Origin of the sequence: Streptomyces sp. NPDC091292, from assembly GCF_044757265.1 — a bacterium.
Taxonomy (GTDB): domain Bacteria; phylum Actinomycetota; class Actinomycetes; order Streptomycetales; family Streptomycetaceae; genus Streptomyces.
In genome coordinates, this window is record NZ_JBIVUQ010000015.1 from 1 (window position 1) to 56978 (window position 56978).

Here is a 56978-nt window from a genome sequence, read left to right on the forward strand (position 1 = left end):
GTTGGGGGTGTCGTGTGGTGCGCCTGCCCACGGCTAGGTGGGGGTGTGGGTTGGGGGTGTCGTGTGGTGCGCCTGCCCACGGCTAGGTGGGGGTGCGGGTTGGGGGTGTCGTGTGGTGCGCCTGCCCACGGCTAGGTGGGGGTGCGGGTTGGGGGTGTCGTGTGGTGCGCCTGTCCACGGCGAGGTGGGGGTGAGGGCGGGGGGCGTCGTGTGGTGCGCCTGCCCATAGCGGGTTGGCGGAGGGGGAAGGGCGGGGGAGTCCTGGTCACCGTGTGAGGTCGAGTTGCCGTCGTCCCCCGGGGGGAAAAGCATGGACGGGTGAGCCTCGCCTATCTTCGGTTTCCGCATGTTCATCGTGAGCGGCTTTGTTTTGTGGCCGAGGACGATCTCTGGGTGGCGCCGCTCGACGGGGACGGCCGTGCCTGGCGGGTCACCGTCGACCGGACCAAGGTCGGCCACCCCCGTTTCGCCCCGGACGGGCGGCACATCGCGTACACGACGTGGCGCAGCCTCGACCCGGAGATCCATCTCGCACCCGTGGATGGCGGCGCGGCACGGCGGCTGACGTACTGGGGCAGCGTCGACACCCGGGTGCGCGGCTGGTCGCCGCCCGACCGGGACGGGCACAGCGACATCCTCGCGGTGGCGTCGCACGGCGAGCCGTTCTCGTACCACACCTGGGCGTACAGCGTCCCGGTCGACGGTTCGCCGGGCGGCAGGCTGCCGTGGGGGCCGGTCACGGACATCGCGGTCGCCGGGCGGGACGGTGAGCGGCGCACCCTGCTGCTCACCGGAACGCCGCCGCACGAGCCCGCCTCCTGGAAGCGCTACCGGGGCGGAGCCACCGGACGGCTGTGGCTGCACGGCAAGCGGCTCCTCGCGGACCTCGGCGGCCACCTCGAATCGCCGATGTTCGTCGGGGACCGTATCGCCTTCCTCTCCGACCACGAGGGCGTCGGCAACCTCTACTCCTGCCGTCCCGACGGCACCGGTCTGCGCCGCCACACCGACCACGACGCGTTCTACGCCCGCAACGCCTCCTCCGACGGCTCCCGGGTCGTCTACCAGTGCGCGGGCGACCTGTGGATCGTGGACGACCTCGCCCCCGACTCCGTACCGCGCCGTCTCGACGTCCGCCTCGGCGGGCCGCGCGCCGGGCGGCGCCCGTACCAGGTGCCGGCGGCGCGGCACGTCGACGGGCTGTCCGTGGACGAGACCGGGCGGGCGTCGGCGGTCGTGGTGCGCGGCAGCCTGTACTGGCTGACCCACCGCGACGGCCCGGCCCGCACCATCGCGGACACCCCGGGCGTACGGGTCCGGCTGCCGGAGATGCTCGGCTCGGGCGGCCAGGTCGCGTATGTCACGGACGCCGAGGGCGAGGACGCCGTCGAGATCGCGTATCTGCCGCGCGCCTCCGGTGACCGGGAGCCGCGCCGGCTCGCCTCGGGCGATCTGGGCCGCGTCCTGGAGATGGTGTCCGACCCGGACGGCCAGCGGCTCGCCATCGCCGCGCACGACGGGCGGCTGCTGCTGCTCGACGCGAGCGAGGAGTCCACCGGAGAGGCGACCGAGCTGATCCGGTCCATCAACGGGCCCGTGCGCGACCTGGCGTTCTCGCCTGACGGGGCCTGGCTCACCTGGTCGCACCCCGGGATCGGCCGCTCGCTGCGCCAGATCAAGATGGCCCGGATCGAGGGGCCGGGCGCCCGTACGGTCGTGGACGTCACCAATGGGCGTTTCGAGGACGAGAACCCGGTGTTCACACGCGACGGCCGCTACCTCGCCTTCCTGTCCTGGCGCGGCTTCGACCCGGTCTACGACGTGCACACCGGCGATCTGTCGTTCCCGCTCGGCTGTCGGCCTTACCTCGTGCCGCTGTCGTCCGCGACCCCTTCGCCCTTCGCGCTCCAGCCCGACGGGCGGCCCGCCGCCGGGGGCATGGACCCGGTCGAGGGCGACACCGGGGACGGCACGGTGATGGTCGAGACCGAGGGCCTGGAGAGCCGGGTCACGCCCTTCCCGGTGTCCGCGTCCAAGTACTCGGCGCTCTGCCCGGTCGCGGGCGGCGGTCTGGTCTGGCTGCGCTGGCCGATCTCCGGCGCGCTCGGCGAGACCTTCGCCAACCCGTCCGACACCTCGGGCCGCCCCACCCTCGAACACTTCGACATCACCAAGGCGAAACGGACCGAACTCGTCACACACCTCGACTGGTTCGAGGTCAGCGGCGACGCGTCCCGCCTGGTCGTCGTCGACGACGGTGAGCTGCGCGCGGTGCCGTCCGCCGAACCCGGCGACAGCGACTCCACCGTCTGGATCGATCTGCGCCGCATCCTGCACGAGGTCGACCCGACCGCCGAGTGGCGCCAGGCGTACGAGGAGGCGGGCCGGCTGATCCGGGGCTACTTCTGGGAGCCCCACATGTGCGGCATCGACTGGCCCGCCGTACTCGCCCAGTACCGGCCCCTGGTCGAACGGGTCGCGTCCCCCGACGAGTTCGCCGACCTGCTGCGCGAAGTGCTCGGCGAACTCGGCACCTCGCACGCCTATGTCTCGGCCGCCCGCCGCAACGAGGGCCCGCCGCACTACCAGCGCGCCCAGGGCCTCCTCGGCGCCAACCTGGTCCGCAGGGACGACGGCTGGATGGTCAAACGCATCCTGCCCGGCGACTCCTCCGACTCGAAGGCGCGCTCCCCGCTGGCCGGCGCCGGCATCCGCGAGGGCGCCGTCCTCACCCATGTCGACGGCCGCCCGGTCGATCCGGTGGCGGGCCCGTTCCCGCTGCTCGGCGCGGCGGGCGGGACGACGGTGGAGCTGACGTTCCGGCCCGCCGAGGGCGAGGGCCGCTCCCGCCGCGTCGCCGTGGTCCCCCTCATCGACGAACGTCCGCTGCGCTACCAGGACTGGGTGGCCAAACGCCGTGAGGTGGTACGGGAGTTGAGCGGCGGCCGGTGCGGCTATCTGCACATCCCCGACATGGGCGGCTCCGGCTGGGCGCAGTTCAACCGCGATCTGCGGATGGAGGTGTCGCGCCCGGCCCTCATCGTGGACGTACGCGGCAACGCGGGCGGTCACATCAGTGAGCTGGTGGTCGAGAAGCTGACCCGCACCATTCTCGGCTGGGACCTCACGCGCGACGCGCAGCCCGTGTCGTACGCGTCGAACGCCCCGCGCGGCCCGGTCGTCGCCCTCGCCGACGAGGCGACCGCGTCCGACGGCGACATGATCACGGCGGCGTTCAAACTGCTGAAGCTCGGCCCGGTCGTGGGGCAGCGCACCTGGGGCGGTGTGGTCGGGATGACGGGCCGGCACCGGCTCGGCGACGGCACGGTGATCACGGTGCCGATGAACGCGGCCTGGCTGGACGAGTACGGCTGGTCCGTCGAGAACCACGGCGTCGAACCCGATCTGTCGGTGCTGCGCACCCCGCTCGACTGGGCGGAGGGCCGCCACGCCCAGCTCGACGACGCGGTCAGGCTCGCCCTGGACCTCCTGCTCCACCGCCCGGCGGCGACCCCGCCGGACTACACGGACGTACCGGACTTGGCCCGGCCGAAGCTGCCCCCGAGGTAGGCGCGGGCATGGTGGGGCCGCGCCCCCGGGACAGCCGTGCGGCAACCGTGTGGCAGCCGTGTGGTCCAGGACACGTACGAAACGGTTTCGTTTCGCTACGCGGTGGGGTACCTTCTAAGAGGTACGAAACCGTTTCGTACGGAGCTGGTTCCGGAAAGGGGATCCCATGGCCGAGGTCGCAACGGCGCGTCGCAGCCGGATCACCCCCGAGCGCGAGGCCGAGCTGTACGCGGCCGTGCTCGACATCCTCCGCGAGGTCGGTTACGACGCCCTGACCATGGACGCCGTCGCCACCCGCACCCGGTCCAGCAAAGCCACCCTCTACCGACAGTGGGGCGGTAAGCCGCAGTTGGTCGTCGTGGCGCTACGCCACCAGAAGCGACTGCATCTCGCCGAGGTCGACACGGGATCCCTGCGCGGGGACTTCCACACCATCCTCAACCGCGAGGACGACTGCCAGATGGAACAGAACTCGGCGTTGTTCCGGGGTCTGGCCATGGCGGTGCACACCGACCCCGAACTGCTGAGTGCGTTCCGCGAACTGCTCGTGGACCCCGAACTCGCCGAACTGGACCTGATCATCCGCCGCGCCGTCGAGCGCGGGGAGGTCAGAGCGGACAACCCCGCCCTGGGGTTCGTCCCGCACATGCTGATCGGCGCGTTCGTGGCCCGGGGCCTCATCGACGAGCGACCACCCACGCAGGCGTTCCTCGCGTCGTACGTCGACTCCGTGATCCTCCCCGCTCTCGGAGTCTGACCGCCGTAACCACCGCGCGCGTTCCACCCCGCGCGGGTCACATCCCTTCATACCTCCCCTTTGCTCCACTGTGCTCCACCTGACGCGACCGCTCACGTCGTCGGGCTGGTGAACCCTGCCCTCGCACCTCCACGACCTGACCGGGAGTACCCCTCCGTGGCCACATTCCTCTACAAACTCGGCCGGCTCGCCTTCAGGCGACGGCACTTCGTCGCCCTCATCTGGGTGGCCCTCCTCACGCTCGCGGGCGTCGGAGCGGCCAACGCTCCCGCCGCGGGCTCCACCTCCTTCTCGATCCCCGGCACCGAGGCCCAGCGCGCCTTCGACCTGCTGGAAGAGCGGTTCCCCGGATCGGCGGCCGACGGCGCCACCGCCCGGGTCGTGTTCCAGGCACCCGACGGCGAGAAGATGGCGGACCCGGCCAACAAGGCCGCCGTCGAGAAGGCCGTCAAGGATCTCGGCACCGGTTCCGAGGTGGTCAGCGCCACCGACCCGTTCAAGTCCAAGTCGATCAGCGAGGACGGCTCCATCGCCTACTCGCAGGTGTCGTACAAGGTCTCCGGGATGGAGCTGAAGGACGCCTCCAAGGACGCGCTCGAACACACCGCGCAGGACGCCCGGGACAGCGGGCTGACCGTCGAGATCGGCGGTGACGCGCTCCAGGCCGTGCCGGAGACCGGGTCCACGGAGATCATCGGTATCGCCGTCGCCGCGGTCGTCCTCGTGATCACCTTCGGCTCGCTCGTCTCCGCCGGACTGCCGCTGCTCACCGCGCTCATCGGCGTAGGCATCGGTGTCTCCTCGATCGGCGCCCTGGCGAACGTGCTCGACCTGGGCTCCACCACCTCGATCCTCGCGATGATGATCGGCCTCGCGGTCGGTATCGACTACGCCCTGTTCATCGTCTCCCGCTACCGCGCCGAACTCGCCGAGGGCAGAGAGCGCGAGGATGCGGCAGGACGGGCCGTCGGCACCGCCGGATCCGCCGTCGTCTTCGCCGGGCTCACCGTCGTGATCGCGCTCGTCGGACTCTCCGTCGTCAACATCCCGATGCTCACCAAGATGGGTATCGCCGCCGCGAGCACCGTCGTCATCGCCGTCCTCATCGCGCTCACCATGATTCCCGCGCTGCTCGGGTACGCCGGTAAGCGGGTGCGGCCGATGGGTGCGAAGGGCAAGCTGGCGGGCGGGAAGATCTTCGGGCGGGGGCGGAAGAACGCCGATGCCGCCGATGCCGCTGCCGTAACGGCCACTGGTACGCGTGCGGGTTCCGGTCCCGGTGCCGGTGAGGGCAAGCCCAACATGGGTACCCGCTGGGCCCGCTTCGTGGTCCGCCGCCCGCTCGCCGTCCTCCTCTTCGGAGTCGTCGCGCTCGGCGCCGCCGCCGTACCCGCCACCTCGCTCGAACTGGGTCTGCCCGACGACGGCTCACAGCCGGTGTCCACGACCCAGCGCCAGGCGTACGACCTGCTCTCGGAGGGCTTCGGGCCCGGCTTCAACGGGCCGCTCATGATCGCGTCGGACCTCAAGGGCGCCGCCGATCCGAAGGCCGCGGCGGACGAGGTCGTCGCCACGATCAAGGGTCTCGACGACGTCGTGTCGGTGTCCCCGCCGGTCTTCAACAAGGCCGAGGACGCCGCGATGATCACGGTGATCCCCGACTCCAAGCCGAGCAGTGTCACCACCGAGGACCTGGTGCACTCCATCCGGGACGCCGGCGGCACGCTCAAGGCCGAGCAGGGCGCCGACATCATGGTCACCGGCTCCACGGCCATGAACATCGACGTCTCGCAGAAGCTGAACGACGCGCTCGTGCCGTATCTGGCGCTGGTCGTCGGGCTCGCGTTCCTGCTGCTGATCGTCGTCTTCCGGTCGGTGCTCGTCCCGCTCAAGGCGGCCCTGGGCTTCCTGCTCTCGGTGCTCGCCGCGCTCGGCGCCGTCGTCGCCGTCTTCCAGTGGGGCTGGCTCGGCTCGCTGCTCGGCGTCGAGGAGACCGGTCCCGTGATGTCGATGATGCCGATCTTCATGGTGGGCGTCGTCTTCGGCCTCGCGATGGACTACGAGGTGTTCCTCGTGACCCGGATGCGGGAGGCGTATGTCCACGGGGAGCGGCCGGGGCAGGCGATCGTCACCGGGTTCCGGCACGGGGCCCGCGTGGTCAGCGCGGCGGCCGTGATCATGATCGCGGTGTTCGCCGGGTTCATCGGCTCCAGCGAGTCGATGGTGAAGATGATCGGCTTCGGTCTCGCCATCGCCGTCTTCTTCGACGCCTTCGTGGTCCGGATGGCCCTCGTGCCCGCGGTGCTCGCACTGCTCGGCGACAAGGCGTGGTGGCTGCCCAAGTGGCTCGACCGGGCGCTGCCCAACGTGGACGTCGAGGGCGAGGGCCTGAAGGACCTCGACCGCGACGGCGTACGGACCGGCCAGGACGATCCCGATGAGAAGCGGGAGCTGGTCAAGGTCTGAACCGAAGTCTGAGCCGAGGTCTCGACCGAGGTTCGGACACGTACCACCGGGGCCGCCGCCGGGCGGGGGCGCCCCCGGTCCGTACCGCCCGTGGGGACGGGGTCGGGTACGGGACGAAAAGGCCCGGGAACAGTGCGAGCGGCGCTGTTCCCGGGCCGTTCGGCTGTTCGGGTGGCGGCGTGTCAGTGGGTGACGGCCGCCGTCGCCGCGTAGGTGCGGCCGAGGAAGCGGATCAGGGTCTGGGAGTCGAACTCCAGCAGGGAGACACCCGACGAGGTGTGCAGCTCGACGATCGCCTGGACCCGGCCGCAGGGCCATATCCGTACGTCACCGCTGGTCGCGGGGGCGGTGAGGCCCTTCTCCAGGAGTTCGCGGTCGAAGGCCCAACCGCCCGGGACGGTCCCGAGGGAGGCCGGGAGGGTCATCCGGACTATGGGCGGATCGGCCTCCGGGTCGTAGATCAGGGCGACCGGGACGGTGCGATCCTGCGCTGCGGAGTCCGGGGAGTCCGTGACGACATGGGCTCGTGCGTGCTGCTCGACGGCGGACATCACCGGCTCCTCACACTTGTTCTGCGTGTGTCATCCAATGTCCCATATTTCCTCTTTATGTGGCTCCGGTGAGAGCGGTTATTTGTGTTCGCCTCGCTCTTGCAAGCCGTTCGCAAGAGGGCACTATCATCGAGCGGCTGAGCGCATCCACACGCCCCCGCCGTAGTCCCCGCCGTAGTCCCGTCGCCCCGGAACCGGAGCCCGCCATGCATGTCCCCGACGGATTCATCAATACCCCGGTCTCCGCGATCACCGGAGTCGTCGCGGCCGGCGCCGTCGCCGTGAGCCTGCGCGGGGCGCGGCGCGAACTGGCCGGACCGCCCGGCGTGGGTGGGGTCGGGGGGCTCGGCGGTGAGCGGACCGCGCCGCTCGCCGGACTCGTCGCCGCCTTCATCTTCGCCGTACAGATGCTGAACTTCCCGGTCGCCGCCGGGACCAGCGGCCATCTTCTGGGCGGGGCGCTGGCCGCGATATTGGTCGGCCCGTACACAGGGGTGCTCTGCGTCTCGGTGGTGCTGCTCATGCAGGGCGTCCTCTTCGCGGACGGCGGCCTCACCGCGCTCGGCGTGAACATCACGGACATGGCGCTGGTCACGACCGTCGTCGCGTACCTCGTCTTCCGCGGTCTGGTGAAGGTGCTGCCGCGCGGGCGCCGCTCGATCACCGCCGCCGCCTTCGTCTCGGCGCTCCTGTCCGTGCCGGCCGCCGCCGTCGCGTTCACCCTGATCTACGCGGTCGGGGGCACCGCCGACGTCTCCATCGGCAAGGTCGCCACCGCCATGGTCGGCGTCCACGTCCTCATCGGGATCGGCGAGGCCGTGATCACCGCGCTCACGGTCGGCGCCGTGATCGCCGTGCGGCCCGACCTGGTGTACGGGGCGCGGGGGCTGACCACGCCGCTGAAGCTGCGGATCGACGGCGAACTGGTGGACGCGCCCACCGCCGCCCCCACCCCCGTACCCGTCGCCGCCCGCTCGCACCGCAAGGTGTGGCTCGCCGGACTCGCCGCGTCCGTCGTCCTCGCGGGCGGCGTCAGTTTCTACGCGTCCGCCAGCCCCGACGGCCTGGAGAAGGTCGCCCACGACCAGGGCATCGACAAGAAGACCGAGGAACACCACACCGCCGACTCGCCGCTCGCCGACTACGGCGTCAAGGACATCACGAACACCCGCCTCTCCGGCGGCCTCGCGGGAGTCATCGGCGTCACGGTGACGGTGGCGGCGGGCACGGGGGTCTTCCTGCTGCTGCGCCGACGGGGCGCTGGCGCGGGGCTTGACCGGGTGGGGGTTGCGGGGGCCTCTCCCGTACCGGGGGTCTCGTCCGCCGACACCGACGGCCGTTGACATGGGTGCCGGACACGCTCACCGGCTGTATCGGCACGGGCATTCCGTCGTGCACCGGCTGGCGCCCGAGGTGAAGCTCGCCGCTGTGCTCGGGTTCGTCGTGGTGGTCGTGTCCACGCCCCGCGAGGCCATGTGGGCGTTCGGGGCGTACGCCGTGCTGCTCGCGGGGGTCGCGTACGCCGCGCGCGTACCCCCGGGGTTTCTGCTGAAGCGGATGCTGATCGAGGTGCCGTTCGTCGCGTTCGCCGTGCTCATGCCCTTCGTGGCGCAGGGCGAACGGGTCGACGTCCTCGGTGTCTCGCTGAGCGTGAACGGGCTCTGGGGCGCCTGGAACGTCCTCGCCAAGGGCACCCTCGGCGTCGCCGCCTCCGTGCTGCTCGCGTCGACCACCGATCTGCGCGCGCTCCTCCTCGGGCTCCAGCGCCTCAAACTGCCCCCGATGCTCGTCCAGATCGCCTCGTTCATGATCCGCTACGGCGATGTGATCACCGACGAGATGCGGCGGATGCGGATCGCCCGCGAGTCGCGCGGCTTCACCGCCCGGGGCGTACGGCACTGGGGTGTCCTCGCGAAGTCCGCGGGCGCCCTGTTCATCCGCTCCTACGAGCGCGGCGAGCGCGTCCACCTCGCCATGATCAGCCGTGGCTACGCGGGGTCCATGCCGGTGATCGACGAGGTCACCGCGGACCGTGGTCAGTGGGCGTACGCCCTTGCCCTGCCCGCCGCCGCGCTCGTCGTCTGCCTGCTCGGCTGGACCCTGTGAACCGCCCGCCGAGCCGTCTGCTGGGATGGACCCCGTGACCGTACCCACGCCGACCCCGCCGCCCCCGTCCCTCGACGTCGCCGGCCTCGCCTTCGCCTACCCCGACGGCCATCAGGCCCTCTTCGGCGTCGACCTCCGCGTCGAGCGCGGCGAACGCGTGGCGCTGCTCGGGCCCAACGGCGCCGGCAAGACCACCCTCGTCCTCCACCTCAACGGCATCCTCACCGGCGGCGCCGGCACCGTGCACGTCGCGGGACTGCCCGTCGGCAAGGAGCACATGGCGGAGATCCGGCGCCGCGTCGGCATCGTCTTCCAGGACCCCGACGACCAGCTGTTCATGCCGACGGTCCGGGAGGACGTCGCGTTCGGGCCCGCCGCCGCCGGGCTGAAGGGCGAGGAGCTGGCGGCACGGGTGCGGGAGGCGCTGGAGCGGGTCGGCATGGACGGCTTCGCGGACCGCCCGCCGCACCACCTCTCCTTCGGGCAGCGGCGCCGCGTCGCGGTCGCCACCGTCCTGGCGATGCGCCCGGAGATCCTGGTCCTGGACGAACCGTCGTCCAACCTGGACCCCGCGTCGCGCCGCGAACTCGCCGACATCCTGCGGACGCTGGACGTCACCGTCCTCATGGTCACGCACGACCTGCCGTACGCCCTCGAACTCTGCCCCCGCGCGCTCGTCCTCAGCGACGGAGTCATCGCGGCGGACGGCCCCACCGGCGACCTGCTCACCGACGACGACCTGATGCGGCGCCACCGCCTTGAACTGCCGTTCGGCTTCGACCCGCGCGCCGTGCGGTCCCTGGGCACGGGACCCGGCAAGTGAAGGTGCACGGCACGGTCGCCCCCGGCTTCGAACCCGTACGAGCCGCCTTCGCGCGCAACTTCGCCGAGCGCGGTGAACGCGGCGCCGCCGTCTCCGTGCACCACGCCGGACGGCACGTCGTGGACCTGTGGGCGGGCACCCGCGATGTCGACGGCGGCCCGGACGGCGCACCCTGGGAGCACGGCACCGCCCATATCGTGCGCTCCGCGACCAAGGGCGTCGCCGCCGCCGTACCGCTCCTGCTGCACCAGCGCGGACAGCTCGACCTGGACGCCCCGGTCGCCCGGTACTGGCCCGAGTTCAAGGCCGCCGGGAAAGACCAGGCGCTCGTACGCCACGTACTGTCCCACCGCGTCGGCGTGCCCGCGCTCGACCGGCCGCTGACGCCCGCAGAGGCCGCGGACCCGGACACCGGCGCCGCCGCGGTCGCCGCGCAGCGCCCCGCCTGGGCGCCCGGCACCGACCACGGCTACCACGCGCAGACCTACAGCTGGCTCGTCGGCGAGCTGGTGCGGCGTGTCACCGGGCGGGGCGTCGGGCGGTGGATCGCCGACGAGATCGCCGGGCCGCTCGGCCTCGACCTGTGGGTCGGCCTGCCCGACGCCGAGGTGGGGCGCGTCGGCCGGATCGGTCCCGTCGAGGCGCCCGCCGTCCCGGGCGTGCCGCGCGTCCGCGCCCGGCGCGCGGTCGCCGACGCGTACGCGGACCCGGGCTCCCTCACCCGCCGCGCCTTCGCCGCCATCAGCCCGTCGCCCGACGAGAACGACCCCGCGTACCGGCGCGCCGAGCTGGCCGCGTCCAACGGCATCGCGACCGCCGCCGCGCTCTCCCGCTTCTACGCGGCGCTGATCGGCGAAGTCGACGGCGCGGCACGCCTGTTCACGCCGGAGACCGTGGCGCTCGCGGCGACCGAGCAGTCCGCCGGACCCGACCGCGTCCTCGTCATCAACACCCGCTTCGGCGCCGGTTTCATGCTGCACGGCCCGGCGTCCCCGCTGCTCGGCCCGGCTTCCTTCGGCCACCCGGGCCGCGGCGGTCCCCTCGCCTTCGCCGACCCGTCGACGGGAACAGCGTTCGGCTATGTCACCAACGGCTTGCGCAAGTCGGTCACTTCGGATCCCCGGGCACAGGCCCTGGTCCAGGCGGTGCGTTCCGCCGTACGTTCCGTCGTATGAGTCATGCGGATCACTTGAGCGGTATGGGCGGCGGCGATGTCGGTGGTGCCGGCGCTGGTGGCGGTGGCCGGTTCGGCGGGTACGGGGTGCTGGTCACCGGGGCCGGGCGGGGGATCGGGGCGGCGGTCGCCCGCCGGTTCGCCGGTGAGGGCGCCCGGGTCCTCACCACCGATCTGGACCCGGACGCGGCGAAACGGGCCGCCGCGGAGCTGCGCGAACAGGGCGCCACGGCCGAGGGGCTGGCCTGCGATGTCGGGGACCGGGCGGCGGTCGAGGCGGCGGTCGCGCACGCCGTCGGCGCGTTCGGCTCGCTGGACGTGCTGGTCAACAACGCCTACGCCTGTCACCCCGACGCCCCGCTCTTCGAGGACGAGTCCGACGAGGTGTGGGCGCGCGACCTCGACACCACCCTCACCGGCGCCTACCGGTGCAGCCGCGCCGCGCTGCCGCATCTCGCCGCGTCGGGCCGGGGCGCGATCGTCAACGTCGGCTCCGTCAACGGCCTCCAGTCCTTCGGCAACCACGCCTACAGCGCCGCGAAGGCGGGCCTGATCTCGCTCACCCGCACCCTCGCCGGGCACGCGGGCCCGCGCGGGTCCGCGTCAACCTGGTCGCGCCCGGCACGGTCCGCACCGGGGCCTGGTCGGACCGGGGCGCCGACGTGGACGTACTCCGCGACGCGTATCCGCTGGGCCGCGTGGGCGAACCGGAGGACATCGCGGCGGCGGTCGCCTTCCTCGCCTCGCCGGACGCGTCGTGGATCACGGGCGTCACGCTCCCGGTCGACGGCGGCCTCACGTCGGTGAACACGGGCTTCCTGCGCCTGGCACCGTGACGGCGCGGGTGGTCGGTGTGTCGAGGTCGAGTGCGGGGGCGAGTTCGCGCCAGGCGTGGTCCGGGAGGGCGGCCGGGTCGGCGGTGAGGACCTGGAGGCAGACGTGGTCGGCCCCCGCGTCCACATGCTCCTGGACGCGCCGGCGGACGGCTCCGGCATCCCCGTACGCCACGATCGCGTCCACAAGCCGCCGGCTCGGGCCGCCCACGATGTCGGCGTCGCCGAAGCCGAGCCGGCGGACGTTCGCCTGCTGGTGCGGTGCCGCCGCGACATAACCGGCGACATGCGCCGTGGCCACTTCGCGGGCGCGCGCGAGATCGGTGTCGAGCACCACGGCCTGCTCCACGGCGAGGAAGGCGTCCGGGCCCATGATCCGGCGGGCCAGTTCGGTGTGCTCGACGGGCACGAAGTACGGGTGGGCGCCCCAGGTGCGTTCGGCGGCCAGCCGAAGCATTTTCGGGCCGAGCGCGGCCAGGACCCGGCGGGGAGCCGGATCCGGGACCGGGCCGTGCGCGGGCACCGCGTCCATGGCGTCCAGATAGGCCCGCATGGTGTGCACGGCTCGGCCCCGGGCCGGAACGGGATAGCCGTCCAGCTCGTGGACCGTGTCGTCCACGCGGTGTCCGCCCAGGCCCAGGACGTAGCGCCCCGGGAACGCCTCGCCGAGTGTCCGGGTCGCGGTGGCGGTGGCGATCGGGTCCCGGAAGGCGATGTTGGCGATGCCGGACGCGACGGTGAGGCGCCGGGTCGCCGACAGCAGAAGCCAGCCCTGCCCCACGGAGTCGCGGCCGAACGCCTCCCCGTACCAAATGGCCCCGTACCCCAACTCCTCGATCTCCGCGGCCGATTCCCTCACCCGCCCGGCGGGCTGTCCCTCGAAGGCGAAGGTCCAGATCCCGACGCGGCCCAGGTCCGCCTGGGCGCCGCCGTCCGTCATACGTCCTCCTTGTGCCGGTGTGCCGATCGCCGTTCCGGAGAAGCTCTCCGCTTCCCGCCCGGTACGATACGGAGATGTTCTCCGTTTGGCTATCCCGGCCCCGGCCGGCGACCGAAGGGTGGGTGCGATGACGACCGGACGCGGTACCGGCCCCGCGGCGGCTCCGAGGCGCACGGACGCGCGACAGAACCGGGAACGGCTCCTGGCCGCCGCGCGGGAGGTGTTCGCCGAAGCCGGACCCGACGCGTCACTCAACGAGATCGCGCGCCGGGCCGGGGTGGGCCCGGGAACGCTCTACCGGCACTTCCCGAACCGGCCGTCGCTGCTGACCGCCGTACTCGGCGACCGTATTCGGGTGCTCGGCGAGCAGGCGGACGCACTGCTGTGCGCGGAGTCGGCCGACGACGCGCTGGCGCGCTGGCTCGGCGCCTTCCTCGACCACGCCCGCGTCAACCAGGGCATGGGCGGCGCCCTGATGATCGAGGAGGCGGGAGGGATCGGCGTCGACTGCCACCGGCTGATCCTTGACGCGGCGGCCGGCCTGCTCGCGCGGGCCCAGGAGCGGGGATCGGCCCGCCCCGACCTGACCGCCGACGACCTGGTCCAACTCGTCGTGGGGATCGCCCTGTCCACGACGCGCGGCCACGATCCGGAGCAGCCCGGTCGGCTGCTGGTGTTGGTGCTCGACGCCGTCTTCGGGTCGTCGCGCGGGTCCTGATCGGTGGAGGTGGTGTCTTCGGTGGATCAGGGGCACGGCGGCCGGTCTCCTGGAGCGGCGCAGCGAAGGGGCTCGGCGCGGCCGGATTTGGTCGTTGACGACCTGGTCCAACTCGTCGTGGGGATTGCCCTGTCCACGACGCGCGGCCACGACCCGGGGCAGCCCGGTCGGTTGCTGGTGTTGGTGTTTGACGCCGTCTTCGGGTCGTCGCGCGAGTCCTGATCGGTGGAGGTGGTGTCTTCGGTGGATCAGGGGCACGGCGGCCGGTCTCCTGGAGCGGCGCAGCGACGGGGCTCGGCGCGGCCGGATTTGGTCGTCGACGACCTGGTCCAACTCGTCGTGGGGATCGCCCTGTCCACGACGCGCGGCCACGACCCGGGGCAGCCCGGCCGACTGCTGGTGCTCGTGCTCGACGCCGTCTTCAGGTCGCCGCGCGAGCCCCGATCGGCGTAGCAGGAGCCGGTCGGTGGCTCAACCCGTATGCAGCATCAGGCCGATGCCCGCGACCAGCAGCCCGGCCGCCGCGAGTCTCGGGGCGCCGAAGCGTTCCTTGAAGAAGATCGCGCCTATGGCCGCGCCCACGATGATGCTCGACTCGCGCAGTGCGGCGATCGGTGCGAGTGCGGCGCGGGTCCGGGCCCAGAGGACCAGACCGTAGGCGAGGACGGAGAGGGCGGCGCCGAGCAGGCCGAGCGCCGCGAACGGGCGTATCCGCGCGGTGAATTCACCACGCCAGCGCCACGCCGCGTACACCGGGACGGCGATGCCCTCCAGGATCATCAGCCAGGCGATGTAGCCGAGCGAGGTGCCGGACGTGCGGACGCCGAGACCGTCCACGACCGTGTACGCGGCGATGGACAGGCCGGTCGCCAGGGCCGCGCCGATCGCCGCCCAGTTCGGGCGCCGGCCGCGCAGCCCCCACACCGCGACACCGGTCAGGCCCGCGCAGGACAGGGCGATCCCGGCGGCCTGCCAGCCGTCCGGGACCTCGTCCGCGAAGACGGCCGCGAGCACCGTCACGACGAGCGGCGCCGTACCGCGCGCGATCGGGTACGCCTGCCCGAAGTCGCCCAGCTTGAACGAGCGCATCAGCAGGGCGTAGTACGCGATGTGGATCAGGGCCGAGACGATCAGATACGGCCAGGCCCCGGCCGCCGGAAAGGCGGCGAACGGCGCGATGAGCAGACCGATCAGGGTGCCGCCGCCCGCGATCAGCGTGAACCCGACGAGCTTGTCGGTGATGCGGTGCGCGATGGCGTTCCAACTGGCGTGCGTGACCGCGGCGAACAGGACCGCCGCGGTGACCAGAGGGGTCACTCGGACAACTCGCGGACGTCCACCACAGAGCCGCCCGCGTGGGCGATCAGAGTCTTGGGATCCATCGGGAACACGGTGTACGGGGTGCCCGCGGCGGCCCACACGGTGTCGTGGTCGAGGAGGGAGCGGTCGGCGAGTACGCGGGTACGGGTGCGGTGGCCGAAGGGGGGTACGCCGCCGATCGCGTACCCCGTCACCTCGCGCACCTGGTCCGCCTTGGCGCGGGTGACCTTCCCGGCGCCCAGTTCCCGCCGGACCAGCTCCACGTCGACGCGTGAGGCACCGTCCATCAGGACCAGGACCGGGACGCCGTCGGCCGCGAAGATCAGGGACTTGCAGATCTGGCTCAGCTCACACCCGATCGCCGCGGCGGCCTCGGCGGCGGTCCTGGTCGCCTCCGGGAACCGACGGATCCGCGGCAGCAGCCCGGAGGCGAGCCCGAGGTCTTCCAGCGCCTGGGCGAAACGGGGGTGGGCGGCGGGTTCTTGAACGGTCATGGACGTTCACGCTAGCTCCGTGAACGTGGGCTCGGCGACCCGGTTTCCTTTGCCCGCCAGCCGGTACCGGTAGAGCTGCCAGGCCACCGTCCCCACGATCAGGACGGAGAGGAGGGGCACGACCGGCCACGGGATGCCGGTCCACACGGCGGGCAGCCCCACACCCGCGCAGACGATCACCATGGTGATGAGCAGCGGTTTGCCGTACGAGCGCCAGGTGAGGGGCTCGTACCCACCGGGCCGCGCCACTCGCACCGCACCGAGCCCGATGCCGAGGGCCGCCAGAAGACCCAGGAACGTACCGATGGCGGCCGTCATCTGAGGCTCGTCGCGCGGCTTGTCGGAGGAGTTCTGCCGGACACCGTCCTTGCTGAGCACGGTGACGTCACCGCGCCAGACGGTACCGGTGACCTTGTCCCCGGCCCGCAGCGCCGTCAGCAGCGGCCCGGGGTCACCGAAGTCGACAACCCCGTTCCAGAAGGGAGCACCGGACACGGTCGCGGTGTAGCTGGAACTCCTGCCCGCGTTCTTGACGACCACCTTGTCCACGGTGAAGGAAACCGTCCGCAGACAGTCCTCCCAAGCCGCCGCCGCCACCCGCTCGGAACAGACCTGGGCACTCCCGTACTCCCGGAACTCCCGCCGGTCAGCGGGAAGCCACACAGAAAACACGAGATAGCACCCCACAGCAGGCACCAACGACAAAAGCACCACCCACATACGCCAAAATCGCCGCAAGACGTCCCCTCCCTCCAGGTCCCTTCACCATCCCTGGAAAGGACCAGGCAAGCAACGCCCCACCCAGGCAGCCCAAGCCCCCGTTGCATTGCCACACCCAGGAAACCGCGGACGCGAAATCCCCCTTCAGGGGCGCGGGGAACTGCGCAAGAAAACCAAGACGGACCCGCACCCGACCGACGAGCTGCCCCACCCCTTCGCATGAGGTCAGAGGTCACCGAAGTCGGGCAGGACAAGTGCCGAGTGGGCCGGGCGGGGCTCCGCCACGGGCATGGCGGTGAGCTTGCGCAGCCGCTCGTTGCGCTGCTCCAGCGCCTGTTGCGTGGTGGGGAACAGGGTGGCGCCACCCTCGCCGACCAGGTTCTGGTTCAGGGTCACGAAATCGCGTGTGGCGCGTTCGTAGGCGGCGAAACCCGCCGCGTGGTCCCGCCCGACCAGAGAGCCCGCGAGCATGTAGGAGCCGACGAGAGCGAGACTGGTGCCCTGTCCGGTGAGGAATGAGGGCGCGTACGCGGCGTCGCCCAGAACGGCGACCCTGCCGTTGGACCATAGCGGCATGTGAATCTGGCCGACCGTGTCGAAGAAGATGTCGTCCGATGCGCGCAGGGCCTTCAGGATGCCCGGGATCTCCCATCCGGCGTCGGCGAAGGTGCTGACGAGTAGTTTCCGCTGGGACTCCGGGTTGCCGAAGATGTCGGGCGGCAGTTCCGATGGGGCGAAGTTCAGGAAGGCGTGCACTTCGTCGTCGTCTCCCACCGCGTAGACGGCGGCGGCCCTGCCCGGGGAGTTCCACATCACGGTTTCGTGGGAGAGCCCCAGGGTGTTGCGCATGGTGAAAATGGCGAAGCAATAGCCGAGATCGCGGTGGAACCGGTCCTCGGGTCCGAACACCATCTCGCGGGTGCGCGAGTGCATGCCGTCCGCACCGAACACCAAGTCGAACGTGCGGCTGCCGCCGCTCTGGAAGACGACCTCAACCCCGTCCTCGGAGGTGTGGAGGGTGTCGATGGAGTCGTTGAACAGGAACTCCACATCGTCCCGGACCGCCGTGTACAGAGCGTCCGTCAGATCCCCCCGCCGTACCTCCAGGTCTCGTCCGGCGACTCCTCCGGTGACGGCGTGCGGGTGCAGGGAGGTGACCTCGTCGCCGTTCTCTTCGAGGAAGGTGATCCGGCGGAGGTCGATGTGCGCGTCCCGCAGGCGCGGCAGAATCCCCATCTTTTCGACGACATGGAGTGCCGTGCCGCGTACGTCGATCGGATAGCCCCCGCTGCGAATGGCGGCGGCTTTCTCCACGACCGTGACCGCGTATCCGTAGCGGTTGAGCCAGAAGGCCAGGGCGGGGCCGGCGATGCTGGCCCCGGAGATCAGGACCCTGCCTCGGGGCGCGGTGCGGCTGCCGGTCGGCTGCTCGGTGCGGGTCATGACGTGACTCCTTTGCGCAGGGTGCGGGTGACGATCAGAGCCAGCGACGTGATGACGCCGGCGATGAGGAATCCGGTGACATAGGCCGACTCGGCCGCGATCTTCGAGCCGGAAGGCGTCGCGGCGGTCAGGAAGGCGCCGCCGAGCTGGCCGCCCACGGCGAAGCCGAGCACCCGGCTCACCAGGATCAGACTGGTGGCGATGCCGGTGTCGCCCTTGTCGACGGCGGTGGCGGTGCTGGTCATCATGGCCGTGACGCACAGGCCGTTGGCCAGTGCGATCAGTGCCTTCCCCACGACCAGGTGCCAGACCTCGCTGTGCACGAGTGCCATGGCGACGAGGGAGCCGGCCATCAGGATGACGCCGAAGTTCACGACGGCGCGCGAGCCGAAGCGCCGGTCCCCGATCCCGCCGAGCGGCCCTGCCAGCGTCGCGACGATGGCGCCTGGGAGCAGGAGGAGGCCGATCTCGGTGGCGCTGGCTCCGAATCCGTATCCTTCACCGCGCTCGTCGAGCAGCTGCGGAACCAGGAAGACGGCTGTCGAGGTGCCCATGCAGATGATGAAGGTGAGTACGCACGCCTTCCAGATCGCGGGGCGTGCCAGCATCTTCAAATCGATCATCGGCGAGGCCGCGCGCCGCTCCACGGAGACCCAGCTGATGACGAAGACGGCAAGGATCACGACGAGGACGAGGAGCGCGAGTGGCTGGGAGCCCACCTCGGGGGCGAGCGCGAGGAGGAGCATGAGCGTGATCAGGGTCCCGCTCAAGAGCAGGAGGCCGGGCCAGTCGATCCCCGCGTCGCGACCGACGCCAGGAGGATCGCCGGGCATCAGCTTGTTCACGAGCAGGGTAGCTGCCACGACCGCGAGTGTCGGAAGGGCGAACATCCAGTGCCGTGAGAGCTGTTCCGCCACAGGCCCGGCCGACAGCATGCCGACCATCCCGCCTCCGACGAAGAGTCCGCTGACCACGCCGATGGCGACCTTTGAATCGCCTGCGGGAAGATGTTTGCGCACCACGATGAAGGACAGTGGTAGGGCACCCACCATCGCCCCTTGTAATACCTGCCCGAGCAGCAGCACGGGGAGGTTCGGTGCCAGGGCGGACACCGTGCCGCCGACCGAGACCACCGCCATCAGCCGTATCAGGACCTTCTTCCCGCCGTAGCGATCGCCGAACTTGCCGGCCAACGGGGTGATGAGCGCGCCAGTGATGAGGAGCACGATGCTGAGCAGCGCCCCTTCGGACTGGCTCATGCCCAGTTCGCGTTCGAGGAGCGGAATGGTCGGTGACACGACCGACTCCAGCGCGCCGGTGGACAGCGCCAGGAGGCCGAGCGCCCCGACAGCGGCCTTTCCGACCGTGGGTGAGGGAGCCAAACTTGTCGTCATGAGTGTCCTTGCCTTCCTTGCCGAGTGAGCGTGCGAGTGGTCACCGCGCGTGATGGGCGGTGTGGTGTGCGGCCAGGACATCGCCGCCGAAGTCGGTCTCCGGGTCTCGCCATACCGCGTGGGCGTGGTTGGCGCCGCGGTGGATGTTGGTCCACTCGATGAGCAGCCCCGGACCCTGGAGCCGGTAGTAGTGCGACTCGCCTGCCGTGGTCGAGCCGGCCCAGGCGAGGTGTACGTCGTGCAGCGCCGCTGGGTCGGCGTAGCGGTGCATCGGGGAAACCTCCTCGGGGACGCGGTTGAGGTAGCCGGCAAGCAGGGAACGCAGCAACTCCTTCTGGTGCGGGTCGAGATCCGAGCCCGGCACGCCCTTCGGGGGGAGAGCCAGGGCGAGCGCCCGGCGGTCCGCGCCGTCGAAGCCGGTGACGGGATGGTCGGCACGGTCGGGCGTGTGTGTGCCGGGACGCCACAGCTCGCGGCGCCTGACCACGCGCTCGCCGATCCGGGGGCTGTTGCCCGTCACGATGTCGTTCGGGGCGCGGGACAGGAGCAGGGCCCGCGCGGCGGCTTCGGGACGCAGGGAACGGACCAGTTCGCGGGCCAGGTCCTCGGCCGTCCCGAGCGGGCGCAGCGTCGCACCGCCCAGCAGGGGTGAGGCGGCGGGGTCGGCGCCCAGGAAGCAGGGGGTGGTGGAGACGACGTGTCCGTCCACGACAAGGTTGTTGAGCGAGACGTGGTGACCGCCGAACCGCCATCCCCACGGCCGTGACCCGCCGGGCTCGCCGAAGACCCGCAGGTAGTACATGCCGGGGTCGCGGGTCCGCTCTCTCCCCCAGTTCACCGAGAAATCCTCGAAGTGATCGAGTACGTTCTCCAGGCCCAGTACGGTGGCGACGGTGACGTACCCGGCTTCGGACAGTCCGCTTGCGATCAGCCGCATGGCCAACCGGTGCTGCGCGGGGCGCTGCTGGTGGAAGGTCAGGCCGCCGTGGTCGGTGGGCGTGTAGAACCAGCGGGTGCGTTCGGCCTCGGCCTCGCTGTCGGCGCCCGGTGAAGGTCCGGCCGCGGTCTTGCGCTGGTCCGCGTCCAGACAGTCCAGCCAGGCTCGGGCCGCCCCGGCCATCCGGCCGGCGACCTGTCGGCGGCCTTCGGCTGTGCCCCCGGCGCCGTGGTGACCTGACGGGCCGGGGGAGGCGTCGCCGCTCATGCCGGGTCCACCTGGAGGAACTCGCGTGCCCACGGGGCGATCGTGTCCGCGAACTCCACGGCGATCCCGTGGCGCCCGCCTTCGACAGCACGCAGTTCGGCGTTCGGTATCCGCTGCTCCATCAGGACGGCCCCGGCGAAGGGCGCCAGCCGGTCCTGCGTGCCGTGCACGATCAACGTGGGTGCGGTGATCTCGCCGAGGCTGTCGCGGACCTCGTGCTGCCGGGCGGCGTAGTGGCGGCGGGCGCTCTGCTCGGAAGTGCGGCGGGTGAGCGTCCGGGCCGGCCGGGCTCCTTGCTCGGCCTGGCCCCTCGGGGTGAAGAAGAAGTCGGCGGCTCGGAGCTGCCGGTCTTCGTGGGACATCTCCAGGAACTCGTTCACCGCCTCGCTGCCCATCGCGAAGCTCGGCGTGGTGGCGATCAGGATGAGGGAGCTGACCCGTTCGGGGTGGAGAAGTGCGACGTGCTGCGCGAGCGCGCCGCCGAAGGAGGTGCCCAGCAGGTGCGCGCGCTCCAGCCCCAGCGCGTCCAACAGGGCAGCGAGGTCATCGGCCAGGTCCCTCAGCGTGTAGGGGGTCGGCGGGTTGATGGTGATCCCTGAATCACGCTGGTCGTAGGAGATTAAGCGAATCTTCTCGCCGAGTGGCCCGCGGAGCGTGGCGAACTGGGTGCGGTCGCTCTCCCCGCCGTGGACGAGCACGAGCGGCACACCGTCACCTGTATCGATCAGGCCGACCTCAAGATCCTGCGCCCGTATGGTCACGGCAGCCGCAGTGTTACTTACCCACGCCTTGTGAGTGGTCATATGCCCTCCTCGCCAGAAGACGAATGTTTATTATTTGATACGTGACTATCATTTCTTAGGTAGCACTGAATGCGCGCCATCGACAGCGCGGTGCTTTACGGCAGCGGGTTCAGAATGAGGGTGGTGCTGTGCGCCCGTCGTCGTACCCGGGAGCCAATGTGGAGGTGATACCGGGGTAGGGGGTGGGGGTGGGGGAGGAGCGTCAGCTCGCCCGCATCCACCCGCGCAACGCGCCGCAGTACGCCTCGGTCAGTCGGGCGACGACCTCGCGGCGGGAAAGACCCGCTTCCCGCAGGAGGTCCTGGATCTCGCGCGGGTCGAAGAGCATGTTGCTGAGGAACAAGGCGTGTTCCAGCATCCCGGCGGACAGTCCGATGTCGTCGAGCAGCCCCCGCACGGGTTCGCTCCAGGCACCCCGCTGAGCGGCGATGATCTCGTCTTCGCTGTGCAGCCGCTCCAAGAAGCCCCGCCGGGAGCGAAGCTGCACCAACGCCGGGCCGTGTGCGGCGAGGAGGTCCACCCACTTGTCCACGACGGCGTCGAACAGGGGCCGTCCCTCCGCGGTCGAGGCGCCGCTGAAGGCCCGCAGCTCCTCCACGACACTGAGCACGTAGGCCGCCAGCACGTCGTCCATCGAGGGGTAGTAGCGATAGGCGGTGGCCGGGCCGATCTCCGCGCGGGACGCGATCGCCTGCATCGTGAGCTGGTCCGGCGCCTCCCGGGCGAGTTCACCGACGGCTTCGAGGAGGCGTCGGTGGTTGCGTCGGGTGTCGCTGCGTGGCTTGCGTCCGGTGCGGGGAGCAGCCTGCTGATCGGTCACGGGCCTCCTCCACTCGTAGCACCGCGGACTCGGGGTGGCCCGGGTGGAACCGCCCTCCCGCCGACGCTCCCACGGGCGGTGCGCCCCCTCCTCGCCACAGCATCTCACGGCCTCGCCTCGTCGAAGTAGCGGACGAGACGTGCGAGTCCGAGGCGCAGCGCGTCCTCGGAGGCCGCGAACGAGATCCGCAGGTGTCCCTCGCCCGAGGGTCCGTACTCGGCGCCGGCGCGCACGATCACCCCCCGGTCGGCGAGTTCGCCGGCGACCGTCTCGGAGGGCAGGCCGATGTCGTAGCGCAGGAACGCGTAGAAGGCCCCCTCCGGTGCGGTCAGGTGCAGGCCAGGCACATCGGACAGCAGCGCGATCACCATCTCGCGCCGTTGCCGGTACTTCTCGGCCATGGCCTCGACGGCGCTGTCCGGCAGGTCGAGTGCGGCAAGGGCGGCGTACTGAACCGCCGTGTTCAACGAGCCGTTGCAGGTCCGGTGTATGTGCGCCGCCGCGTCCACCGCGGCACGCGGCCCGGCGAGGTATCCCACGCGCCACCCCGTCATCGCGTACGTCTTGGAGAACGTCTGGACGTACACCGTCCGGTCGCGGAGCGACTCGACCTCCAGCGCCGAGGTCAGTTCGTTCCCGGGGTGGACGAGCCGGTGGTACGCCTCGTCACTGACGACCAGGGCGTCGGAACCGTCGAGGAGCTTGCCCAGGGCCTCCAGCTCGCTTCTCCGGTGCACGATGCCAGTCGGGTTCGACGGGTTCGAGAAGATCATCATGGTGGCACCGGGAAGAGCCTCGGCCAGCGCGTCGAGATCCCAGTGCAGGTCCGGAGCGAGCGGGACGAAGTCGACGGTGCCGCCCGCCAGGGTGACCAGGTCGGCGTAGAGCGAGTAGGCCGGGCCCGGGATGACGACACGGTCGCCCGTGCCGACCATGGCGAACACGATCGCGGCCAGCCCCGCGGTGGCGCCGTGGGTGACCAGGACGTCGTCCGCGCTCCACGTCCGGCCGGGGCGATCCGGCAGCCCCGCCGCGAGCGCGGTGCGCAGTTCCGGCAGCCCCTTCTGGTCCGCGTAGTGGGTGCGGCCTTCGCGCAGAGCGTCCACGGCGGCCCTGATCACCGTCGGCGGTGTCGGGAAGTCCGGCTCCCCCATGGCCAGCGAGACCGTACCCGGCGGCGCCGGGGCGAGAGCCGGGCGCCGCGAGAGCCGGCGCAGTTTCCGGACCCGGAAGGCGGGTTGCCTGCGGGTCACCGATCCGCCGCCCCGTCGTCGGGGCGCGACGCACGGATACGCCCGCGCAGCGCGTCTTCCTTCTTGCCGATCCCGCCGACCGCAGCCACGGCCTCGGCCACCCGTCTGCGCGGGACCACGACGACGCCGTCGGCGTCACCGACGAGCACGTCACCCGCGGCCACGACCATGCCGCCGACAGCCACCGGAACTCCGACGGAGCCCGGCCCGTCCTTGAAGGGGCCGGCCGGGGTGATCGCCCGCGCGTAGACAGTCAAACCCATCTCGGACAGTGCCTGAACGTCGCGGACGGCACCGTCGACCACCGCGCCGGTGACCCCGGTTTTCACCATGATCTCGGCGATGAGGTCACCGACCAGCGCCCGGGTCGTGTCCCCGTGTCCGTTGACGACCAGGACATCGCCCGGCCGGGCTTCGTCGAGCGCGCGGTGAACGGCGAGGTTGTCGCCCGAGCGCACGTCGACCGTGAGGGCGTTGCCCAGAAGGGTGGCCCGCTCGGTCATCAGCCGGATGCCGCCGTCCATGACCGTCATCCGTCCGAGTGCGTCGCCGACGTGAGCGGCCGGAACCTCCCCCAGAAGGCGGGTCTCCGCCGCCGCCGCGCGGTCCCAGCTCGGAACGACGGATACGGCGTCCGCCTTCGCAGCAATGAACACTCTAGACCACTTTCTTAATTGAGAAAGCATTCTCACATTTTAGCGTCTGGACCGTCCAGCCACAACGACTCGGGCCGACGGTCACGCAGCAGGCGAGTGTGAGGAAGGCTCCGTGGAGGGCGTCGACCCGCTGGACGAGCACCCGAGGAAGGAGAACCGGCACTCGACCGACGGCCGGCGGCACCCCTCTCAGGGGCGCGGGGAACTGCGCAACCGGTCCACGAGGGCGTACGTCAGCATTTCCAGGGGCGCGGGGAACTGCGCAAAAAACCACGACGGACCCGCACCCGAACGACTACAGGCGCACCCCATAAGGGGCGCGGGGAACTGCGCAACCGGTCCACGAGGGCGTACGTCAGCATTTCCAGGGGCGCGGGGAACTGCGCAAAAAACCACGACGGACCCGCACCCGAACGACTACAGGCGCACCCCATAAGGGGCGCGGGGAACTGCGCAAAACGGGTCAGCCGCCGCCGGCACGAAGCATCGCCGCGACCAACGGCCCCGCCGACTCCCCCCCATGCCCACCCTCAAGAACCACCGCAGCCGAAGCCACATCCCCCCGCCAAGCCGTGAACCACCCATTCGGCTTCTTCTGCCCATCCACCTCGGCGGAGCCGGTCTTCCCCCCGATGTCCGACCCGAGCCCCGCCATCGCCTTGGCAGCCGTACCCGAAGTCGCCGTATACCGAAGAAGTTCCCGCAACTGCGACTGAGCCGAACCGCTGAGCACGCGGGACGCCTTCGCCAGGGTCCGGTCGTCCACGTCGGGCGGTACGAGATACGGCTGACGGAAGACCCCCGTCTTGGCGGTGGCGACGATCGACGCGACGTTCAGCGGATTCATCCGCACCCCGCCCTGCCCGATCAGCGAGGCCGCCTTGGACGCGTCCTTCTGCACGGGGACGGAGCCGTCGAACGTCGAGACACCGACGGCCCAGTTGTCCCGGCCCAGCCCGAAGACCTCCTGCGCCTGCTTGGTCAGCGCGTCGTCGCTCAGCTCCTTGGCCTGCGTGATGAAGGCGGTGTTGCAGGACGCGGCGAAACTCGCGCGGAAGGTGCCGTCCTTGATCTGGAACTTCTCCAGGTTCTGGAACTTCCAGCCGCCGTAGGAGGCGTACTTGGGGCACGGGTGCGGCTTGTCGATGGAGGCGAGATCCTTCTCCAGGAGCAGCGACGCGGAGACGATCTTCATCGTGGAGCCGGGGGCGAGGGAGCCCTGGAAGGCGGTGTTGAAGCCGCCGGCGTTGGAGTTGGCGACGGCGAGGATCTCACCGGTGCTCGGTTTGAGGACGACGACCGAGGCGCGTTCGCGGGCCCGTACCTGCTGTTCGGCGGTGGCCTGCGCGGTGGGGCTCAGCGTCGTCTTGACCGTGCCGGGCGTGCCCTTGGAGAGGGTGACGAGCGTCTTGTCGGCGGCCTTGGTGTCCGGGTCGCTCTTCGCGGAGGCGTCCGTACCCTTGTCCTTGCTCGCGGCGGAGTCCGCGCGGACCAACCGCAGTTCGACCCCCGCCTTGCCGCCCGCCGTCTTGCCGTACTTCTCGCGCAGCCCGTCCAGGACGCCCGCGAGCGACGGGAACTCGGCCGGGGTCAGTTCGCCGCCCGCCCGGTCCAGGGCCTTGATCGGCGGCGTACCGGACGCGCCCGTGACGAGCCGGTCGCCGTCGCCCAGGTCGGGGTGGACGACGGAGGGCGCCCAGCCGACCAGGACCTCACCGTCGGACGCGCGGCGGACGACCGTCAGTTCGGAGGCGTAGGCGAGCGGTTTCGTCTTTCCGCCGTACGACACGGTCGCCTTGACCGAGAACGGCATCTTCGCGCCCGCGCGGGTGCCGGGCGTGAGCGTGACGGCACTGATCCGGGCGTCCTTGCGGTACCCGGTGAGCGCCTTCGTCGCGGCGGCCGGGTCGTCGGTGAGCGCGGCGGCCCTCGCGGCGTTCCCGGCGCCCCACGCGGTGAGGAACCCCTCGGCCACCGTGCGGACTTCGGCCGCGGTCGGCGGGCCCTTCGGCACCGGTTTGGCGTCCCCCACCGCGTCGGCGTGCGTCCCCCCGCCGTACAGCGTGTACGCGGCGATGGCGCCTCCGCCCACGAGCACCGCTACGGCCCCGCCCACCAGGGCGGGGTGCGTTCTGCGGCGCGCGGCGCGCCTTCTCTTCCCCACAAGTCCTCCGCTGTCTCCCCGGGCCGTGGTCCCGACCCGGCCGACCTGCCCGGCCCGCCGCCTCGGCCCGTCACCTCACCCTAGGGCGCCCCGCGCCCCACCCCCGTCACTCATCACCCCAACGGCCGCCACGGCCCCAGGGTGCCCGTCAGCCCGAAGTCCGCAGCACAGCCGCGACTATCGGCCCCGCCGCATCACCACCGTGACCACCCTCCTGGGTCATCGCCGCGGCGGCCATGTCACCCCGGTATCCCGCGAACCAACTGTTCGACTTGGCCTGCCCGTCGACCTCGGCGGAGCCCGTCTTCGCGCCGATGTCGCCGCCGAGCCCGGCCATCGCGGGCGCGCCGGTCCCGATCGTGGCGGTGTTGCGCATCATCTGCCGCAACTGCGCGACCGTGTTCGGCTTGAGGCCGTCCGCGGTGGCGAACTCCCGGTCGTCCAGGGACTTCGCCACGAGGTAGGGCTGCCGGAAGGCGCCGGTCATCGCGGTCGCCGTCACCGACGCCATGTTCAGGGGGCTCATCTGGACCTGGCCCTGGCCGATCGCGTTGGCCGCGCGATCGGGCCCGGCGGACGGGGGGACGATGCCGTCGAAGGAGGCGATCCCGGTGGCCCAGTTGTCGCGCCCGAGGCCGAACCGGTCCTCGGCCTCCCGGGTCAGCGACTCGTCGGTCAGCGGCTTCTCGTCGATGAGCTTGATGAACGCCGTGTTGCAGGACCGCTGGAAGCTGTTGGCCAGGGTGGCGCCCTCGTTGGCGGGCATGCCCTTGATGTTGCGGAAGGTCTGGCTCTCCCACACCGCCGTGTCCGGGCAGGGCGCGGGCCCGGCCGCCGTGGCCACACCGTTGTCGATGAGCATGGCCGCCGTGATGATCTTCATCGTGGAGCCGGGCGCCAACTGCCCCTGGAACGCCGCGTTGAACGCGTCCTCGCGATGGTTGGCGACAGCCAGGACCTCACCCGTGCTCGGCTTGACGGCCACCACGCTGGACTCGTCGTACTCCTTCACGGCCTTCTCGGCCGCCGCCTGCACGCCCGCGCTCAGTGTGGTGCGGAGCTTGCCCGGCTTGCCCTTGGTGAGGGTCAGCAGCGAGGTGTCCGCGGCCTCCTCGTTCGCGTGCCGTACGGCGAGTTCGACTCCGGGCGTGCCGCCGGCCGTGGCGCCGTACTTCTTGCGCAGTTGGTCCAGGACCGTGCCGAGCGAGGGGTACTTCTCCTTCGTCAGGACGGTGCCGTCCCGGTCGACGGCCTCGACGTCGGGCGCCGCCGCCGTGCCGGTGACGAGGGAGTCGCCCTTCTTCAGGTCCGGGTGCAGCACGGAAGGCGCCCAGTAGACCAGCGCCTTGCCCGTGGTGAGCCCGCGGACGACCTTGAGTTCGGACGCGTACGACAGGGACTTCTTCGCGCCCTTGTACGCGACGGTCGCCTTGACCGTGTACGGGACGGTGGCGCCGCGCGCGGTGCCGGGGGTGATCCGGACGCCGGTGATGTGCGCGTCGTCCCGGTAGCCGGTGAGGGCGGGGCCGGCGGCGTTGGCGTTGTCCGTGGCGTCGGCGGCGGCCGTGGGGTCGCCCTTCTCCCAGGCGGTGAAGAACGCCTTGGTGACCGCGCTGACTTCGTCGGCCGTCGGCGGTCCGGTCCGCTTCGGCGCCTCGTCCGATGCCGACGAGTCCCCGGCCACTCCGTCCACGAAGTAGTACGCGCCGTACCCCGCGCCCGCCACCATCACCGCGAACACCCCGCCCACCAAGGCGACTTTCGCTCCGTTGCGCACTTGGCGCCCCTCCCCGTGTGCGTCGTCTTGAACGCGTTCAAAGATGTGCTCGGAGTCACCCTACGGGGACGGAGGGCAAGACGGGACGCCTGTTATCCGACCGGAACAGAACCGTTCCAGATCCCGTGTCAGACCCACGTATCGAGCCACATCCGCGACCGCCAACTCTCGATCGGAATGGGCTGACCTGTGTAAATGGGCCAGAAATAGATGAAGTTCCAGGCGATGAGGAGGACCAGGACGCCCGCCCCCGCCGCGCCGACCGTGCGCCGGCGCTCCGTCGAACCCGGTGGTCCGAGGATCGCGCCGAGCATCATCGCCACCGCCAGACACAGGAACGGCACGAAGACGACCGCGTAGAAGAAGAAGATCGTCCGCTCCTGGTACAGGAACCAGGGCAGATATCCGGCCACGATCGCGCAGAGGATCGCGCCCGCCCGCCAGTCCCGCCGGAACAGCCAGCGCCACAGCACGTACAGGATCGCGAAGCAGGCCGCCCACCACAGCACCGGCGTGCCGAGCGCCAGCACCTCGCGCGCGCACTTGTCTGTCGTAGCCGCCGGGCAGCCGTCCGCGCCGGGCGCCGGCGACTCGTAGAAGTACGACACCGGGCGGCCCAGGACGATCCAGCTCCACGGGTTCGACTGGTACGCGTGCGGGGAGCTGAGCCCCACATGGAACTGGTACACCTCGTACTCGTAGTGCCACAGGCTGCGCACCCAGTCCGGCAGCCACGTGAAGTCGCCGCCCTTGCCCGTGGTCGCCGCCCAGTCGCGGAAGTAGCCGCCCTTGCCGTTGTCCGGCGAGAGGATCCACCCGGTCCACGACGCCAGATACGTCGCGAGGGCGACCGGCACCGTTGACACGAACGCCGGCAGGACGTCCCGCTTCAGCACCGCCACATACGGCCGCCGCGCCCCCGCGATCCGGCGCGCGCCCACGTCCCACACCACCGACATCAGCGCGAACGCCGCCAGGACGTACAGGCCGTTCCACTTCGTCGCGAACGCCAGGCCCATGCACAGCCCGGCCACGAGCCGCCAGGGCCGCCAGCCGTGCCGCAGCGAATCGGCCACCGAGGGATCGGGGTGCGGGCGCCCGTCGGCCCCCACCGGCAGCGCGGCGGCGAGCCGGGCCCGCGCCTTGTCCCGGTCGACCACGAGAGCGCCGAAGGCCGCCAGGACGAAGAACATCAGCACCTGGTCGAGCAGCGCGGTCCGGCTCATCACGAAGTGCAGCCCGTCCACGGCGAGCAGCGCGCCCGCGAGACAGCCGAGCAGCGTCGACCGGAACAGCCGCCGCCCGATCCGGCACAGCATCAGCACCGACAGGGTGCCGAGCACCGCCGCCATGAACCGCCAGCCGAACGGGTCGAACCCGAACATCCATTCGCCGAGCCCGATGACGTACTTGCCGACCGGCGGATGCACCACGTACGCCGGATCGGTCGGCAGCGCCACGCCGCTGCCCTGCTGGAGCACCAGGTCGTTCGCGTCCTTGGGCCAGTTGACCTCGTAGCCCCGGTGGATGAGCGCCCACGCGTCCTTCGCGTAGTACGTCTCGTCGAATATCACGGCCTTCGGGCTGCCGAGATTCCAGAACCGCATGACGCCCGCGACCAGCGTGACCGCCAGCGGCCCCAGCCACGCCGACCAGCGCACCAGGAGCGCGCCGAACTCGTCGCGCAGCCCGAGCACCGCCCACACCCGGGGGCTCGGCGCGGTGTACGGGGGCACCAGATGGGCCCGCACATCGCCGCGCGGCGGCGCCGCGTAACCGAAGCGGCGCAGCCGCGACTGCCACGTGTGTGGCCGTTCTGCGGGGGCCTGGCCCTGCCGGGTGTCCGTGGAGGACGCGGTACTCGTCACCGCGCCATCGTAGGGAACCCTTCTGTGGGCGTGCGGTGCCCGCCCCCACCCGGCCGCCGACCGGCCCCCGGGAGCCCTGCGAGACTGGGCCCGTGACTGCGACATCCGGAACCCTTGTCCTGGCCGGCACCCCCATCGGCGATCTCGCCGACGCCCCGCCCCGGCTCGCCACCGAACTGGCGTCCGCCGATGTCGTCGCCGCCGAGGACACCCGCCGGCTGCACCGCCTGACGCAGGCGCTCGGCGTACGGCCCGCCGGGCGCGTCGTGTCCTACTTCGAGGGCAACGAGACCGCCCGCACCCCCGAACTCGTCGAGGCCCTGGCGGGCGGCGCGCGGGTCCTCCTGGTGACCGACGCGGGCATGCCGTCCGTGTCCGACCCGGGCTACCGGCTGGTCGCCGCCGCCGTCGAGCGCGACATCCGCGTCACCGCCGTACCGGGCCCGTCCGCCGTGCTGACCGCGCTCGCGCTGTCCGGGCTGCCCGTGGACCGGTTCTGCTTCGAGGGCTTCCCGCCGCGCAAGGCGGGCGAGCGCCTTTCCCGGCTGAAGGAGGTCGCGGGGGAGCGCAGGACCCTCGTCTACTTCGAGGCCCCGCACCGCCTGGACGACACCCTCGCCGCGATGGCCGAGGCGTTCGGACCCGACCGCCGCGCCGCCGTGTGCCGCGAGCTGACGAAGACGTACGAGGAGGTCAAGCGGGGCCCGCTCGGCGAGCTGGCCGCCTGGGCCGCCGAGGGCGTACGCGGCGAGATCACCGTCGTCGTGGAGGGCGCTCCCGAGCCGTCGCCCGGGGATCTGGACGCCGGTGAGCTGGTGCGCAGGGTGCGGGTGCGCGAGGAGGCGGGGGAGCGGCGCAAGGAGGCGATCGCCGCCGTGGCGGCCGGTGCGGGGCTACCCAAGCGTGCGGTCTTCGACGCGGTGGTGGCGGCAAAGAACGCGGCTCAGGGCGCCCCATCCGAGGGCAAAGGACTAACCTGAAAAGCAAAGCGGAGGCCGCGCGCCAGGCCCGTTCGGCATGGAAATGCCAAATCGGATCCAACAGTCGACAGGTCTGATGCGCTCGCTCCCCCAGGGGCGTCCACTGGTTGAAGGGACGCACCCGTCCCACGCCGTGGGGCGCGTTACTCGGTGCCCGGCGGCGCTTGTCCAGCGGACAACAGGAGCTGGCATGACTGAGATCGCAGGGACCGGCCACCACACCGCGGCGACCGCAACCGTCCATGAGTCGTACTCGTTCGCCTGCATGCGATGCGGGCACGGCTGGGAGCAGTCGTACGAGATAGAGCACCACCGCGACGCCGAGGGTCACGAGTACGTCGTGTACGTGGCGAACGGGCAGGCCGTCCCGTCGCCGCTGAGCCGTCCCACGTGCCAGAACTGCGGTGGACACGTCGTCCGCATCATGCGGGCGGGCCAGGTGTCCTCCGTGCAGAACCTGATGCGGCACCCGCGCCCGGCACCGCGCGCCCACGCCGCCGACGACGCCTCCGACTCCGGCCCGGGTGACGGCTCGGACGGCGACGGCACGGCGCCGCCCGTACGCAAGCCGCATCACCACTGGCACTTCTCGGATCTCCTGCACCCCTTCGGCCACCACGGCCGCAAGGTCGTGGCGCCCGGCCCGGGGGCCGACGGCTCGCAGCCGTCGGCCGACAAGATCGCGTAACCGGGTCTCCGGGACGACGAAGGGCCCGTCGGACGGCGACGGGCCCTTCGTACCACCGGACGGGCCCTTCGGGACAAGGGACGGGCCCTCCGTACCGTCGGACGGGCCCTTCGTACCATCGGGGGCATGTCCTCGAAAGCCGCACCCCCGCCGCCCCCGCCCCTCGCGGTGCCGGTGGCGGACTCGCACACCCATCTCGACATGCAGTCCACGACCGTGGCCGAAGCGCTCGCGCTGGCCGCGTCCGTCGGCGTGACCACGGTCGTCCAGGTCGGCTGCGACCTGAACGGCTCCCGCTGGGCCGCCGACACCGCCGCCGCGCACGCCTCCGTGCACGCCACGGTCGCCCTGCACCCCAACGAGGCGCCCCGGATCGTGCACGGCGACCCCGACGGCTGGTCCCGGCAGGGCGCCCGCACCCCCGGCGGCGACCGGGCCCTGGACGACGCGCTCGCCGAGATCGACCGGCTCGCCGCGCTGCCGCAGGTCAAGGGCGTCGGCGAGACCGGCCTCGACTACTTCCGTACCGGCCCGGAGGGCAAGGCGGCGCAGGAGCGCTCCTTCCGCGCGCACATCGAGATCGCCAAACGGCACGGCAAGGCCCTCGTCATCCACGACCGCGACGCCCACGACGACGTCCTGCGCATCCTCAAGGAGGAGGGCGCCCCCGAGCGCACCGTCTTCCACTGCTACTCCGGCGACGCCGCCATGGCCGAGGTGTGCGCGCGCCACGGCTACTTCATGTCCTTCGCCGGCAATGTCACCTTCAAGAACGCCCAGCCCCTGCGGGACGCCCTCGCGGTGGCGCCCCTGGACCTCGTCCTGGTCGAGACGGACGCGCCTTTCCTGACCCCGGCGCCGTACCGCGGACGGCCCAACGCGCCGTATCTCATTCCGGTCACGCTGCGGGCCATGGCGGCGGTGAAGGGCGTCGACGAGTCGGTCCTGGCCACGGCGATCGCGGCGAACACGGCACGGGCGTTCGGTTACTGACCACGCCGTGTAGTCGCGTCGCTTTGGAGAGTGACGAAGCCTCGGCTAGGTTCTGTCCGCCCGAGACGGACCCCTGGGCGGACCCCTGGAGCAGGTGTGACCAGAGCGCGGTACGAGACGAATGAGGCGTACGAGGTATACGGGGTGGCGCAGGTGCCGGCGCCCCGGGCCGGCGGGCGGGCCGAGGCGCGGCGGGCGGCCAGGCGGCGGGCCTCCGCACAGCGCCCCGACACGTTTCGCCGCCTGCTCCCGCAGGCCCTCGTCGTCGCGTTCCTCGCGGGCGGCACCACCGCCTTCGTCGCCCACGACAAGGCGGTCCGGCTGACCGTGGACGGCACGCCCCGCACCCTGCACACCTTCGCCGACGACGTCACCGGACTCCTCGCAGCCGAGGGCGTCGAGATCGGCCCGCACGACCTCGTGGCGCCCGCCCCCGGCGCGGCCCTCGCCAACGGCGACGAGGTCGCCGTCCGCTACGGCCGTCCCGTACGCCTCACCCTCGACGGGCAGCGCCGCGAGGTGTGGACGACGGCGGCCACGGTCGAAGGCGCGCTCCAGCAGCTCGGCGTCCGCGCCGAGGGCGCCCACCTGTCCACCTCCCGCTCCCGCCGCATCGACCGCACGGGCCTCGCCCTCGACATCCGTACGGAACGGACCGTGACGGTGATGGCCGACGGCCGGCAGCGGACCATCCGCACCAACGCGGCGACGGTCGGCGAGGCGGTCGACGAGGCCGGGGTCGCGCTGCACGGCCAGGACACCACGTCCGTACCGGCGGACAGCTTCCCGCGCGACGGCCAGACCGTCACCGTGCTGAGGATCAAGGGCAGCCGGGAGGTACGAGACGAGCCGATCCCGTACGCCGTGTCCCGTACCCGGGATCCGGCGCTGTTCCAGGGGACGGAGGTCGTGGAGCGGCCGGGGCGGCCGGGGACGCGACGGGTCACGTACGCGCTGCGCACGGTCAACGGCGTACGGGACCGCCCCCGTCGGATCGGCACCGAGGTCGTACGGGCGCCGGAGTCGGAGGTGGTGAAGGTAGGCACGAAGCCGTTGCCGACGGGGGCGGACGGTTTGAACTGGGCCGCACTGGCGGCGTGCGAGTCGGGTGGGCGGCCCGGGGCGGTGGATGCCTCCGGCACATATGGCGGCCTGTACCAGTTCGACACCCGCACCTGGCAGAGCTTGGGCGGCAAGGGCCGCCCCCAGGACGCGAGCGCGGCAGAACAGACGTACAGAGCGAAGAAGCTGTACGTGAGCAGGGGGGCGGCACCTTGGCCGCATTGCGGGGCCCGATTGCACAGCTGAGGGAGGGACCGGCGCCCAATCCTTGCTCGCACCCGCTGTGGGCAGGCGTCCCGCACGGCGGGACGGGTGGGCACAGCCCGACGACTACAGGACTGTGGCTCCGAGGGCAGGCGAGACGGTGGTGCGGGCGGCACGGCAAGTGCCGGATGCCGTGAGGGCGGCGGCCACCGATTCCGCGGACGCCGCATCCCGCGCCAGAAAGGCGGTGGTGGGCCCAGAGCCAGACACCAACGAGGCCAGCGCCCCGGCCCCCGTACCCACCGCAAGAGTCTCCGCAAGCGCCGGATACAAAGACACCGCAGCCGCCTGAAGATCATTCGCGAGGTTCGCCGCCAACGCCCCGACGTCCCCCTTCCGCAGAGCGCCAAGCAGCGCACCGGACGCCTCCGGCTCAGGCACTGCGCTGCCCTCGTGCAGCCGGTCGAACTCCCGGTACACGGCAGGCGTCGAAAGCCCCCCGTCAGCGAGCGCGAACACCCAGTGAAAGGTCCCGCCGACCTCCAGCGGCTGAAGCTTTTCCCCCCGCCCCGTACCGAGCGCCGCCCCACCGACCAGCGCGAAGGGCACATCGCTGCCCAACTCGGCGCAGAGTTCGAGGAGTTCGGTGCGCGAGGCCCCCGTACCCCAGAGGGCATCGCACGCGACCAGCGCGCCCGCCGCGTCCGCGCTGCCGCCCGCCATGCCGCCGGCCACGGGGATGTCCTTGGCGATATGGATGTGGACGTCGGCGGGCCTGCCGTACCGGGCGGCCAGGAGTTCGGCGGCGCGGGCCGCGAGGTTCGTGCGGTCCAGGGGGACCTGGTCCGCGCCGGGCCCCGCGCAGGTGATGCGGAGGGCGTCGGCCGGGGTGACCGTGACCTCGTCGTGGAGGCCGACGGCGAGGAAGACGTTGGCGAGGTCGTGGAAGCCGTCGGGCCGGGCGGCACCGACGGCGAGCTGGACGTTGACCTTGGCCGGGACCCGTACCGTGACGCTCACGCCGTCGCCTCCTTGTGCTCCGCGATCCGGGCGAACTCCTCGACGGTCAGTGCCTCGCCCCGCGCCTGCGGGGACACCCCGGCGGCGACGAGGGCGGCCTCGGCGGCCGGAGCGGACCCGGCCCAGCCGGCGAGGGCGGCGCGCAGCGTCTTGCGGCGCTGGGCGAAGGCCGCGTCGACGACGGCGAAGACTTCTTGGCGGGACGCGGTGGTGTGGGGCGGCGCGGGGCGCCGCACCAGGGACACAAGACCGCTGTCGACGTTGGGCGCGGGCCAGAAGACGTTGCGGCCGATGGCGCCGGCGCGCTTGACGTCGGCGTACCAGGTGGCTTTCACGGAGGGGACTCCGTACACCTTGGAGCCGGGCGGGGCGGCAAGGCGGTCGGCGACCTCGGCCTGGACCATCACGAGGGTGCGCTCGATGGTCGGGAAGGTCTCCAGCATGTGGAGGAGCACGGGGACGGCGACGTTGTACGGGAGGTTCGCGACGAGTGCCGTGGGGGGCGGGCCGGGGAGTTCCGTGACGCGCATCGCGTCGCTGTGGACCAGCGCGAAACGGTCGGCCCGGTGCGGGAGGCGGGCGGCGACGGTGGCCGGGAGGGCCGCGGCGAGGGTGTCGTCGATCTCGACGGCCGTGACGCGGGCGGCGGACTCCAGAAGGGCGAGCGTGAGGGAGCCGAGGCCGGGGCCGACCTCCACGACGGTGTCGTCCGGGCGGACGTCCGCGGTGCGGACGATGCGGCGGACGGTGTTGGCGTCGATGACGAAGTTCTGACCACGCTGCTTGGTGGGGCGGACGCCGAGCGCATCCGCGAGATCACGGATGTCGGCGGGCCCCAGAAGGGGCCCTGGCCCCGGATCGCTACTACTCACGCCTGAAGCCTAGCCGCCACCGTCCCGTGCGACGGTCGCCGTCCCGCCCATGGCCGGGGGGACTCAGTAGTCGGTCGGTATCTCGGCGGCGTGGGGGATTTCCGCGAGTCCCGAAACGCCTCCGGAGGCGCAGTGTACTGACGCTCCGTCGACTCCCTAGAGTTGCAGCCCAGGCCAGATCGAGGGAGGGCAGAGGATGGACGCGGAGATGACCCTCTTAGCGGGCACAGCCGGGACAACGATCGCGACGCTGCTGGCGACCGACGCATGGACCGGCATGCGAAACGGAGTAGTCGCGCTCTGGCGACGTGTCCGGCCGGACCACGGGGAGCACGTCGCTGCGCAGCTCGACGCGGAGCGGCAGGACCTCCTGGACGCGCGGGCCGCCGGTGACGAGGAGACCGAGCGGGAGATCGCGGCGGAGTGGGGAGGCCGCATCCGCCGTCTCCTCGTCACCCACCCCGAGCTGGCGGCGGAACTGCGCTCCCTGCTGGCGGAACTCGCCCCCAATACATTCACCACCGCGACCGTCACCCAACGCGCGACCGCTTCTGGCAGCTCACGCGTCTACCAGGCCGGCCGCGACCTGAACGTCGACGAGCGGTGACCGGCCGCAACGACGGCCGGGCCACCGATCAGGGGCGCGTCTACCAGGCATCAGGCGACCAGCACATCGTCGAGCACCACCATCACGGCGCCGCCTGGACCGGCCCGGACTCGGTGCGGCGTCCGCCCATCGGCCGGGCACCGGCCATTCTCCGGGATCGCCATGAACTCGTCGGGCGTCTGAAGGAGGCGGTGACCGAGGACGCCGGCAACACCGTGTTCGTCCTGCACGGCCTGGGAGGATGCGGCAAGACGGCTGTGGCCTGCGCACTCTTCGACCACGCCACTCGGGAACGCGGACGCCTGGGCCTGTGGGTCAACGCTTCCGATCAGGCATCCCTGCGGGCCGGGATGCTCGCGGTGGCCGCCGACCGCGGCGCCGGGGACGGCGAGCTGATGGCCGCGCGTAACGGCCTGCGCGCGGCTGCGGACTTGGTCTGGGACCATCTCGACCGGTCCGACCTGCCATGGCTGCTGGTGTTGGACAACGCCGACGACCCCGCGGTGCTGCGGGACGGTGGGTGGCTACGCACCAGCCCGCGCGGAACCGTCCTCGTGACCACACGGCAGGCCGCCGGCCACTGGTGGCCCGCCGCCGAGCTGCTTTATGTAGGTGTCCTGCCGCGTCAGGAGGCGGCCCAGGTCCTGCGCGATCTGGCCCCCGGAACGGGTTCCGCCGCCGACGCGGCCGCCATTGCCGACCGCCTCGGCCGACTGCCGCTCGCCCTGACTCTTGCCGGCGGGTTCCTGGCCCACCAGGTGATCGCTCCCTGGACGATGGAGGAGTACGGGCGTCGTCTGCAGGAGCGTTCGGATCCCATCGAGCTGATCGACCAAGGCGCCACCGACACGAGCAACGATTCACGTCACCTGGTGAGCGGCACGTGGCAACTCTCACTGAACTCCTTGGTCGGGCAGAACCTGCCCGAGGCCGTCACCCTGCTCCGTCTGCTGGCCTGCTGGTCGAACGATCTGCTGCCCCTGTCGCTGCTGGCCGACTCCCGGCTCGACCTGCCGCTGCCCGCCGACCGGATGGAACTGGCGCTTCGGGGATTGCTCGACCACTCGCTCACCGAACTCGTTCCCGGCGACATCCGCTGCCTGCGCACGCATGGGGTGCTTCTCGACAGCGTCGCGCGCGTCACCCCGGCCGGTGAACGCGACCAACTCGCCACCGCGGCGGCCGGACTTCTGCTGCGTTGCCTACCCGAGTCGCCGGAACGCGGGCTGCGCGACAGCCGACTCACCGTCCTCGCCCCTCATGTCCTGGCGTTGCTTCGCCGCGTGATCACCTGGCCCGAGATCGCGGTCGGTACCGTCGAGTCCGCGGCGACCTGCGCCCTGCTTCTGGTGACGGCCCAGCATCGTTCAGGCGACTACGCCTCTGCGCTGGCCGCGGCCGAACAGGCGACGGATCTCGTGCGCCGGCGACTGGGCAACGATCACGTCCTGGTGCTGCGTCTGCGGCAGCGGATCGGGAAAGCGACCGATCGACTGGGACGCCTCGATGAGGCAGCGAATCTCCACCGCGTGCTGCTCGACGACCTCGAACGGGTCTGCGGTCCCGAGGCGCCGGTCACCCTGACCACCTGCCTCCACCTGTCCCGCCCGCTGACCTGGCTCGACCGGCCCGCGGAAGCGGTGCAGTTGATGCACCGGGCGGCGGCCGGGCGAGCCGCGCTACTGGGCCCTTGGCACCCGCTGACGCTGGAGGCGAGGGCGTGCCTGCTCGAACTGCCTCCCGGACCGGAACTGGACCGCGAGGCACCGGCGGGACCGGACCTGGTCACGGACTGCCACCGTGAGCTGGGGGCCGACCACCCGATCACGCTGTCGGCCGAACTCAACTGCGCGGGAGCGCTGTTCAACACCGGACAGCACTCCGAAGCACTGCTGTCGGCACGCCGTGCACTGGCAGCACACGAACACCGCTTCGGAACGGACTACCCCATCACGCTGGCGGCACGAAGCCTGCTCAGCAGCGTCCTGCACACGGTCGGCGAGTACCGGGAAGCAGTCGAACAGGCGGCGATCGTCAGGGAGTGGCGCGAGCGTGTACTCGGCCCGGAGCACCCGTGGACGACGGTGATCAGAGACAAGCTCTCGCGGTACCGGCGTTCCCTGGCCGAGGCAACGCCATCCGACCCGACCTGATAGCCGGCGGTTCGGCATCCGTTCAGGATTCGGAGTCCGCCACCGGTACGGACTCCGTGATCCACACGGGCCCGTCCGCGCACATCACCTTGATGCCGTCCGCCTGCTGCAACGATGTGCGCATGACCCGCAGCCGGCGGTCAGCCACCGTGGCAACCGGACCGGATCTTCCCGAACTGCCGAACCTGATGGCGCGCACCTGGTTGTGGATCTCTTCCCTGGCGGCGCCCCAGTCGATCCGCGAGAACTCGGGTTCCATCCACCCTGCGTACGTGGCGGACTCCTCCTCCTGCGGCGTACCAGGGGAACCGGTGACGACCCGCGAGAGCGCGAGAGGCAGAAGCCGCTCGATGTATCGGTCGACTTCTTCCCACAACAACCGGGGGACGACATCGTCGCCCAACGCGATCCCCGACTCCTGAGCCAGGATCCCACCGGAGTCGAATTCGCTCTCCATCCAGTGGATGCTGACACCGGTTTCCTTGTCGCCGTTCCTGATCGCCCAATTGATCGGAATGGGACCTCGGTATTTCGGCAGCATGGATGTGTGCACATTGATCGCGCCCAGATGTGTCGACTGAAGAATTGCCGACGAAAGCTTCCACGGGAATCCGTAGCAGACGATGAGATCGGCCCGATACCCATCGACGATGTGCGGCAACATGTTCTTGCGGCCAGGGATCAGCAGGTCCATCCCGTCCGGCAGCGCATCGACGATCTCGCCCACGACATCACCCGCACCGCTGCGCGTTGGCCCGCCCGGCCGCAGTGATCGCGCATGCAGATAGGCGACGGGCATGTGCCCGGCCTGCTCGCAGACTCTGTGCAGGAGAGCGAACCCTTGCGTAGAGTATGAAATCAGGATAATCCGCATGTGTTGCCTTTATGTGGTGATTGGTGTTCGGCACGACATCTCAGACCTGCTCCTCGGTCACGTTCGGCGGAGGCAACCGGGCGACGTGACCGCTGAAGAAGTCGTCCAACGGCTCACCGGACCGATGCATCTCCTGGATCGCCTGCCGACACCGAGAGATGTCATGCGGGTCGTCGAAGCGGATGCCGCCGGCGAGTTTTCCTTCGTCGTCATAGAGCACCTCGTACATCACCGAGGAACCGAGGATGACGATCTCCGGAAGCGTGTGCTGTTCTTCGTGCGCGCGGATTGCGTCCCCGCTGAGGACTCTCGTGTCCTCTCCGTACTGGGCCTTCAGGTGCAGCAGATGGAGTTCCCACTGGAGGTAGGGGGAGATGGGCTCCTCCACGCAGCGAACACGGTGGAGGGCGAATCCGCATCCGGCGATTCGCCGGAAGTACTCCTCGTAATGACCCCGCCGTCCCTCGATCAGCGCCAGGGACTCGTCCCAGTGCCCGCGACGGAACGCTTCCCAGCTTTCCACCCCGGGCTCCCGGAAGTTTTGCTGACGTTCGAGCTTCCAGAACCCCTCCGGGCCGGAGTGCCAGAAATAGCGGTCGAAATCCTCCGCGTAGTCGTCCAGTCCGAGACGCCGACCGGGGCCGTCGGCCTGTGGGCTACGCATCAGGGATGTCCGCCTTCGCCGCAGCGGCAGTCCTGCGGGGGATCACGACGATCCGCTCGTCCGGGGCGACGGAAAGTCCCGGGGGAAGGCGCGTCAGGTAGGAATCGGTGAGGTCACGGCCCACGACGGCGATGTCACCGTTCTCCAGCTCCCAGATGTCCGGGCACCCCTGTTCACCGCCCGTGGTACCGAGTTCTGCGGGAGGTTTTCCCAGGCGGCGTACCAGCGGTGAAGAGGGATCAGCTTCCCAGCCCCGGGTCATCACGAGTCCTCCATTCGATACCTCCGAAAGTAACCGAAATCACACCTGACGCAAGATCGGGTAGCGACTTCCAGCCATGCGAAGGCAGCGCCTCGCAACCCTTCATCGGCCGGACGGCCGTGTGGTTCACGGCGAAGCTGCCCGACACCGAGAGTCCCTGGACGGAGTTGAGCGGAAACCTCGCCTCGTCGGGCCGGATCCCCGACTCGACGCCACCTCAGCAGTCATCGGCGACCTCGCTACGGCCCTCGACGAGGTGACGGTGCCCGCTTGCTCGGCAGCGCCACCGGCATGGTTGGCCTCGTCCGGCGGCACGCGCGCCGGAGACAGCCACGGAGAGGGCGGGTTCGTCAGAACACCGGGAGGGCGTAGTGCCCGGCCGGAGGAGATGTGGTGCACGGTTCTTGACAGTGCTACGTGTGGAGCCGGAAGAAGACCTTGCCCCGGTGGGGCTCCGCACCGTACGCCTTGTAGAAGGCGAGCGCGGCGGGGTTGTCCTCGTCGGCGGTCCACTCCACGCGCGAGCAGCCCGCCGCCGTGGCCTCGTCCTGGAGCCGGGCCATCAGAGCGCGGGCAACGCCCTTCCGGCGGGCGCCGTCGCGTACGTACAACTCCTTCAGGTACAGGGAGGATTCGGCTCCGGCCGCCGGCCACAGCAGCGAGTAGGACGCGAGACCGAGGACCGCACCGCCTTCGCGGGCCAGAAGCAGGGTGGCCGCGGGCCGCTCGCCGAACAGGGCGGCGCGGATCTGATCCCGGTCCCCGGGGATGTTCTCGCCTCCGTAGTACGCCTCGATTTCGCCGAGGATGACGGAGATGACCGCCGTGTCCGCCGGGGTGGCCCGGTCGATCGTCACCATTCGCCATCCCTCTTCCGCAGACAGTGCCAGCACCTCGCGCAGCGCCCCTGCGCCTCCGCGCGGAACGGGGACCGGTGGAGACACCGCGATCGAGTCAGCCCTTGACCGACCAGTAGTCGGTCAGCATCTCGCCGGGCCATGCGGGCTGATGAACCGAGCCGCGCGGGCCCATCTCCTCGAAGTACGGCGACAGGTCGTAGATCGTCGTACCGACGACGGCGTCCAGGTCGGTCACGCGCAGCCTGAGTCCATCGACCTGGAGCAGTCGGGGGAAGCTCTGTGCCAATTGGTTGGGGCGCCGGTGGTTGCGATGAGCGAACGTGCCGGTGGCAGGCCATCGTGGGTTTCCGCGCGGGCTGCGGGCGTGGTATTCGACGTCGTCCGGCGAGGCCTGATCGAAGTGCCACACCACGACCAGGTGCGAGAACTCGGCCAGTCCCTGCACGGAGTCGAGAGGGAACCTCGCCTCATCGAGCTGGATCACCGACTCGACGCCACCCCAGTAGTCATCGGCAACCTCGGTACGGCCTTCGACGACCTCCCCGATCGGCCCGATCCCCAAAGTCATGCTTCAGCCTTTCGACTCGGTCTCAACGACGCCGGTCCCGGCATTGGGCGGGGCGAGGTGGATGGCGAAGACGCCGAGGGCTTCCTTCGCGGGCGGGTAGATGTCGCGGCAGGCGGTCAGGAGCTGGTCGCGTGTCATGCCTGGTTCGCCGATCGTGGTGTTGTCCTCGGCGTCGAGCATGTCCTCGAAGGAGGCGTACTCCTTGAGGGCGGTGACGCGGGTGAGCAAGGAGCCGTCGCCGGAGCGGAACCACGGGCTGTCCCCGGGGGCCTTCTTGCGGATCTTCGCGTAGCCGACGCGGATCTCGACGGCTTTCGCTCCTCCGGCGAGCGAGTACTCGCCGGGGGGCGGTTGGGGGGTGGGTCATCGTGGTCTCTTTCAGGCTCCGGGCGAGGTGGCGGCGTCCCACTCATCCGACCCGACCGGCACTGTCCTGCTCTACGGGCCGAGCGATTCGATCAGATGGTCGTCGAGGTCCGCCACGAAGTCCTGCGTTCGCCAAGGCCGTAGGTCGATACGGGCGTTCCGTAGCCGAATGGACGCCACCCGGCCACCGGTGGCCGACACCGCGTCCACGCAGTCGTGCAGGAGGACGGCTGCCGCATGGGGGTCACCGAGGCGGATAAGGGCGAGTGCCTGATCCGTCGACACGATGGCGCGCTGCACTCTCTCACGCGGCGCGGACATGGAGGCGGCGGAGCGGGCGAAGTAGTCGTGGGCATCGGTCGCATCGCCCACATGGAGGGCGGTGACTCCTTCGAAGCCCCGAAGATGCGCCGCGGAGAAGCTGGACGCGGCCGGGTCCCCTTCCGCGTCGCGTTCCATGTCGTACCAGGCCAGTGCGAGCGCTGCCATCGCATGCTTCTCCGAACCGGCTCGGGCGGCGATCTCTGCTTGCAGGGCGTGTGCTCGGGCTCGGACAGTCACGCTCTCTCCCGCTCGCGCATCACGTACTGCGGCGTCCACGAGTCGCTGTGCGCCCTTGCCGCCGGACGTCGAGTAGAGGGTGACCAGGGCGTGACTCATGTGGACGACGGCGCGGCGCCACGGCGAGCCGGTCACGCCCGCAGCCGCGGTCGCCTCGGCGTACAGCGCCCGCGATGCCTCGTCGTCGCGGGTCTCGAACGCCGCCCTTGCGGCGAGGGTGTACGCCTGCGCGGCGACGGCCCCCAGTCCCGGCATCAGCGGCTCGGGTACATCGGGTACAGATGCGGCGAGCAGCCGACGACACGACTCGACGATCGGCGCGAGGAGGAGCTGCACCCGAACGAACGGCACGCTGCCGACCTGCCCGTTCGCGTCGCCGACCGCGATACGCATCGCATCGAGCACACTGTCGTCGAGCCGTGACGGGTCGGCGAGCGCTCTCGACAAGGCGAGCTGTGTCGACGGGCCGAGCAGGGCGAGGAGTCCGCCACCGTCATCGGTCGTCGTCTTCACGAGCAGCGTGCGCAGCTCGACGAGACGACGCTCGCCCTCCCCGAGGTGGGCCAGAGCGTCGAGCAGCTCGGCGACATCGCTGCCGGCACCGAGCGACACGTGTCCGTCGCAGGTACGGGCGTACACGCGGGCGAGAAGGAGTTGGTATCGCTCACCCGGCAGGATCGGCTTGCTGTCGCTCTCCCACCGTGCGACCGAACGCTGCACACTCGCGAGATCGGCGTCGAGCGGATGCCCCAGATCCGCAGCCGCGTCGATCAGGGCACGGGCCATGTCTCTCAGGGACCACCCGCGGCTTCGCCTGAGTCGGTGGAGTGTCGCAGCGCCGATGGACTTGTCGTGCGCGCTCATGCTCCCCATGATGCCCACTTTCCGGGTCATACGGGGATGATCAGGCGAGGTTTCCCGCTCTCGGCACCGTAGTTGATGGTGTGCCATGTGCCGGACGTCGCGTCGCTCCGGCCCAGCGGAAAGCCGATCACCATGTCGGAGCGGTCGACCATGTACCTGTTGCGCGCGTGGTAGGCGGCGCTCCGCAACTCGGCCGCAGCCAACTCGACGATGCCGTCGATTCGGTTGCGGCAACGCTCGACTGCCTGCCGTGCCTCGGGCGGCTGTTGTCCGAGTGTGCCGGGCGTGACGACCGTGATCTTCGCCTTCGAGTTCCCGGCGAGCCACAGGAGAGTGAGGCTGTCGATCCCCGTGGCCCCACCGATGTGAAAGTGGGTCGAGTCCTGGACCCATGGACGCACATACCTCTCGAACAGGTCGGCGTACCAATCGATTTCATGGTGTCCAGTTGACCGGGTTCCCGTGATCGCCACAGCCAGGGCCATGATCAACTCCATGTCATAGGTTGTCAGATGCCGGTGCGTGAGGCGTTGCGGTGAGATCGGCACATGGCCGCGAACACCGCAACGGACAGTCCGGTCGACACGCTACGGGCGCGCGGGCCGTCTGCCGTGGAACCGGATGACGGACCGACGCGCGGACGCGCGGACGTGTCGGCGGCAGGTCACCACCTCGAAGCGCCTTGTGAGCCTGCTGCCCTGCCGTCGTCCGGCCGGCAGCGTTCTACGGCTCCACGGACGTCGCCGCCGTATGGGAGGTCGGCCACACATCTCTTGCCGCAGGCCGTCAGGGGCGAGACATCGTGTGCGCGCCACCTGCCACAAGCCGAATTCGGGCCGCCCCGAGGAGAAACCTGAATGCGTCAGACCCCCACCATCAACCGCGCGATCACCGAGTGGCTGGCCCGCGCGCACCCCACCCCGTCCGCCGCGTACACGCAGTGGCAGGTGCAGGGTGTGGCAATGCTCCCGCTCGGACGCGATTTCGCGGCCGTCCGATTGCCCGCGCGTCTGATCCACGCCGCCATTGGGGTTGACGACAGGACAGACCGCCTCCCCGGGCTGCGGGCCTCGATCACATCGATGATCGGCGGCCCGGTCATCCACGACGGCAACACCGTCGGCGTCGCGTACTACGCGCTCATCCCGTGGCACGCCGGTCTGATCTGGGAGGAGCAGCACACCGCCCCGTGCGTCGCAGTCGGCACGTACCTCGGTGTTCCCCGCGTCGACCGGCTCGGCCCGCCCGGCCCCTACTGGGTGGTGCCCCCGTCCTACGACGGCCACTTGTGCGCGCCCGCCTCGGTACGCGCTCTCATCGGCCTCGGCCGGGAGCGCCTGTCGGCCGAGGCGGACACGTGAACGCAGAACAGTCAGTCTCGGAGCCACCGCTGTGGGAACTGGGCAGCCCCCGCCCCTCCAATGGACCCAGGCTGATCGCTACCGCGAGCGCCGTGCAGCTTGTTGCCGCCGTACTGCCTGACCGTTTACAGGCCATCGACGGATGCGACGTGAGCATGCATCGCACCACGCGTCCCGGTGAGCCACTGACCGAGAGAGACAAGTCCTGGCCGGGTCACGCTCGCCGGATCTGCGCGGCCCGCCTCCGGCACTGGCGACTCGACTCCCTGATCGACCCCGCCGTCCTGCTGACCTCCGAACTCGTCACCAACGCCCTCCAGCACGGCCACGGGGACATCGGATTGAAGGTCGTCCACACCACCGGTGAGGTGCGGATCGAGGTCACCGACGGCAACCCGGCACCGGCTCAACTCACCTTCGCGGACGACGAGGACGTCTCCGGCCGGGGGCTGTTCATCGTCGCCGCACTGGCCGACACGTGGGGCGTCAGTGACAACGGCCGCACCACCTGGGCCGCCTTCGCCTTAGCCGCCGACCCGACCAACCACAGCCACCGAGAGAGCAACTGACGATGTCCCACCTCTGGACCGCCCACCGCATCCGCACCCGCCGCTCCCACCGCCACGACCACGAACCGCACACCCTCCTCGACATACTCATGGACGGAGACGGAACCCAGCCCCCGCACCAGTTACCGGCACCGCCCGACCGCCAACAACACCCCGTACTGATCCACATCCTCGGCACCTACCTCAGCGTCGCCTCCCTCCTCGCCGCCGTCATCGCCGCCCACACCCACCCCAGCCGGTGACCCAGCACATGGAGATCAACACCGACATGATCCGGCGCGCACTCAAAGACCCCGCCTACATGACCACCCTCGCCACCCGCCTCATCGCATCCGGCGAGATCCCCGCGACCTGCGCCCGGCAGGACTACCACCTCACCCCGCAACACACCGCCCTACTCGCCGACGACCCCGACCTCACCCCACGGTCCTGGTGCCTCCTCCACCCCCACCACTCCGGCCCCCACCACGCCCTCCTCCACTACCTCACCCACAACACAGCCCTATGGATCACATGGCAGCACGGCACCCACAGCGAACTCCTCCCCCTCACCGACTGCCCCCACTCCACCACCCCCGACCACGCCTGCCCCCTCTACACCGGCCACCCCGGAACCTGCCCCACCCCCCGAACCACCTGATGCCACCCCTCGGGGCTGCGGCGCCCCGGAGGTCGCCTCCCTCGTAGTCCGGTCCGGCCGCCCGCCAGGGCCGCGTAGGGTGGAACGGTCCAACCCTCTCGTCAGGAGTCACTGGTGGCCGTCAATCTGGTCAATGTCGAGGCCGTCAGTAAGGTCTATGGGACGCGGGCGCTGCTCGACGGGGTGTCTCTCGGGGTGTCCGAGGGGGACCGGATCGGGGTCGTCGGGCGGAACGGGGACGGGAAGACCACGCTCATCCGGATGCTCGCCAAGCTGGAAGAGGCGGACACCGGGCGGGTCACCCACAGTGGTGGGCTGCGTCTCGGTGTGCTCACGCAGCACGACTCCCTCGACCCGAAGGCCACCGTCCGTCACGAGGTCATCGGTGATCTCGCGGACCATGAGTGGGCCGGTTCCGCCCGGATTCGCGATGTGCTGACCGGGCTGTTCGGCGGTCTCGGACTTCCCGGCTTCGAACACGGCCTGGACACGGTCATCGGTCCGCTCTCCGGCGGTGAGCGGCGCCGCATCGCGCTGGCCAAGCTGCTCATCGAGGAGCAGGATCTTCTCGTACTCGACGAGCCGACGAACCACCTCGACGTCGAGGGCATCGCCTGGCTCGCGGAGCACCTCCGCGCCCGCCGCTCCGCACTCGTCTGCGTCACCCACGACCGCTGGTTCCTCGACCAGGTCTGCACCCGCATGTGGGACGTGCAGAAGGGTTCCGTCTTCGAGTACGAGGGCGGCTACTCGGACTACGTCTTCGCGCGCGCCGAGCGCGAGCGGATCGCCGCGACCGAAGAGGTCAAGCGGCAGAACCTGGTCCGCAAGGAACTGGCCTGGCTGCGCAGGGGCGCCCCGGCCCGTACCTCGAAGCCGCGCTTCCGGGTCGAGGCCGCCAATGAGCTGATCAAGGACGTACCGCCGCCCCGCGACACCTCCGAGCTGATGAAGTTCGCCTCCAGCCGGCTCGGCAAGACCGTGTTCGAGCTGGAGGACGTGAGCGTTCAGGCGGGGCCCAAGCTGCTGCTCCAGCATGTGACCTGGCAGCTCGGGCCCGGCGACCGTATCGGTCTCGTCGGCGTCAACGGCGCCGGCAAAACCTCCCTGCTGCGGGCCATGGCCGAGGCCGCCCGCAGCGAGGGCGAGCGGCAGCCCGCCGCCGGGCGGATCATCGCGGGCCGGACCGTGAAGCTCGCGTACCTCTCGCAGGAGGTCACCGAACTCGCCCCGGGGCTACGGGTGTTGGAGGCCGTCCAGCAGGTACGGGAGCGCGTCGACCTCGGCAAGGGCCGGGAGATGACCGCGGGGCAGCTGTGCGAGACCTTCGGGTTCAACAAGGACAAGCAGTGGACGCCCGTCGGCGACCTGTCCGGCGGCGAACGGCGCCGGCTGCAACTGCTGCGGCTGCTGATGGACGAGCCGAACGTCCTCTTCCTCGACGAGCCCACCAACGACCTCGACATCGAGACCCTGACCCAGCTGGAGGACCTGCTCGACGGCTGGCCCGGCTCGATGATCGTGATCTCGCACGACCGGTTCTTCGTGGAGCGCACCACGGACCGCGTCTTCGCGCTCCTCGGCGACACCTCGCTGCGGATGCTGCCGCGCGGCATCGACGAGTACCTGGAGCGCCGCAGCCGTATCGCCGAGGCCGCGACCCCCGCCCCGGCCCAGGCCTCCGCCACCGCGCCGCGCACCGCCTCCGCCGCCGACGCCCGCGCCGCCAAGAAGGAACTCCAGAAGATCGAACGGCAGCTGGACCGCCTCTCCGGGCAGGAGACCAAGCTGCACGACCGCATCGCCGAGAACTCCACGGACTTCGGACTGGTCGCGAAGCTCGACGCCGAGCTGAGGCAACTCGGCTCCGAGCGCGAGGACTTGGAGAACCGTTGGCTGGAACTCGCCGACGACGCCTGAGCGGACCCACGGACAGCCCTCACCGATACGCCCGTACGACAGCCGCGCACAGCGCCGCCCACGGAGCCGCGACACCGCTTGCGGAGGACCCGTGAAGGGCCCGTAACAGCGGGATCACGGGCCGGTCCGCCCTTGGGAACAGGGGCTGACCGGCCCGTAACCATGCCCCGGCGTGGTGATAGAAAGGGCGATCGAGACCGGACGACGTACGGCCATCGCGTACGAGCACGGCGTGGCGAAAATCAGTGATAAGGGGGAGGCGCTGATGACTCAGCCGCCCAACCAGCCGCCCCACGGCGGCTTCGGGAGCCCGCACGATCCGCACGATCCACAACAGGGTCCACCACAGCCCCCGGGTCAGCCGCCCCAGCCAACCCCACCACCCCAGATGCCCGGTCAGCCACCCCAGGCCCCGCAGCCCGGATACGGCTACCCACAGACCCCCGGCCCGTACAACCAGCCCGGCCCCTACGGCCAGCCGCAGCCCGGTCCGTACAACCAGCCCGGTCCGTACGGTCAGCCGCAGCAGCCCGGCCCCTACGGGCAGCCGCAGTACGGGTATCCGCCGCAGCAGCCCTACCCGGGCGGACCCGGAATGCCAGGTATGCCCGGTGCGCCCGGCGCCGCACCCGGTGGCCGTAACCCCTTCAAGGGGAAGCCCGGACTCGTCATCGCCGCGGCCGTCGCCGGTCTCCTGGTGATCGGCGGCGCCGTGTACGCCGTCGTCGGCACCGGTGGAGACGGCGACAAGAAGAAGCCCGAGGCCGACAAGTCCTCCGACCCCAAGCCCACCGCCTCCGCACCGGTCAACCCGGGGGACGGCGAGGGTGACAAGTCCGGCGAGACCGAGGACCTCAACGCGGGCCGCCAGGCGGGCGAGTCGAAAGTCCTCTGGTATAAGGAGGCCCCGAAGGTGCCCGGTTCGGGCGCCGACGCCCCCGGGATGTGGATCACCGACAAGATCGCGGTGAAGGCCGCGTACAAGGAGATCTACGGGTACACGATCGACGGCGGACAGCCCGCCTGGCCCACGATCAAGCTGCCGCAGAAGATCTGCGCGGTGACGGCGCAGAAGACCAAGGCCGACAAGATCATCGTCGCGTACAAGAGCGGTATCAGCGACAGCGCCAAGTGCAACCAGGTGCAGGAGATCGACCTCGTCACCGGTGAGAAGGGCTGGACGAAGAAGCTCGGTGAGGGTGCGCTGTTCGACAGCGCGCTCACCATCAGCATGTCCCTCGTCGGCGACGACACCCTGGTCATCGGCCGCTCGCTGTCCGGCACCGCCTACAAGGCGAGCACCGGTGCGCAGATGTTCACGATGGAGAAGTACGGCGCCGCCTGCTTCCCCAGCACCTTCACCAGCGGCGCCAAGCTGCTGGCCGTGGCGTCCTGCGGCGCCGGCACCGACACCGAGCACGACGAGGTGCGGGAGCTGGACCCGGCGACCGGCAAGGTCAAGTGGACGAAGCCGTTCCCCAAGGGCTGGCGGGTCGAGCGGGCCTACTCCCTCGAACCGGTCGTCCTCTACCTCACCAACCAGGACAAGAACGCGTGGAACATCACCACGCTCAAGAACGGTTCGAACCAGGTCCGTTCCGAGGTCGACATCAAGGACAAGCTCGCCCCCGAGTGCGGCTGGGCGATCTTCAACCGCGACCTCCAGGGCTGCCTCGGCGCCGCGTCCGACATCAATACGCTGTATCTGCCGACCGAGGCGAAGAGCGGCGCCAACGAGATCGTCGCGATCAACCTGGAGACCGGCAAGGAGAAGTGGCGCGCCAAGCCGACAGGCGACCGTACCGCGCTGCCGCTGCGGGTCGAGAACGGGCAGCTCATCAGCTACGAGCCCGCCACCTACGACCAGGGCGGCACCGTCACATCGACCCCGACCGGCGGCAGCGCCCACACCCCGACGAAGCTGCTCCAGAACCCCGCGAGCACGGCGAAGATCGAGAACGGCTTCTACTCGAAGGCCGTCGACTGGGTGGACGGGCGCTTCTACATCTCCACCACGAGCCTGAGCAGTTCGTCGGGGCAGGCGAAGCTGATGCTCGCGTTCGGGAAGTGACCGTGCGCCCGCCGCACCGTCCGCGCCCGCCCCTTCGCCCGCCCTTCCCCGAGCCCGCCCGGACTCCAGAGCCCTCCGCAGAGGTAGAGACGTCATGACGCAGCCGCCCCCGCCGCCCAACGAGCCGCCGCCCGGCGGTTTCGGCGCACCGCAGGACCCGCCGCCCGGCGGTTTCGGCGCACCCCAGACACCGCCCCAGACTCCGCCGCAGGGCCCGCCGCAGGACTTCGGAAAGCCTCCGCAGCAGCCGCAACAGCCCCCGCAGCAGCCGGGTTACGGCTACCCGGGCCAGCCCCCGCAGGCCCCGCAGGCCCCACAGACCCCACCGCCCGCGCAGCCGTACGGCCAGCCGCCGCAGGCACCTCCGCAGGCACCCCCGCAGACCCCGCCCGCGCAGCAGCCGTACGGCCAGCCCGCCCCCGGTTACGGATACCCGGGCGCCCCCGGCCAGCAGCCCCCGCAGTACCCCGGCCATCCCGGTGGTCAGCCCGGTGGTCAGCCCGGCTACGGCTACCCGGGCCAGCAGCCCTCGCCCTACGGCACGTACCCGACGGCCACCACACCCTCGGCGCCCAGCGCGGGCGGCGGTTCACGGCTGGGCAACCCGATCACGCTGATCATCGGCGCGGCGGTCCTCGTCATCGCCCTGATCGTGGGCGGCGGCGTCTGGTACGCGTCCTCGTCCGGCAAGGACGACACCAAGAACACGGCGGACTCGGGCGGCTCCAAGGGCGGTTCCGACGACAGCGGCGACAAGGAGAAGGGCTCGACCGGGGGCGGCGGCAAGGAGAAGGCGCCGTCGAACACCGCGTCGAAGGTGCTGTTCCAGGTCCCGCAGCCCGAGGTGAAGGACAAGAACAGCAGCATCACCGTCGAGGGCTCCTGGCTCACCGACAAGGTGTACGCCAAGAGCGGCATCGCCGAGATCGTCGGCTACGACCGGGACACCGGCAAGAAGACGTGGACGATCCCGCTGCCAGGACCGGTCTGCGCGGCGGCCCGCCACACCACCGCCGAGAACATGACGGCGATCATCTACGAGGCCGCCATGCCCACCAAGGCGAAGCCGTACAACGGCTGCACCGAGGTCTCCGGCGTCGACCTCGACGCGGGTGAGCTGCTGTGGACCGAGAACGGCAAGTCCGGCGACCAGAAGATCAACTTCAGTGAGGTCACGGTCGGCGCGAACACGGTCGCGGCGGGCAGCACCAGCGGCGGTTCTGCATGGAACATCTCCGACGGCAAGCTGCTGTGGAACCCGAAGGTGGGGGACACCTGCTACGACGCCGGGTACGCGGGCGGCGAGGCGCTGGCCGTGGTCCGCAAGTGCGGTGCCATCGACGCCCGCCGGCTGGAGATCCAGACCCTGGACCCGGCGTCCGGCAAGCCGCTGTCCACGTACAAGCTGGCCGCCGGCATCGACTACGCGAGCATCGTGTCGACTCGGCCGCTCGTGGTCGCCGCCGATGTCGGTGACTCGGCCGGTGACGGCAGCAGCATCTCCGACTTCTTCTCGATCGACTGGAAGACCGGCAAGCTGCGCGCCAAGATGTCCGCGCCCGGCGACCGGTACGCGGCGCGGTGCGGGGCGACCGAGGTCGAGCAGTGCACGATGCTCGCCGTCGGCAATGACCGTCTCTACATCCCGACCGAGGAGCACGACGGCTCCGAGGAGTTCAAGAAGACGAACGAGATCGTCGCGTTCGACCTGGCCACCGGCAAGCTGACCGGCCAGCGCGCCGACGCGGGCGACGGCTACACGCTCACGCCGCTGCGGATGGACGGCGGCAATGTGATCGCCTACAAGTCCCCTCCTTACGACAAGGGCGGTCAGGTCGTCAGCATTTCGGGCGACAGCTTCAAGGAGACGAAGCTGATGGAGAACCCGGCGACGGAGGCGGTACGCGACGTCGAGCGCAGCTTCCTTCCGTCGTACGCCGAGATCCTCTACGGTGACGGCCGGCTGTTCATGAGCGCCGTCTACGCCCAGGCGTCGTCGTCCTCGTCGGACCGCGAGCGCTATCTCGCGATCGCCTACGGAACCCAGTAGCGCGGTCCCCGGTAACGGCTTCCTGCCGTCACACTGGTGCCCCTGCCCGCCGCGCCCCGCGCACGGACGGCAGGGGCACCGGGCGTTCGTGGCGTTCCTCGCCGATCGGCGGGGCATACCTGCCATGAGCCGCAAAGGACGGGGATTTCGGCATTACGGTGGGCTTCTCGGCGGTAAGGGAAGCGCGATGTCGAACAAGCGTGTAGCTTCCGGTTCACGAGGGGCGGGGGGCCCCACATCGGCGGGGGATTCGGGCGCGAAGCCGGGGGGTTGCTCCATGGGAGTGCGGTTGATGGTGGTCGACGATCACCGTCTGCTCGCCGAGGCGCTCGCCTCGGCACTGAAGCTGCGCGGGCACCGGGTGCTCGCGGCGGCGGCGCCGTCCGCAGGGGCCGCGGATCTGGTGATCACGCGGGCCCCCGAGGTGTGCCTCCTGGGCACGGCGGTGCCCGCCGAACCGGGCACGTTCGACCCAGTGGTGAAGATCAAACGGGAACGGCCGCAGGTCGCGGTCGTCGTCCTGGGTCCGGTGCCGTCCCCGCGCGGGATCGCGGCGGCGTTCGCGGCCGGCGCCTCCGGTTACGTACGGCACGACGAGCGCATCGAGGGTGTCGAGCGCGCCATCGTGAAGGCTCGCGCCGGTGAGGCGGCGGTGGCGCCTGGGCTGCTGCAAGGGGCCTTCGGGGAGCTGCTGAACCCGGCCGCGCAGCCCGACGACGAGGGGCAGCGGCTGCTCCAGATGCTGACGCCGCGCGAGGTCGAGGTCCTGGTCAGGGTCGCGGACGGCGAGGACACCCGGCTGATCGCGGCCGGTATGGGCATCGCCCCGTCGACGGCGCGGACGCATGTGCAGCGGGTGCTGATGAAGCTGGGCGTGGGGTCCCGCCTGGAGGCGGCGGCGCTGGCTGCCCGTACGGGGCTCCTGGACCGGGCGGCCCCGGCGCAACTGCCCCCGGCCGGTCTGTAGCCCGAACACTTCTGTTCTGTTGATGTTCTCTGTTTGATTGTGATCGGGCGGGCCGATTTGTCCGCGTATGTTATCGCTCCCAGGTTCTAGGCCGTGCGGTGCGTCCACGCGGCCCGCTCGGGCATTGACGGAACTGTTGTCTTGTGATTTGTTATGTTCGATTCTGTTGGATGGATGGTGGGTGGGTGTGATGAGGAGCCCTGCGTGAAGAAGACCTCGACCCGGCTGGCCGACGGTCGTGAACTCGTCTACTACGACCGCCGCGACGACACGGTGCGCGACGCCGTCGACCGGCGCCCCCTCGGCCCCGTCGCCACCCACTCCGAGATCCGCCACGACCGGCTGCTCGGCGACGCGGTCGCCATCGCCTCGCACCGCCAGGAACGCACCTACCACCCGCCCGCCGACGAGTGCCCCCTCTGCCCCACCCGGGGCGACCGGCTCAGCGAGATCCCCGACTCCGCCTACGACGTGGTCGTCTTCGAGAACCGCTTCCCTTCCCTCGCCGGCGATTCGGGGCGCTGCGAGGTCGTCTGCTTCACCTCCGACCACGACGCGTCCTTCGCCGACCTCACCGAAGAACAGGCCGCCCTCGTCCTCGACGCCTGGACCGACCGCACCGCCGAGCTGTCCCACCTCCCCTCCGTCGAGCAGGTGTTCTGCTTCGAGAACCGTGGCGTGGAGATCGGCGTGACACTGGGTCACCCACACGGGCAGATCTACGGCTACCCCTTCACCACCCCGCGCACCGCGCTCATGCTCCGTTCCGCCGGCGCCCACCGAGCCCGCACGGGCCGCAATCTGTTCGACGACGTCCTCGCGGATGAGCTGGCAGACGGCTCGCGGGTCGTCCTGGAGGGCGAACACTGGGTCGCCTTCGTCCCGTACGCGGCGCACTGGCCCTACGAGGTGCACCTCTACCCGAGGCGCCGGGTGCCCGATCTGCTCGCCCTGGACGGGGCGGCGCGCACAGAGTTCCCCCAGGTCTATCTGGAACTCTTGAGGCGCTTCGACCGGATCTTCGGGGACGGTGCCCCCAGGACCCCGTACATCGCCGCCTGGCATCAGGCGCCGTTCACGGGGGAGCGGGGTGCGGAGAAGGGCGAGGAGAGAGGTGAGTTCGCCCTGCACCTTGAGCTTTTCACCATCCGCCGCAGTTCCGGCAAGCTGAAGTTCCTCGCGGGCTCCGAGTCCGGCATGAGCGTGTTCATCAACGACGTGCCACCGGAGGCCGCGGCCCAGCGACTGCGAGAGGTAGCGAGTACATGAGCGGGAAGTACCTGGTCACCGGGGGCGCCGGATATGTCGGCAGCGTCGTCGCGGCCCATCTCCTGGCGGCCGGACACACGGTGACGGTCCTCGACGACCTCTCCACGGGCTTCCGCGAGGGCGTCCCGGCGGGCGCCGAGTTCATCGAGGGCCGCGTCCAGGACGCCGCCAAATGGCTGGACCCGTCCTACGACGCCGTCCTCCACTTCGCCGCCTGCTCGCAGGTCGGCGAGTCCGTCGTCCGGCCCGAGAAGTACTGGGACAACAACGTCGGCGGCTCCATGGCCCTGCTCACCGCGATGCGCGAGGCGAACGTCCGCACCCTGGTCTTCTCCTCCACCGCCGCGACCTACGGCGAGCCCGCGGGCTCCCCCATCAGGGAGACCGACCCGACCGCCCCCACCAGCCCCTACGGCGCATCGAAACTCGCCGTCGACCACATGATCACCGGCGAGGCCGCGGCCCACGGACTCGGCGCGGTGTCCCTGCGGTACTTCAACGTCGCCGGCGCCCACCTCACGCCCGAAGGGGCCGCGTACGGCGAGCGCCACGACCCCGAGTCGCACCTCATCCCGCTCGTCCTCCAGGTCGCCCAGGGCAGCCGCGACGCCATCTCCGTCTTCGGCGACGACTACCCGACGCCCGACGGCACCTGCGTACGCGACTACATCCACGTCGCCGACCTCGCCGACGCGCATCTGCTCGCCCTGGCCGCCGCCACGCCCGGCGAGCATCTGATCTGCAACCTGGGCAACGGCAACGGCTTCTCGGTCCGCGAGGTCATCGAGACGGTCCGCGAGGTCACCGGGCACCCGGTCCCGGAGGTCGCCGCGGAGCGCCGCGCCGGGGACCCGGCGGTCCTCGTTGCCTCCGCCGACACCGCCCGCGCCCGACTGGGCTGGAACCCGACCCGCGCGGACCTCGCCGGGATCGTCGCCGACGCCTGGGCGTTCGCCCGGCGGAAGTAAGCAGGAAGCAGCAGGGGGTAGAAGTGACATCTGCCGAGTCCGCCGAGTCTGTGGGGTCCGCCGAGGCCGTGGGGTCCGTGGAGCGTGCCGAGGCCGTGGTCCGGGGCTTTCAGGAGCTGTACGGGAAGGCGCCCGACGGTGTGTGGGCGGCGCCGGGACGGGTCAATCTGATCGGCGAGTACACGGACTTCAACGAGGGGTTCGTGATGCCGCTCGCGCTGCCGCACACCGCGCTCGCCGCGGTGGCCCGGCGCACGGACGGCGTACTGCGCCTGCACTCGGCGGACATCGAGGCCCCCGTCGCCGAACTCGCCGTGGACACCCTGGCGCCGCTGTCCGACGGGGGCTGGGCCGCGTACCCGGCGGGTGTCGTGTGGGCGCTGCGCGATGCCGGGCACACGGCGGTCACCGGCGCCGACATCCACCTCGCGTCGACCGTGCCGACCGGCGCGGGACTGTCCTCGTCGGCGGCCCTGGAGGTCGTCACCGCGTTCGCCCTGAACGACCTGTTCGCGCTCGGCCTCACCCCCGCCGAGCTGGCGGTCCTCGCGCAGCGCGCCGAGAACGACTTCGTCGGCGTGCCCTGCGGGGTCATGGACCAGATGGCGTCCGCGTGCTGCACCGGCGGACACGCCCTGCACCTCGACTGCCGCGACCTGTCCACCCGTCAGGTCCCCTTCGACCTCGAAGCGCAGGGGCTGCGGCTGCTCGTCGTGGACAGCCGGGTGAAGCACGCGCTCGGCGACGGGGCGTACGCCGAGCGGCGCGCGGGGTGCGAGGAGGGCGCACGGCAGCTCGGGGTCTCGCACCTGCGGGACATCGCGTACGCGCGCCTCCCCGACGCCCTAACGCGCCTGGAGGACGACCGTATCCGCCGCTATGTCCGCCATGTCGTCTCCGACGACCACCGGGTGGAGCGGACCATCGCGCTCCTGGACGCCGGTGACATCCGGGCGATCGGCCCGGTCCTCACCGAGGGCCACGCCTCGCTCCGCGATGATCTGCGGATCTCCTGCCCGGAGTTGGACCTCGTCGTGGCCACCGCCAACGCGGCGGGCGCGCTGGGTGCGCGGATGACGGGCGGCGGCTTCGGCGGTTCGGCGGTCGTCCTGGTCGAGTCGGGCGACGCGGACGCGGTCACCAAGTCGGTCCTCGACGCCTTCGAAGCGGCCGGTTTCACCGCGCCCCGGATCTTCCCCGCGGTCCCGTCGGAAGGCGCCCGCAGGCTCAGCCCAGCCGTTTGACCAGCGTGAACTCCGTGACCCCCGGCGGATAGTCGGGGATCACGGCCACCGCTTCATAGCCGAGCGACCGATAGAAACCGGGCGCCTGGAAGTCCCACGTCGACACCCGCGCGCTCACACAGTCCCCCTCGTCGCGCGCCCTGCGCTCCACATCCGCGAGCAGCCGCGTCCCCAGGCCCGTCCCCCGGTACCGCGCGTCGACCCAGAGCAGATTCACATGCAGCCAGCGCGCCCAGGTGTGCGCGTCGCAGCCACCGATCAGCGCGCCGTCCTGGTCCAACGCCCACGCCTGGAGCGGCAGTTCACGCTCGGCCGGGGTGCCCCGCAGGACACGGATCGCGGCCGACTCCTCCGCATTCGTCTCCCCGAGCCGGGAGCGCAGAAGATCAACCCGTTGTTTGTCGACTTCTGTCTCGATACGAAACATACGGCTCACCCTAAACGCCCAGGCCAATCAGTTCTGCAAA

General features: G+C 70.8%; 52 protein-coding genes and 2 pseudogenes. 28 read left to right on the forward strand and 26 right to left on the reverse strand.

Annotated elements, in window-relative coordinates:
- Positions 1 to 318 precede the first annotated feature (318 nt).
- From ACIQNU_RS31315 to ACIQNU_RS31325, 3 genes are all read left to right on the forward strand, one after another.
- Positions 319 to 3570, forward strand: a complete 3252-nt coding sequence (locus ACIQNU_RS31315; RefSeq protein WP_401372866.1) for a S41 family peptidase — start codon at positions 319 to 321, stop codon at positions 3568 to 3570.
- A gap of 166 nt (positions 3571 to 3736) precedes the next feature.
- A complete protein-coding gene (locus tag ACIQNU_RS31320; protein WP_401372867.1) occupies positions 3737 to 4327 on the forward strand; it encodes a TetR/AcrR family transcriptional regulator in 591 nt (196 codons plus the stop codon).
- A gap of 156 nt (positions 4328 to 4483) precedes the next feature.
- Positions 4484 to 6793 (forward strand): MMPL family transporter, encoded by a 2310-nt coding sequence (locus tag ACIQNU_RS31325; protein ID WP_401372869.1) that lies wholly within the window; start codon positions 4484 to 4486, stop codon positions 6791 to 6793.
- 182 nt (positions 6794 to 6975) lie between these two features.
- Here ACIQNU_RS31325 and ACIQNU_RS31330 read toward each other — a convergent pair whose 3' ends face one another.
- Positions 6976 to 7344 (reverse strand): SsgA family sporulation/cell division regulator, encoded by a 369-nt coding sequence (locus ACIQNU_RS31330; RefSeq protein ID WP_401372871.1) that lies wholly within the window; start codon positions 7342 to 7344, stop codon positions 6976 to 6978.
- Positions 7345 to 7550: 206 nt separating this feature from the next.
- Here ACIQNU_RS31330 and ACIQNU_RS31335 point away from each other — a divergent pair, with 206 nt between their 5' ends.
- The 5 genes and pseudogenes from ACIQNU_RS31335 (at position 7551) to ACIQNU_RS31355 (ending at position 12283) form a co-directional block, all read left to right on the forward strand.
- Positions 7551 to 8687 (forward strand): energy-coupling factor ABC transporter permease, encoded by a 1137-nt coding sequence (locus tag ACIQNU_RS31335; protein WP_401372872.1) that lies wholly within the window; start codon positions 7551 to 7553, stop codon positions 8685 to 8687.
- Between the two features lies 1 nt (position 8688).
- A complete protein-coding gene (gene cbiQ / locus ACIQNU_RS31340; RefSeq protein ID WP_401372874.1) occupies positions 8689 to 9450 on the forward strand; it encodes a cobalt ECF transporter T component CbiQ in 762 nt (253 codons plus the stop codon).
- A 25-nt stretch (positions 9451 to 9475) separates the two neighbouring features.
- Positions 9476 to 10273: an energy-coupling factor ABC transporter ATP-binding protein gene (locus ACIQNU_RS31345; protein ID WP_401372876.1), complete on the forward strand. Its 798-nt coding sequence runs from the start codon at positions 9476 to 9478 to the stop codon at positions 10271 to 10273.
- Complete coding sequence (locus ACIQNU_RS31350) at positions 10270 to 11448, forward strand: serine hydrolase domain-containing protein (RefSeq protein ID WP_401372878.1); 1179 nt, start codon at positions 10270 to 10272, stop codon at positions 11446 to 11448. The genes ACIQNU_RS31345 and ACIQNU_RS31350 overlap by 4 nt, the downstream gene beginning before the upstream one ends.
- A 23-nt stretch (positions 11449 to 11471) precedes the next feature.
- Positions 11472 to 12283: pseudogene (locus tag ACIQNU_RS31355) on the forward strand (SDR family NAD(P)-dependent oxidoreductase).
- Here ACIQNU_RS31355 and ACIQNU_RS31360 read toward each other — a convergent pair.
- Positions 12243 to 13220 carry a TIGR03620 family F420-dependent LLM class oxidoreductase gene (locus tag ACIQNU_RS31360; RefSeq protein ID WP_401372879.1) on the reverse strand — a complete coding sequence of 326 codons (978 nt, stop codon included), beginning with the start codon at positions 13218 to 13220 and terminating at the stop codon, positions 12243 to 12245. The pseudogene ACIQNU_RS31355 and the gene ACIQNU_RS31360 overlap by 41 nt on opposite strands.
- 127 nt (positions 13221 to 13347) lie before the next feature.
- On the opposite strand from ACIQNU_RS31360, the gene ACIQNU_RS31365 reads away from it, so the two are divergent.
- The 3 genes from ACIQNU_RS31365 to ACIQNU_RS31375 are packed head-to-tail and all read left to right on the forward strand — an operon-like array spanning position 13348 to position 14391.
- The gene (locus ACIQNU_RS31365) at positions 13348 to 13938 is read left to right on the forward strand and encodes a TetR/AcrR family transcriptional regulator (protein ID WP_401372881.1); all 591 of its coding nucleotides are present in this window, start codon (positions 13348 to 13350) and stop codon (positions 13936 to 13938) included.
- A gap of 21 nt (positions 13939 to 13959) precedes the next feature.
- Complete coding sequence (locus ACIQNU_RS31370) at positions 13960 to 14160, forward strand: hypothetical protein (RefSeq protein ID WP_401372883.1); 201 nt, start codon at positions 13960 to 13962, stop codon at positions 14158 to 14160.
- A 21-nt stretch (positions 14161 to 14181) separates the two neighbouring features.
- Entirely contained in the window at positions 14182 to 14391 is a 210-nt protein-coding gene (locus ACIQNU_RS31375; RefSeq protein WP_401372884.1) for a hypothetical protein, read from the forward strand.
- A gap of 18 nt (positions 14392 to 14409) precedes the next feature.
- Here ACIQNU_RS31375 and ACIQNU_RS31380 read toward each other — a convergent pair whose 3' ends face one another.
- The 13 genes from ACIQNU_RS31380 to ACIQNU_RS31440 form a co-directional block, all read right to left on the reverse strand.
- A complete protein-coding gene (locus tag ACIQNU_RS31380) occupies positions 14410 to 15255 on the reverse strand; it encodes an EamA family transporter (RefSeq protein ID WP_401372885.1) in 846 nt (281 codons plus the stop codon).
- The gene (locus ACIQNU_RS31385; RefSeq protein WP_401372887.1) at positions 15252 to 15752 is read right to left on the reverse strand and encodes a YbaK/EbsC family protein; all 501 of its coding nucleotides are present in this window, start codon (positions 15750 to 15752) and stop codon (positions 15252 to 15254) included. Before ACIQNU_RS31385 ends, ACIQNU_RS31380 begins: the two co-directional genes overlap by 4 nt.
- A 6-nt stretch (positions 15753 to 15758) precedes the next feature.
- Positions 15759 to 16415 (reverse strand): hypothetical protein, encoded by a 657-nt coding sequence (locus ACIQNU_RS31390; protein WP_401372888.1) that lies wholly within the window; start codon positions 16413 to 16415, stop codon positions 15759 to 15761.
- A 282-nt stretch (positions 16416 to 16697) separates the two neighbouring features.
- A complete protein-coding gene (locus ACIQNU_RS31395) occupies positions 16698 to 17915 on the reverse strand; it encodes an FAD-dependent monooxygenase (protein ID WP_401372890.1) in 1218 nt (405 codons plus the stop codon).
- Positions 17912 to 19309: an MFS transporter gene (locus tag ACIQNU_RS31400; protein ID WP_401372891.1), complete on the reverse strand. Its 1398-nt coding sequence runs from the start codon at positions 19307 to 19309 to the stop codon at positions 17912 to 17914. The genes ACIQNU_RS31395 and ACIQNU_RS31400 overlap by 4 nt, the downstream gene beginning before the upstream one ends.
- A 40-nt stretch (positions 19310 to 19349) precedes the next feature.
- Positions 19350 to 20429, reverse strand: coding sequence for a DUF3500 domain-containing protein (locus tag ACIQNU_RS31405; RefSeq protein ID WP_401373139.1), 1080 nt, complete (start codon positions 20427 to 20429; stop codon positions 19350 to 19352).
- Positions 20430 to 20509: 80 nt separating this feature from the next.
- Complete coding sequence (locus ACIQNU_RS31410; RefSeq protein WP_401372893.1) at positions 20510 to 21316, reverse strand: alpha/beta fold hydrolase; 807 nt, start codon at positions 21314 to 21316, stop codon at positions 20510 to 20512.
- Positions 21317 to 21518: 202 nt separating this feature from the next.
- Positions 21519 to 22136 carry a TetR/AcrR family transcriptional regulator gene (locus ACIQNU_RS31415; protein WP_401372895.1) on the reverse strand — a complete coding sequence of 206 codons (618 nt, stop codon included), beginning with the start codon at positions 22134 to 22136 and terminating at the stop codon, positions 21519 to 21521.
- Between the two features lie 104 nt (positions 22137 to 22240).
- On the reverse strand, positions 22241 to 23389 hold the full coding sequence (locus ACIQNU_RS31420) for a pyridoxal phosphate-dependent aminotransferase (protein ID WP_401372896.1): 1149 nt from the start codon (positions 23387 to 23389) through the stop codon (positions 22241 to 22243).
- Positions 23386 to 24075: an RraA family protein gene (locus ACIQNU_RS31425; RefSeq protein WP_401372898.1), complete on the reverse strand. Its 690-nt coding sequence runs from the start codon at positions 24073 to 24075 to the stop codon at positions 23386 to 23388. The genes ACIQNU_RS31420 and ACIQNU_RS31425 overlap by 4 nt, the downstream gene beginning before the upstream one ends.
- A 433-nt stretch (positions 24076 to 24508) precedes the next feature.
- Positions 24509 to 26209, reverse strand: coding sequence for a penicillin-binding transpeptidase domain-containing protein (locus ACIQNU_RS31430; RefSeq protein WP_401372900.1), 1701 nt, complete (start codon positions 26207 to 26209; stop codon positions 24509 to 24511).
- Between the two features lie 148 nt (positions 26210 to 26357).
- Positions 26358 to 27986, reverse strand: a complete 1629-nt coding sequence (locus tag ACIQNU_RS31435) for a penicillin-binding transpeptidase domain-containing protein (protein ID WP_401372901.1) — start codon at positions 27984 to 27986, stop codon at positions 26358 to 26360.
- A 128-nt stretch (positions 27987 to 28114) separates the two neighbouring features.
- On the reverse strand, positions 28115 to 29854 hold the full coding sequence (locus ACIQNU_RS31440; RefSeq protein WP_401372903.1) for a dolichyl-phosphate-mannose--protein mannosyltransferase: 1740 nt from the start codon (positions 29852 to 29854) through the stop codon (positions 28115 to 28117).
- Positions 29855 to 29946: 92 nt separating this feature from the next.
- Between ACIQNU_RS31440 and rsmI the strand changes: the two genes are divergently transcribed.
- The 4 genes from rsmI (at position 29947) to ACIQNU_RS31460 (ending at position 33823) form a co-directional block, all read left to right on the forward strand.
- Positions 29947 to 30834, forward strand: a complete 888-nt coding sequence (gene rsmI, locus ACIQNU_RS31445; protein ID WP_401372905.1) for a 16S rRNA (cytidine(1402)-2'-O)-methyltransferase — start codon at positions 29947 to 29949, stop codon at positions 30832 to 30834.
- A gap of 190 nt (positions 30835 to 31024) precedes the next feature.
- On the forward strand, positions 31025 to 31522 hold the full coding sequence (locus ACIQNU_RS31450) for a hypothetical protein (RefSeq protein ID WP_401372906.1): 498 nt from the start codon (positions 31025 to 31027) through the stop codon (positions 31520 to 31522).
- A gap of 126 nt (positions 31523 to 31648) precedes the next feature.
- Positions 31649 to 32515, forward strand: coding sequence for a TatD family hydrolase (locus ACIQNU_RS31455; RefSeq protein ID WP_401372908.1), 867 nt, complete (start codon positions 31649 to 31651; stop codon positions 32513 to 32515).
- 144 nt (positions 32516 to 32659) lie between these two features.
- Complete coding sequence (locus ACIQNU_RS31460) at positions 32660 to 33823, forward strand: ubiquitin-like domain-containing protein (RefSeq protein ID WP_401373141.1); 1164 nt, start codon at positions 32660 to 32662, stop codon at positions 33821 to 33823.
- Positions 33824 to 33907: 84 nt separating this feature from the next.
- On the opposite strand, the gene ACIQNU_RS31465 is transcribed toward ACIQNU_RS31460, so the two are convergent.
- Both ACIQNU_RS31465 and rsmA read right to left on the reverse strand, forming a co-directional pair.
- The gene (locus tag ACIQNU_RS31465; RefSeq protein ID WP_401372910.1) at positions 33908 to 34801 is read right to left on the reverse strand and encodes a 4-(cytidine 5'-diphospho)-2-C-methyl-D-erythritol kinase; all 894 of its coding nucleotides are present in this window, start codon (positions 34799 to 34801) and stop codon (positions 33908 to 33910) included.
- Complete coding sequence (gene rsmA, locus ACIQNU_RS31470) at positions 34798 to 35673, reverse strand: 16S rRNA (adenine(1518)-N(6)/adenine(1519)-N(6))-dimethyltransferase RsmA (protein WP_401372912.1); 876 nt, start codon at positions 35671 to 35673, stop codon at positions 34798 to 34800. The genes ACIQNU_RS31465 and rsmA overlap by 4 nt, the downstream gene beginning before the upstream one ends.
- A gap of 196 nt (positions 35674 to 35869) precedes the next feature.
- On the opposite strand from rsmA, the gene ACIQNU_RS31475 reads away from it, so the two are divergent.
- Both ACIQNU_RS31475 and ACIQNU_RS31480 read left to right on the forward strand, forming a co-directional pair.
- A complete protein-coding gene (locus tag ACIQNU_RS31475) occupies positions 35870 to 36280 on the forward strand; it encodes a hypothetical protein (protein WP_401372914.1) in 411 nt (136 codons plus the stop codon).
- Positions 36277 to 38433, forward strand: a complete 2157-nt coding sequence (locus tag ACIQNU_RS31480) for a tetratricopeptide repeat protein (RefSeq protein WP_401372916.1) — start codon at positions 36277 to 36279, stop codon at positions 38431 to 38433. Before ACIQNU_RS31475 ends, ACIQNU_RS31480 begins: the two co-directional genes overlap by 4 nt.
- Positions 38434 to 38455: 22 nt before the next feature.
- On the opposite strand, the gene ACIQNU_RS31485 is transcribed toward ACIQNU_RS31480, so the two are convergent.
- The 8 genes and pseudogenes from ACIQNU_RS31485 to ACIQNU_RS31520 form a co-directional block, all read right to left on the reverse strand.
- Entirely contained in the window at positions 38456 to 39307 is an 852-nt protein-coding gene (locus ACIQNU_RS31485; RefSeq protein ID WP_401372918.1) for a methionyl-tRNA formyltransferase, read from the reverse strand.
- Between the two features lie 40 nt (positions 39308 to 39347).
- Positions 39348 to 39971 (reverse strand): DUF6879 family protein, encoded by a 624-nt coding sequence (locus ACIQNU_RS31490; protein WP_401372920.1) that lies wholly within the window; start codon positions 39969 to 39971, stop codon positions 39348 to 39350.
- The gene (locus tag ACIQNU_RS31495) at positions 39964 to 40233 is read right to left on the reverse strand and encodes a hypothetical protein (protein ID WP_401372922.1); all 270 of its coding nucleotides are present in this window, start codon (positions 40231 to 40233) and stop codon (positions 39964 to 39966) included. The genes ACIQNU_RS31490 and ACIQNU_RS31495 overlap by 8 nt, the downstream gene beginning before the upstream one ends.
- Before the next feature lie 413 nt (positions 40234 to 40646).
- Positions 40647 to 41093, reverse strand: a complete 447-nt coding sequence (locus tag ACIQNU_RS31500; protein WP_401372924.1) for a GNAT family N-acetyltransferase — start codon at positions 41091 to 41093, stop codon at positions 40647 to 40649.
- A 94-nt stretch (positions 41094 to 41187) separates the two neighbouring features.
- On the reverse strand, positions 41188 to 41661 hold the full coding sequence (locus ACIQNU_RS31505) for a TrmO family methyltransferase (RefSeq protein ID WP_401372925.1): 474 nt from the start codon (positions 41659 to 41661) through the stop codon (positions 41188 to 41190).
- 3 nt (positions 41662 to 41664) lie between these two features.
- Positions 41665 to 41976: pseudogene (locus tag ACIQNU_RS31510) on the reverse strand (hypothetical protein); the annotation flags it as partial.
- A gap of 123 nt (positions 41977 to 42099) precedes the next feature.
- Positions 42100 to 43452, reverse strand: a complete 1353-nt coding sequence (locus tag ACIQNU_RS31515; protein WP_401372927.1) for a hypothetical protein — start codon at positions 43450 to 43452, stop codon at positions 42100 to 42102.
- Positions 43453 to 43478: 26 nt separating this feature from the next.
- Positions 43479 to 43937 (reverse strand): hypothetical protein, encoded by a 459-nt coding sequence (locus tag ACIQNU_RS31520; protein ID WP_401373143.1) that lies wholly within the window; start codon positions 43935 to 43937, stop codon positions 43479 to 43481.
- Between the two features lie 372 nt (positions 43938 to 44309).
- On the opposite strand from ACIQNU_RS31520, the gene ACIQNU_RS31525 reads away from it, so the two are divergent.
- The 11 genes from ACIQNU_RS31525 to galK all read left to right on the forward strand — a co-directional run bounded on the left by ACIQNU_RS31525 (position 44310) and on the right by galK (position 56511).
- Positions 44310 to 44813: a hypothetical protein gene (locus ACIQNU_RS31525; protein WP_401372929.1), complete on the forward strand. Its 504-nt coding sequence runs from the start codon at positions 44310 to 44312 to the stop codon at positions 44811 to 44813.
- A 155-nt stretch (positions 44814 to 44968) separates the two neighbouring features.
- Positions 44969 to 45382 (forward strand): ATP-binding protein, encoded by a 414-nt coding sequence (locus ACIQNU_RS31530; RefSeq protein ID WP_401373144.1) that lies wholly within the window; start codon positions 44969 to 44971, stop codon positions 45380 to 45382.
- Between the two features lie 2 nt (positions 45383 to 45384).
- The gene (locus ACIQNU_RS31535; RefSeq protein ID WP_401372930.1) at positions 45385 to 45624 is read left to right on the forward strand and encodes a hypothetical protein; all 240 of its coding nucleotides are present in this window, start codon (positions 45385 to 45387) and stop codon (positions 45622 to 45624) included.
- Positions 45625 to 45632: 8 nt separating this feature from the next.
- Positions 45633 to 46022 (forward strand): hypothetical protein, encoded by a 390-nt coding sequence (locus ACIQNU_RS31540; protein ID WP_401372932.1) that lies wholly within the window; start codon positions 45633 to 45635, stop codon positions 46020 to 46022.
- Positions 46023 to 46136: 114 nt separating this feature from the next.
- Positions 46137 to 47942 (forward strand): ABC-F family ATP-binding cassette domain-containing protein, encoded by a 1806-nt coding sequence (locus tag ACIQNU_RS31545; RefSeq protein ID WP_401372933.1) that lies wholly within the window; start codon positions 46137 to 46139, stop codon positions 47940 to 47942.
- A gap of 265 nt (positions 47943 to 48207) precedes the next feature.
- Positions 48208 to 50013, forward strand: coding sequence for a PQQ-binding-like beta-propeller repeat protein (locus ACIQNU_RS31550; RefSeq protein WP_401372935.1), 1806 nt, complete (start codon positions 48208 to 48210; stop codon positions 50011 to 50013).
- A gap of 94 nt (positions 50014 to 50107) precedes the next feature.
- Positions 50108 to 52063, forward strand: coding sequence for a PQQ-binding-like beta-propeller repeat protein (locus tag ACIQNU_RS31555; protein WP_401372937.1), 1956 nt, complete (start codon positions 50108 to 50110; stop codon positions 52061 to 52063).
- A 277-nt stretch (positions 52064 to 52340) separates the two neighbouring features.
- On the forward strand, positions 52341 to 53030 hold the full coding sequence (locus ACIQNU_RS31560; RefSeq protein ID WP_401372939.1) for a LuxR C-terminal-related transcriptional regulator: 690 nt from the start codon (positions 52341 to 52343) through the stop codon (positions 53028 to 53030).
- 204 nt (positions 53031 to 53234) lie between these two features.
- Entirely contained in the window at positions 53235 to 54299 is a 1065-nt protein-coding gene (gene galT / locus ACIQNU_RS31565; protein ID WP_401372941.1) for a galactose-1-phosphate uridylyltransferase, read from the forward strand.
- Complete coding sequence (galE, locus tag ACIQNU_RS31570; RefSeq protein WP_401372943.1) at positions 54296 to 55267, forward strand: UDP-glucose 4-epimerase GalE; 972 nt, start codon at positions 54296 to 54298, stop codon at positions 55265 to 55267. Before galT ends, galE begins: the two co-directional genes overlap by 4 nt.
- 77 nt (positions 55268 to 55344) lie before the next feature.
- Complete coding sequence (gene galK / locus ACIQNU_RS31575; RefSeq protein WP_401373146.1) at positions 55345 to 56511, forward strand: galactokinase; 1167 nt, start codon at positions 55345 to 55347, stop codon at positions 56509 to 56511.
- On the opposite strand, the gene ACIQNU_RS31580 is transcribed toward galK, so the two are convergent.
- A complete protein-coding gene (locus tag ACIQNU_RS31580) occupies positions 56495 to 56938 on the reverse strand; it encodes a GNAT family N-acetyltransferase (RefSeq protein WP_401372945.1) in 444 nt (147 codons plus the stop codon). The genes galK and ACIQNU_RS31580 overlap by 17 nt on opposite strands.
- Positions 56939 to 56978 lie beyond the last annotated feature (40 nt).

What these genes read in the sequence shown, in the direction of transcription:
- ACIQNU_RS31320 (WP_401372867.1), top strand. Translation starts at nt 3,737, where the DNA reads ATGGCCGAGGTCGCAACGGCGCGTCGCAGCCGGATCACCCCCGAGCGC.
- ACIQNU_RS31330 (WP_401372871.1), bottom strand. Translation starts at nt 7,344, where the DNA reads ATGTCCGCCGTCGAGCAGCACGCACGAGCCCATGTCGTCACGGACTCC.
- ACIQNU_RS31335 (WP_401372872.1), top strand. Translation starts at nt 7,551, where the DNA reads ATGCATGTCCCCGACGGATTCATCAATACCCCGGTCTCCGCGATCACC.
- cbiQ (WP_401372874.1), top strand. Translation starts at nt 8,689, where the DNA reads ATGGGTGCCGGACACGCTCACCGGCTGTATCGGCACGGGCATTCCGTC.
- ACIQNU_RS31345 (WP_401372876.1), top strand. Translation starts at nt 9,476, where the DNA reads ATGGACCCCGTGACCGTACCCACGCCGACCCCGCCGCCCCCGTCCCTC.
- ACIQNU_RS31360 (WP_401372879.1), bottom strand. Translation starts at nt 13,220, where the DNA reads ATGACGGACGGCGGCGCCCAGGCGGACCTGGGCCGCGTCGGGATCTGG.
- ACIQNU_RS31365 (WP_401372881.1), top strand. Translation starts at nt 13,348, where the DNA reads ATGACGACCGGACGCGGTACCGGCCCCGCGGCGGCTCCGAGGCGCACG.
- ACIQNU_RS31385 (WP_401372887.1), bottom strand. Translation starts at nt 15,752, where the DNA reads ATGACCGTTCAAGAACCCGCCGCCCACCCCCGTTTCGCCCAGGCGCTG.
- ACIQNU_RS31395 (WP_401372890.1), bottom strand. Translation starts at nt 17,915, where the DNA reads ATGACCCGCACCGAGCAGCCGACCGGCAGCCGCACCGCGCCCCGAGGC.
- ACIQNU_RS31400 (WP_401372891.1), bottom strand. Translation starts at nt 19,309, where the DNA reads ATGACGACAAGTTTGGCTCCCTCACCCACGGTCGGAAAGGCCGCTGTC.
- ACIQNU_RS31405 (WP_401373139.1), bottom strand. Translation starts at nt 20,429, where the DNA reads ATGGCCGGGGCGGCCCGAGCCTGGCTGGACTGTCTGGACGCGGACCAG.
- ACIQNU_RS31410 (WP_401372893.1), bottom strand. Translation starts at nt 21,316, where the DNA reads ATGACCACTCACAAGGCGTGGGTAAGTAACACTGCGGCTGCCGTGACC.
- ACIQNU_RS31425 (WP_401372898.1), bottom strand. Translation starts at nt 24,075, where the DNA reads ATGCTTTCTCAATTAAGAAAGTGGTCTAGAGTGTTCATTGCTGCGAAG.
- ACIQNU_RS31450 (WP_401372906.1), top strand. Translation starts at nt 31,025, where the DNA reads ATGACTGAGATCGCAGGGACCGGCCACCACACCGCGGCGACCGCAACC.
- ACIQNU_RS31455 (WP_401372908.1), top strand. Translation starts at nt 31,649, where the DNA reads ATGTCCTCGAAAGCCGCACCCCCGCCGCCCCCGCCCCTCGCGGTGCCG.
- ACIQNU_RS31475 (WP_401372914.1), top strand. Translation starts at nt 35,870, where the DNA reads ATGGACGCGGAGATGACCCTCTTAGCGGGCACAGCCGGGACAACGATC.
- ACIQNU_RS31485 (WP_401372918.1), bottom strand. Translation starts at nt 39,307, where the DNA reads ATGCGGATTATCCTGATTTCATACTCTACGCAAGGGTTCGCTCTCCTG.
- ACIQNU_RS31490 (WP_401372920.1), bottom strand. Translation starts at nt 39,971, where the DNA reads ATGCGTAGCCCACAGGCCGACGGCCCCGGTCGGCGTCTCGGACTGGAC.
- ACIQNU_RS31495 (WP_401372922.1), bottom strand. Translation starts at nt 40,233, where the DNA reads ATGACCCGGGGCTGGGAAGCTGATCCCTCTTCACCGCTGGTACGCCGC.
- ACIQNU_RS31500 (WP_401372924.1), bottom strand. Translation starts at nt 41,093, where the DNA reads ATGGTGACGATCGACCGGGCCACCCCGGCGGACACGGCGGTCATCTCC.
- ACIQNU_RS31505 (WP_401372925.1), bottom strand. Translation starts at nt 41,661, where the DNA reads ATGACTTTGGGGATCGGGCCGATCGGGGAGGTCGTCGAAGGCCGTACC.
- ACIQNU_RS31515 (WP_401372927.1), bottom strand. Translation starts at nt 43,452, where the DNA reads ATGAGCGCGCACGACAAGTCCATCGGCGCTGCGACACTCCACCGACTC.
- ACIQNU_RS31520 (WP_401373143.1), bottom strand. Translation starts at nt 43,937, where the DNA reads ATGGCCCTGGCTGTGGCGATCACGGGAACCCGGTCAACTGGACACCAT.
- ACIQNU_RS31525 (WP_401372929.1), top strand. Translation starts at nt 44,310, where the DNA reads ATGCGTCAGACCCCCACCATCAACCGCGCGATCACCGAGTGGCTGGCC.
- ACIQNU_RS31530 (WP_401373144.1), top strand. Translation starts at nt 44,969, where the DNA reads ATGCATCGCACCACGCGTCCCGGTGAGCCACTGACCGAGAGAGACAAG.
- ACIQNU_RS31535 (WP_401372930.1), top strand. Translation starts at nt 45,385, where the DNA reads ATGTCCCACCTCTGGACCGCCCACCGCATCCGCACCCGCCGCTCCCAC.
- ACIQNU_RS31540 (WP_401372932.1), top strand. Translation starts at nt 45,633, where the DNA reads ATGGAGATCAACACCGACATGATCCGGCGCGCACTCAAAGACCCCGCC.
- ACIQNU_RS31550 (WP_401372935.1), top strand. Translation starts at nt 48,208, where the DNA reads ATGACTCAGCCGCCCAACCAGCCGCCCCACGGCGGCTTCGGGAGCCCG.
- ACIQNU_RS31555 (WP_401372937.1), top strand. Translation starts at nt 50,108, where the DNA reads ATGACGCAGCCGCCCCCGCCGCCCAACGAGCCGCCGCCCGGCGGTTTC.
- ACIQNU_RS31560 (WP_401372939.1), top strand. Translation starts at nt 52,341, where the DNA reads ATGGGAGTGCGGTTGATGGTGGTCGACGATCACCGTCTGCTCGCCGAG.
- galE (WP_401372943.1), top strand. Translation starts at nt 54,296, where the DNA reads ATGAGCGGGAAGTACCTGGTCACCGGGGGCGCCGGATATGTCGGCAGC.
- ACIQNU_RS31580 (WP_401372945.1), bottom strand. Translation starts at nt 56,938, where the DNA reads ATGTTTCGTATCGAGACAGAAGTCGACAAACAACGGGTTGATCTTCTG.